Origin of the sequence: Prochlorococcus marinus XMU1412 (assembly GCF_017696315.1) — a bacterium.
Classification (GTDB): domain Bacteria; phylum Cyanobacteriota; class Cyanobacteriia; order PCC-6307; family Cyanobiaceae; genus Prochlorococcus_A; species Prochlorococcus_A marinus_AF.
The window spans coordinates 448610-500936 of sequence record NZ_JAAORJ010000002.1 but is presented as its reverse complement, the minus strand read 5'-3'; the positions used below and the strand labels follow the sequence as shown (position 1 = coordinate 500936).

Here is a 52327-nt window from a genome sequence, read left to right as displayed (position 1 = left end):
TATTCCTACATTAATGATTTTTAAGGGTGGTCAAAAGGTTGATACAGTTGTTGGTGCTGTGCCAAAAGCAACTCTTTCTAGCACTTTAACTAAGCATTTATAAATTTAAAAGCTTTGCATAAAATTGGACTAATAGACTATGGAATGGGTAATATTCATTCTGTAACAAAATCTCTAGAAAGTCTTGGAGAAGAAATTATATTGATTAAAAACTTTAATGATTCGAAGCTTTGTAAGGCGATAATACTTCCTGGGGTTGGATCATTTGATCCAGCAATGAATAATCTCATAAACACTGATTTGATTACTGATTTGAAAAATTGGATTAAAAGTGGGAAGTCCTTTTTTGGGATATGTTTAGGTCTCCAACTCCTTTTTGAATCTAGTGATGAAGGAAAAGTTCAAGGGCTAGGGATTTTAAAAGGAAAAATACAAAAAATACCCACAATTGTTAACCAAAGAATCCCACACATGGGTTGGTGCCAACTTTTACCTACTAAACCAAATACATTATTAGAGTTAGAAGAATTAAATAATTGGGTCTATTTTGTACATTCCTATCATGCAATCCCAGATGACTTAAATATTATTGCAGCTCAGGTTGATTATGGCTCTGAAAAATTAACTGCAATGATTGAGAATGATAATTTATTGGCCTGTCAATTTCATCCAGAAAAATCTGGAAAAACCGGCGAAAAACTTTTGAGAAGATGGTTGAGTAATATTCAATAAGAGATGTTTAGGAATGAAGACTAACTTAAGATTAATAGGTGGTAAAAAACTCCAAAGTCCAAATAATTCTTATACCAGACCTACAACTTTGAGAGTGAGAGAGGCCATATTCAATATATTGAACAGAAGGGTTGAAAATAGTAACTGGTTAGATTTATTTAGTGGAACAGGGGCCATTTCTTGTGAAGCCTATAATCATGGGGCAAGCAAAATAATTGCAATTGAAAAAAACAAAATCAACTCAAAAATTTGCATAGAAAATTTACTCTCGTTGGAGAATGTAGAGAATAGGAGAAATGATATAGAAGTTATATGTAAAGACGTTTTGAAATGGACAAAACCTAATTATGAGAGAAACTTATCATCTAGGAATATGGACTTTAACAAATTAAAATTTGATTTTGTTTATCTAGATCCTCCATACGATGTGGATTTCCATGAATTAGTTTTAAATCAAATATTTAAATGTAATCTTTTAAAAAAAAATTCAACAGTTATTTGTGAACATTCTCCAAATCTATTTATTAAAAAAAGTACTTTGTGGGAAACTATAGATGTAAGGAATTATGGACAGTCAAGATTAACATTTTTAATCAATGTCCAGCATCCCTGAGCCTCTTCTGTATTGATTCCATGCACTAACGAATAATCCAAGAAGAGTTATTGGAACTAAACCTAAAACAATTCCACATAGAAGAGGCTCGATCATTTTTTGCCTTTTTTGAATTTCTTACTCACAATTGTTACATAGAGACTATTTTTTGTGTCAACATCTTCATCAACTGCAGCAGAAAGAGACTTTAAGAGAGAATTCTTAAAAATTGTTTTTGTTGTATTTGGAGTTTTATTTATTTGTTTTTCAATATTTCTCATAAATCATCATGAAAATAACAAATATATTATTGAGACTCTTGAACTTAATGGCTCTGCCGAGGAAGGAGATGCTCTTTTTAAGATAAATTGTGTTGGATGTCATGGAATTACAGCAAGAGGATTAGTGGGGCCAGACTTACACTCAATAACTCAACGTCTTAATGATAAAGAGATAATAAAACAAGTTACTGGAGGATTGACTCCTCCTATGCCAAGTTTTGAAATTGATCCTGTAAATATGTCCAATTTATTAAAATATCTTCATAGCCTTGAATGATTTTGAGAAAAAATTTTTCTAATTTAAAGGTAATTTTAGTTGAACCAAATGGCCCTTTAAATGTAGGAAGCGTTGCTAGATTATGCAGTAATTTTGAAGTTGATGAATTAAGAATTGTTTCTCCTAAATGCGACATATTTTCTTTAGAAGCAAAAAAAATGGCTCTTAAAGGTCAAAAATTTCTTAAACATTGTATGGTTTTTGATGATCTTCAAAAAGCAATTTTTGATTGTGATTTGGTTCTAGCATCTTGTGGAAGGATTGATGTAAATAAAGATTCATTTTTTGTATCTTCTGAAGATATATTTGATTGGACTTTATCTTTTAAGAAGATTAATAATTTAGCAATTATATTCGGAAGAGAAGATAGAGGTTTAACTAACAGTGAATTGCTTTTAGCAAATAAAACTTTTAATATTCCAACTTCTGAGAATAATCCTTCATTAAATCTTTCTCACGCTGTTTCAATAGTTTTGTATGAATTAAATAAGTCTTCTAAGAAGAATTTAAAAAATGAATTAAAAGTTTTTAACTTAGCATCATCGAAAGAAATACATGATACATTTGTGGAGATAGAAGAAATGCTTTTGCGAGTTGGATATCTTTTAAAACATACCTCCAAGGCAAAAATCAGTAAATTTAAGAATTTTATTTTGAGGGCAAATACATCAATGCACGAAATAAATGTTTTAAGAGGAATTGTCCATCAAATAAACTGGTTTTTGAACAATTCAAAAAAAAATAAGTAAGTATAAACTTGATTAATTACTATTCACTTCTTGTTTTAATTTGATATGGATATTTACTAAAAACATTTTCTGAAGTAACATCTATTGATTATTTGAATATTTAAGAAAACTAAAACTGTGCCTACAACAAAGAAAAGAAGAGTTTTTCCTTTTACCGCAGTAATTGGTCAAGAAGAAATGAAATTGGCTCTCTTGTTAAATGTTATTGATCCAAGAATTGGTGGAGTAATGATAATGGGTGATAGAGGGACTGGAAAGTCTACTACAATCAGAGCCTTAGCTGATTTGTTGCCTGCAATCGATGTTGTTAAAGACGATCCATATAATAGTTCACTAGTCGATCCTGATTTACAAAGTAAAGAAGTTTTGGAAAAAATTACTCAAGGAGAAAATCTAGAGGGTATTCAAAAACAAGTACCTATGGTTGACTTGCCTTTAGGGGCTACTGAAGACAGGCTTTGTGGAACCATTGATATAGAGAAGGCTTTGAGCGAAGGTGTTAAGGCATTCGAACCCGGTCTATTAGCAAAAGCCAATAGGGGTTTACTATACGTTGATGAAGTGAATTTACTTGATGATCATTTAGTTGATGTACTTTTAGATTCGGCCGCCTCCGGATGGAATACAGTTGAAAGGGAGGGGGTCTCAGTCCGACATCCTGCGAGGTTTGTCCTTATTGGTTCAGGAAATCCAGAAGAAGGTGAATTAAGGCCTCAATTATTGGACAGATTTGGAATGAGTGTTGAAGTTAAGACTGTTAGAGATGCCGAATTAAGAGTTCAAGTAGTTGATCAAAGAACTTCTTTCGACGATAATCCTGATGAGTTTTCATTGAGTGTTGAGAAACAACAAGATGAACTTCAACAAAAAGTAATTAAAGCACAAGAAATATTAAATTCTGTTAAAATGGACGATGACCTAAGATTGAATATTTCTGCAATTTGCGGAGAACTAGATGTGGATGGTTTACGTGGAGATATTGTTACAAATAGGTCTGCAAGAGCAATTGCAGCATTTGAGGGCAGAACTGAAGTGCAAGAAGATGACATAGCAAGGGTTATTTCTTGTTCTTTAAGACATAGACTTAGAAAAGATCCCTTAGAACAAGTTGATTCAGGTGAAAGAGTTATTCAAGCTTTTTGTAAAGTATTTGATTTAGATGAAAAAGAAAATCTTTCAAAATTTCAATTGTCTGCTGAAGCTTAATAACAGTGAGAATAATTGGGATTGACCCTGGATTAGCTAGAGTTGGTTATGGAATAATTGAGATAAAAAATGAAAGAAAGATATTATTAGATTGCGGCGTTATTGAGACAGGTAAAGATAAAAAAGAAGAAGAAAGACTTTATGAGATATTCCAAGATCTTAATGAATTAATAAATCATTGGAACCCAACTGCAGCGGCAGTAGAAAAATTTTTCTTTTACAGGTCAAGCACTACCATTAGTGTGGTGCAGGCTAGAGGCGTGATTATGATGGTATTGGCCTCAAAAAAAATTCACGTTAGTGAGTATTCACCTGCTCACATAAAATTAACAATTGCTGGGTCTGGAAAGGCATCTAAGAAAGATATTCTTGATGCTGTTATGTATAACTTAGACCTTAACAAACCTCCAAAACCTGATGATTCAGCAGATGCATTGGCTATAGCACTTACAAAACTAAATGAAGATGGTTTTAACTGAAAATTTAATATGACGATCTTTGAAAATAAGAAATTGGAGAGGGATACGTTTAGAAAACTAAGAGATGGGATGTCTCTTAATCAAAGAGAAAATGTAGAAAAGAATGTAAGATTATATATTGATTCAATTGTTAATGGATATAAAAATATTGGTTACATAGCCATATATTGGCCTCTAAAAAATGAAGTTGATATAAGAGGTCTCAAGAAAAAATTTACTTTAGCTTTGCCTAGATGTAAAGATGAAAAAGATTTGTTATTTTATCCATGGGACGAAAAACCTCTTACCAAAGATTCTGAGGGAATACTAAGTCCCAATAATTCTTCCCCTTTAAGTCATTCGCAGATAAGCATGATATTTGTACCATGTCTTTCCGTTGATAAAAATTTAACAAGATTAGGTTATGGAGGTGGTTATTTTGATAAATTAAGGAGAGATAATGATTGGAGAAATGTTCCATGCATTGGAGTATTAACTTCTAATTGTGTAAGTACGATTCCATTGACCAGAGCTGAATGGGATATTCCTTTATCGGGCTTTATCACAGAAAAAGAAATATTTGTATAATAAAAGATTCATAAAGTGATTAATTTATAGTTTTTTAAAATGGAAAATCAGGAAAAATACAATAATTTATCAAAATTAGTAGAAAAGCTGAAGAAATCAGAAGATCCAAAAAGAAAATATGAATACATTTTGTGGTTAGGCAAAAAATTGAAAGAACCACATAGTGAAATCCTTGTTGAAGAAAATAAAGTTAAGGGATGTGTTTCAGAAGTTTTTGTTAAAGCAACTATTAAAGCTGGTAAATTATTTTGGGAAGGATACTCTGATGCTCTTATAACAAAGGGTTTGTTGGCCTTTCTAATAAGTGGATTGAATGAGTTAACACCAAATGAAGTTGTTGAAATAGATAAGAAATTTATAGAAGATACTGGTTTGAAAGCAAGCTTAACTCCTTCACGATCAAATGGTTTTTTAAACATTTTATTGAAAATGCAGTCTCAAGCAAATGAATTTTTGTAGGCCTAATAATATAAAATTAAACTCAAAGTTAAAAGAAATAAAAAATGAGAAAATGCAAAATTGGGATTGTAGGTTTTGGAACTGTAGGTTCAGGGATTTATAAAATATTAAATTCTGAAGTTGATTCACATCCAATTCTAAAAGAAATAGAAGTTGCAAAAATAGCAGTAAAAGATCTCAACAAAAAACGGGATATTGAGCTAGATAATAATTTATTAACTGATGATCCATTTAAATTAATTAATGACCCCTCTATCGATGTAATTGTTGAAGTAATGGGTGGGATTGATTTGGCGAAAGATATTATTCTGAAATCATTAAAATTAGGTAAATCTGTTGTTACAGCAAATAAAGCAGTTATGGCAAGATATGGAGAAGAAATATATAAAACTGCATCCAAAGAAGGAGTTTATATATTGTCAGAGGCGGCAGTTTGCGGGGGGATTCCTATAATCGAACCCTTAAAAAGATCATTAAAAAGTAATAGCGTAAAAAAAATGGTTGGGATAATAAATGGCACAACAAATTTTATTCTTTCAAAGATGACAAATGAAAAAGCTGATTACAAGGAGACCTTAAAGCTGGCACAAAGCCTTGGGTATGCAGAATTTGATCCAACTGCAGATGTTGAGGGCCATGATGCAGCTGATAAGATTTCAATTCTTAGTGAACTTGCATTTGGAGGGAAAATTAAAAGAGAGGAGATTCATTCTGAGGGCATTAGTAAAATTAATCTTAAGGATATCGAATATGCCAATAAATTAGGGTTTGAAATAAAACTTTTAGCGCTCTCCGAAAGGGGACAAATTAATAGTAATGATTCACTCGCTTTAAATATTTGGGTAGGACCTTCTTTGATTCCAAAATCTCATCCATTGTCAACAGTTAAGGGAGTTAATAATGCCTTATTGATTGAGGCTGATCCTCTTGGAGAAATAATGTTATATGGTCCAGGTGCAGGGAGTGGCCCAACTGCAGCATCAGTAGTATCAGATATATTAAATCTGCATGCTGCCTCAGTAAAAAATAATAATTCAATCGATCCATTATTATCTTTTGATTTCTGGAGAAACTGCCATATAATAAATTCTTCACAAATAAATAAAAAAAATTACCTTAGAATTATTTGTCTTGATAGTCCAGGTGTCATAGGAAAGATTGGAGATATTTTTGGAAAGAATAATGTATCAATCGAATCAATTGTTCAACTTGATGCTAGTGAGGACAAAGCTGAAATTGTCGTTATTACTCATGAGGTGAATAATGGAGATTTTGAGAGATCGAAAGATGAAATAAATTCGCTAAATGAAGTCAATATTATTGCAAGTCAATTAAGTTGTATTTAAAAAAATAGTTTGCAAATTTCCTTATAGCTTGGTAAACCGAAGAAAGTAAGTGTTTGGTTTTAGCACCTTAATGATTCATTCAAAACTATTAGATAATAATAATGAAGATAATTTAGTTTTTTCTGAAAACCTATATAAAGGTGCTTGTGTAAAAATTAAAAATAGCAATAAGACTTTTCAAGTAATTGGTTTAAATAGAGGTAATGAAATTTGTTGGGTGAGAGAGTGGCCTTTTGCTTGTAATTCTAAAAAAACATTTGCTTTAGAAATTAGTGAAATAACCTTACAAATTTTCTGCTCAAATAATTCTTCAGGATAATTAAGAACTAAGGAAATATGAAAAAAAAAATTGTTTTATCAATATTTATAATTTTAATTTCTTTTTTACAGAATTCTTGCGGCTCAAAAAGAATATCTAAAAAAATCATAGTAGCAAGTTCTGGAAAAATTGAATCTTTAGATCCAGCTAGAGCAAATACTCTTAAAGCAATTCAATTAATCAGTTCTCTTGGAGACACATTATATGAATTAAATTCTAACGGAGAATTAATACCTGAATTGGCCTCGGGGATGCCAGTTATTTCAAAGGATAGACTTCAAATAACAATCAATTTAAGAAAGAATGTTTTTTTTCACGATGGAACTCCATTTAACTCAAATGCTATGAAGTTTACCTTTGATAGATTCAAAAGAATTGGAACGATGAACTATATTTTAGGAAATAAGATTAAATCAATAGAAACGCCAAGTGAATATTCAGTCATAATAAATTTGAATAAACCATCAAGTTCTTTAAATGGTTTACTCACATCAGTAAATTTAACTCCAATATCTCCTACATTTTACAAACAATATTCTGATAAGTTTCTAAATGAAAAATTTGTTGGTACCGGCAAGTATGTGCTGACCAGTTTTTCTAATGAAGTTCAATCAATTGATCCATATTTGAATTATTGGGGTGAAAAGCCTTTAAATAACGGTCTTAATTTTGTGGGATATTCAAATTCGTCCTCTCTTTTTGGGGCTTTAAAAAGTAAACAAATTGACGTGCTTTTATCAAATTCAATTGATGATAGTCAGAGAAAAAGTTTAAATGATTTAAGCAAAAATAAACAGTTTAATGAAGGTAATAGCCCTTTCACTGAATTAAGTTTTATAAGCCTCAAAACTAGTTCTTATCCCTTAAGTAATCTTAATTTAAGACTGGCTTTGGCAAAAAGTCTTAATAGAAAATTGATTAGTGAGAAAGTAAGTTATGGATTAAGGAAGCCATCTAGATCAATTATTCCTCCGATATTAAAAAAAGATAATCAAGAACTGTGGCCTAAATATGATTATTTAGAAGCGAGAAAGTTATTGCAAAAAGAAAATTATTGCAATGGAAATATTCTTAAAATACCCCTTACTTATAGATCGAATGTACCAGCTGACAAGCTTATTGCTCTAACATGGCAAGAAGAAATTAAAAATTATTTGAAAGATTGTATTGATATTGAACTCAATGGGGTTGAATCTACAACAGTTTATAAGAATCTAAGTTTAGGAATTTATACGGCAGTTCTTCTCGATTGGACTGGGGCTTATTCAGATCCAGAGGCTTATCTTACCCCTCTTTTAAGTTGTAATGAAATAGTTGATGGCATATGTAAAAAAGGAGAATCAGTTTACAGCGGTAGTTTTTGGGGATCTAATAAAGTGGAAAGTTTATTTCTTGAGAGTGAAAAAATAAGTGGAATTAAAAGATTAGAAAAACTTGTTGAAATTGAAAAAATAGCAGCAAGTTCAATACCTTATATTCCTATTTGGATCTCCTCTCAAAAAGCATGGTCACAAAATAAAATATCAAAACCTATTTTTAATGGCGCAGGAATAATTTCATTGAGTGATCTTGAGTTAATTAATGAGTAGAAATTTCAATAAACTCCTAAATTATTCCTTATTAAAAATTTCATTAATACCGATAATGTTATGGATAATTTCTTCATTAGTTTTTATTTTATTAAGAGTTGCTCCCGGCGATCCTGTCGATGCCATACTTGGATCTGGTGCAGATGAGGTTTCTAGGGAATTTCTAAGAAATAAATTGGGGCTAAATCAACCTTTAATAAATCAATATTTTTCATATATTAAAAATATATTGAACTTAGATTTTGGCCAATCTCTTAGTACCCAAGAGCCGGTCTTTAATATTATTATAAAGTCATTGCCTGCAAGTCTTGAGCTTGGATTCTTTTCAATATTAAGTGCCATACTAATAGGATTCCCATTGGGATTAATTGGCTTAAGAAATAGAGGGAAAAAGACTGATTATATTGCGAGAATATTAGGAATTGCTACATATGCGATCCCTCCTTTTTGGGGTGCAATGTTAGCGCAATTATTATTTTCTGTATTTTTTAACATTTCCCCAATTGGAGGGAGATTTCCGATATTTCAGCAACAACCCCAAATTACAGGTTTTCTAGTTTTAGATAGTATTATTTCAAATAATATTATTGCCTTGAAAGATAGTCTTTATCATCTCGCACTCCCTTCTATTACCCTTGGCTTTTTATTAAGTGGTATATTCAGCCGCTCATTAAGAGTAAATTTTGATAAGACATTAAAAAGTGATTATGTAAATGCTGCTATATGTAGAGGAATATCGAGGAAAAAAATATTTTTAAACCATGCATTGCCTAATGCTCTACTGCCAATTGTCACTATTTCTGGCTTAACTATGGCCTCTTTAGCAGGAGGTGCACTGTTGTTCGAGGTGACTTTTTCATGGCCAGGTATAGCTTTAAGATTACATGAAGCTATTTCTCAAAGAGACTATACCTTGGTTCAAGGAATTGTAATTTTTACCTCTATGCTTATAGTCTCTCTAAATCTCTTCGTGGATATTTTAATCGCATATTTAGATCCACGAATAGAGTACTAATTTTCAGAAATTTCTTTTATCGTTTCAAGATCTAAAAGATGGAAATCAAGTCCAAAATCTCTTTGGTTTTTAACTACATTAGGGATCTTTTGGTCTTTAATATTTTTTAAAAATTCAACTATAAATTTAGTAGATAAATCTTGTACTAATATTGGCTCTGAACCAATAAAAGATTCACTTATTTTGAAGAGATCATTATTTTCTTCATAGCTTTTATTAATTCTTATTGGAGAGAAATGACTTGCTCCTTCAATAATTAGAAATCTATTTGATGGATTATTTAAAGCATAAAAAACTCTAAATTGTTCATTGATTAACGGTGTAATAAGGTCATAAGTACCACCTATTAGAAGAGTTGGTGCTTTAATGCCTGTACTATTTTCTTTTGGCCATACTAAACTTCCAAATGAATTAAAACCTATAATCGCACTGGCCTTATTAGAGTTGTTTTTCTTAGGGAATGGTATTTCACTCAACTGACATTGAAGTAATTTTGATAAATTTGTTACCGCAAAGTCTTTTAATGCCGAATCACATTTTTCCTCTAGTTGATCAGTAGGTTTCTTGCCTTCATATAAAAGTGCTATTAAAGCACCAAGTGAATGCCCCATTAAAATATAAGAATTATTAGGTAAACCAAATTCTCCATTTTCATGAGCTTTCAATACAGCATCTAAATCTTTAATTCTATATAAGTAAAAGTCTGCACTTCCTGGTATTGTTTCCTTACCATCGAGTACTTCTATGAATGATTCTAAATTACTCCCTCTATGATCTATGAATAATATTGGCCAGCCTCTTCTGGCCAATTCGTTACCAATCCATTTGAAATTATTAATTTCGCCTCCAAGTCCTGGCATAAATATTATCAATTCTTTATCAAAATTTGTTTTATTGCTTTTCCATATTTCAATTTCAAAAGGTTTCACTCGGTGAGGAGCATAAATTTTTTTTTCAATTTTTATTAGATCTTTAGTTGATTTTTTTTCAGTATTTTTAAAGGCATTTTGTTTAGTTCTTTCAAGTTGATTTAATTTGGACAAAAGTTCTTGTTGCATTGATAATTCATTTTTCCAAGATGAAATTATTAAAATTAGATTATCAATATCCAGTGAAATTTCTTCTGATGGTAATGCCTTTATGATGTCTAAAGTTGAAACTTCTTTTTTTTGATCTAATAAATTTTCTATAGTGTTATATATTTCTGTTCCATTATTGTCATTTGGAACTTTAATGCTTTTGCTTAATTCTGTAAGAATTTTACGCCCTATCCAACTTCTTAATATTTCTCTATTTAATCCCTCTTCTTTGAAAACTGGAAATTCTAAAAATTTTGATAATTCAAAAACTCTTATAAAACCATTTTTTTTTAACCAATCTATTAATTCTGTTGAATTATCTTTGTATTTTTCTAATTTTGATAATTGTTCTATAGTAAGAGGGATTTCCATCTCTTCGAACTTAATATTTATCTTTTCAGCAGCCTTTAAACCATTATTTAAAAATAAACCACAAAAACTAAAAAAAATTATAAAAATGTATTTCACTAGTGATTAGTCCAAATAGTTTACAAATTAGCAAAAATTGGTGGATTCAATTTCCTTATCATTTGAGGTTAATAACCAAGATAAGATTTTTCGCTGCATTTGGAGCAGGAGGTGTTATTTATTTAACATCACTTATTTTTAATAACCTAGGATTATCGGCGACAGATATTGGCCTGGGATTTACCATTTCAGCAATAATTGGAACCGTAACAAGACTCTTTACAGGTAATTATCTTAATAAAACGGGAAAAATACAATTTCCGATAATTACTTCTTCAATACTAAGTATTGCCGCTAGCTTATGCCTCTTTTTTTCAAGAGATACTTTTTTGTACATAATTGGACAATCACTTGTTGGGGCTGCTGCAGGAATATATTGGCCTGCTGCCGAGTTTGGCGTGCCCTATTTTTGTCATCCTATCGAAACACGTAAAGCTTATGCCCTTGTTAGAAGTTCTGAGGCTTTAGGAATATTTCTAGGGGTATTCTTAGGGGGTTATATGACGAATTTTTTGTATTCTAAATCAATATTTATAAATGATATATTTTGCATGTTAGTTATCACGTATTTAATATCTAGAAAAAGTTCGTCTATAAAAAGAAACTTAGAAAATTTTCAAAAAAAATTAGTAGATCCAATTAATCAGGGACAATTGAAATGGAATAAAAATTCAACAATTATAATTTTATCTATTTTATTGATAACTACCTCTTTAGCCTTGATACAAGTAACTTTGCCTCTGGATCTTGTTAAAGGTGGAGTATATCGTAATGCATTAAGCAAAGAAATTATTAGTCTTATAATTTCTATTCAGTTAATTTTATTGTTGTTTTTACAATGGCCTGTCGGTTCTTGGATATCTAAGAAAGAAAGATTATTTGGCTTGAAATTTAGTTTAATAAATTTCTCTTTCGCTTCATTTTTATTATTTATTTCTAGTTATTTAAATATCCCAGCGTTTTATTTAATTTCTTTGGCATTGATTTTAGTAAGTTTAGGGACTGCTTCATTTCTTCCAACATCAACAGATGTCGTTTTCAGAATAGCTCCTTCAAATAAAAAAGGTTTTGCACTTGCTCTATTATCACAATGCTTCGCTATGGGTTATTTTTTTGGACCATTTATTTCAGGACGCATATTAGATCTATTTGGTTATGCTTCAATAATCTGGCTTTCAATTTCTTGTTGTTGCTTTATTGCCTTTACAATTCTATTTAAGAGATTATTTTAATTAATCTTTTCTAATTCAATAATTCTTCTCTCTCTAAGAAATAAGAAAAAAGGTGCAGAGAATGCGAAGGCTATAAGAAAAGTTCCAATGTATACAACCCACATATTCTTCATGTTTAGTTTTTTTGATTCATTTACTATCCATATAAAAATAGCGCTTGCACCTACTAATAAGTCTCTAGAAATTGACTGAGCTGCAGGGTTTGCATTCGCTAAAGAAATGAAGTTATTTATATCAAAGCTGTTTCCATATTCCCTAGCAAATTCGAAATTTGCCAACATTGGCAGAACAGCTCCCAAAATTGATAGAAAAAGGTAAAGAAAAGATAGTATCTGTTTATTATCTTTTAAAATGTTAAATGAATTCACTTGTCAAAAATATTTCTTTTAATAATAGTATTTAAAAGCTTATGATTGTTGACAAGAATAATAAAGTTGAAGACTATAAATTTAAAAAAGGAAATTTAAATTTTGCCGTTATTGGTCATGTTGAGTGGATAAATTTTTTAAAGGTTGATCAATTACCAAAACCCGGAGTTATTTCACATTCTGAAAAGTCCCTTGAGTATCCAGCTGGTGGTGGATCTATTATCGCGAAAATACTTTCTGATTTAACTTTAAACCAAATTCATTTTTTTACGTCATTAGGTAATGATGATTATGGAGATAAGTGTTTCAAGATTCTTTCAAATATGGGAATTAAGTTGCATGTAGCTTGGCGTGATAAACCAACTAGAAGAGGATTTAGTTTAATTGACTCTCAAGGTGAAAGAGCAATAACAGTTATTGGAGAAAGGTTAGCTCCAACTCATAAAGACAATTTAGAATGGAACATTTTAAAAAAAATGGACGGAATTTTTATTACTGCATCTGATTCAGAGATTTTTAAAATGGCCAGATCAGCTTCAATACTGTGTACAACACCAAGGGTAGGATTAAATACAATTAATAATTCAAATGTTCTTTTAGATGGATTAATAGGCAGTAATCTTGATCCCGGAGAAGTTTTTTCTTTTTCTGAATTATCGTTAAAACCGAAATATACTGTTAAAACTGAGGGAGAGAAGGGAGGCATAATATTCCCAGGAGGAAGATATAAGGCTCATAAAAACAAAAAATTAAAGGTTGATTCTTATGGATGTGGTGATTCTTTTGCCGCGGGTATTCTTTATGGAATGGCATCTAAATGGGATATAGATAAAAGTTTAAATCTTGCTAAAGTAATGGGAAGAGACGCTAGTGAATTTTTCGGACCATATGCAAATAATGATGAAAAAGAATTGAATTAACACTTACATGAGCAATCCAGATAATAAAAATAAAAATATTCTTGTAGAGAACATTATTGTTTTCTTTTTATTTATTGTTTTTTTGGTTTTTAAATCTTTGAAAACTTTATCTAGAATTTTTACTTATGGAATCTTAAGAAAAGAAATATTAACTACTAAAAGTAACTTAGGAGTAGATATTAAAATAAAAATTAAATAGTTAATGAATATATTTTTATTTTTTCTAATTTTAGGAGTTATTTTTTTTGTCTACAAAAAAGTTAAATATAAAAAACCAAAGAACTTGAAATTAAATAAATTTAAAAATAAACTTCAAAGCACGCAAACAAATATTGAAAGAATTTTTTTAAGAGAGGAAGAAAAAACCTTTTCAAACCCTAATATAAATATTTATATTGGGAGTTATGATAATGAAGAAAATATTAATAGGAAATCTAATATTCACAGAGCAAGGCTTTCAAAATTTAAGAAATCCAAATTAAATGGTGAAATGATATTTCAAGATGATGAACAAAGGATTTATAAATTTAATAATGGTAAGAAAGTTTATTTATAAAAAGTTTACTTATAGTTTTTGTTCTAACTACACTCAAGACTTTCTCTGGTTGAAACTCCTGTTGTTGGATTGATCCCATCAGCAATTTCACAAAGATTTCTTTGATCTTCGCTGTCAAGAATAGCGTAAGAAAAATCTGCTCCTTCTATTTGAGCTCCTGCAAAACTGCTACCTGATGCGATCATATTTATTAAAACAGCATTTCTAAGATCTGTTTTTTGGAAATTAACTCGATCAGAAAGAGTATCTGTCAGGTCGATTCCATTTAAATTAGAACCTTTTAAATCAGATAGGGTTAAGGTTGTCCCATGTAAATCAACGTCACTAAAATCTGCATCTCTTGCCACTGCTCCAGCTATAGATGACAAATGAAGATCTTCTCCATGGAAATCAAATCCTGTAATATTAGATCTTACATAACTTGGAACTTCATCTCCCTCGCCCTTAACAGCTACATTTGCCCCAGCAAAAACTGGAGAGGATAAAACTAAGAAAGAAAAAGTTATGCATAAAAGATATTTTATAAATCTGAAAAATTTCATACTATAGAATTCGAATATCATTATTTTATAACAATTAGATAATTTTTAAAATTGATATATAAATTTGGAACCCCTTTTTAAAATTATTTAACACTATAAATTTTAAACCTAGGTTCTAGATTGGTTATACAATCTAAAAGTTTTTTATTATCTTTGCTATTCGTAACCTTGAATTCAGATTCAACTGTACCGCCTTCATCTCTAATGGCTTGATTTAAAACGATGGAACCATTTTCGTCAGATACCGATCTATGAAAAGTTCCTCTAGGTATCCTTAAAATATATCCGCAAGATTCTAATCTAACTTTATAAAAAGGGTAATCCCAACCAAAATTGACAAGAAAAAATGTTCTACCCCCAGAGATAGCTAATAGATTATCTTCTTGATTGTGATGTATGTAAAATTGCCAATTCTTAAATTCTTCATCATCTGGAGGACTAACTGCAGGCCCACTGTGAATAACTAGATCTCTATAGTTTGATTCATTAACACTAATATCAAAAAATCTTACATCTTTTGTATCGCGAAATTTTTCATAACTTATCAATTCAAACATTTTCGATTTGTTTGATTTGATAACTGGAATTTCTAAACTTGAGTTCAATTTTCTTTAAATATTAAACAAATAAAAACAGATATATATATCCAAGAACGTATCAATTAACACTAAAAAAGAAACATATTATTATTTATATTTTTTTGTTATTTAAAAAGCTTAAAAATTTAGTGTTTATTTAATTTCAAGAGGTTTGATTTCCCAGGATAAAGTATTTTCTAAATTATTTTTTCCTATAAAGTTTCCTGTAATTACAGAGGTTAAATTAGATTTTGAAGAGGATACCAATGTTAAATATCTATCATCTATTAATCCTTTTCCGCTTGGATCAAAACCTCTCCAACCAGCACCTGGAATATATAGTTCGGCCCAAGCGTGTAAATCCAACTCAGATGGTAACGGATCTTCAAAATGATAACCACTTACAAACCTGCTTGGGATACCTATAGACCTGCAAGCTTCAACCATCAGCATTGCTAAATCTCTGCATGAACCTATACGTTCTCTAAGTGTTCTACTAGCCGGCCATGCTGGGCCTGTATGTCTTTTGGTATATTTGACCCGATCTTGAATAATCTCTATTAGCTGGTAGGTAAATGATAATGCGTTATTAATGCTTCCTGCTAAGGCTTCTTGGGCAAGTTCTACGGCAGATGGATCATGTTGTCCATTAGGCATCCATCCCTCTAATGCTCCCTGTAAATCTCTGTTAATAATGCTTCTACAAAAAGGTAATGTTAAATCTCTATTTTTAACTCCATCAATAATGTTTGGATGTTTTATAGTTTCAACTTCGCTAATTGATTCAATAATTAAATTATCTGTTAATCCATTGAATCTGATTCTATTAATCTCTTCTCCGCTGGCAGCAAGTAATGGATAAATAATTTCTGGTTCTGGGGTTATTTTTAATTCAAAATTCTTTAGTTTTTGGAAGCCATTTGACCTTGGCTTTATACACAATCTATGCTCGCCTAATTGAACAGGTACTTCATATTTATATTCAAGTTTGTGAATGTATTTAATTCTCATTAAAAAACTTATTAATTGATAAAGTATTTTTCTTGAATGAGATCATTTAATTTATTCAAATCAATTTGCAATGAATCGATTGCCTCATGTAAACCATCATTAATTATATCTTCAATTCTGATATAACTCCACTTTGCTTTGAGCAAGCCTCTCATGCATTCTAATTCTGAAGGGTTTTCCAGAGATGGAGAGTTATCTATCATCTTAAGAGTATTGCTTATCCCATCAAGACAGTATCTTATTGATCTCGGAAAAATTGGATCCAGTAAAAGGAATCTTGCAACTGATTCAGGCTTAATAGAATTTTGCTCTGCTTTCCTAAACATTTGATAAGCTCCAGCGGAACGTAAAAGAGCAATCCATTGCAACTCATCAAGAACACCTCCAAGTTCATCTAGGCTGGGTAGAAGTAAATAATATTTAACATCTAAAATTCTCGATGTTTTATCAGCTCTCTCAACTAATCTTCCAAGAATGCTAAATCTCCAAGCAAGGTCTTTGCTTAAAGTCGCATCTGTAATTCCATAAAAAAGCTGACATGCTCTCCTTATTTCACTTAATTGTTCTTGTCTTGGCTTATTCCATATTGCTTCTCCTTCTTGCATATTCCAATATAAAATATTAATTTGCTCCCACATTTCTGTTGTCAACACGTCTCTTATTTGTCGTGCGTTTTCTCTAGCTAATTGAATACAAGAAATTATGCTGTTTGGATTTAAACGATCTCTTATTAAAAAATTTATAACGTCATCAGGCTTTTTTTCTGGGAATCTTTTATCAAAAGATTCTCTGTCGCTTGAAGCATCAATTAACGGGAGCCAAGGCTCTGCACTTCCTGGTGGACAATCTAATGACATTGCTTCACTTACTTCCACAAAACGAGATATATTTTCTGCTCGTTCTAAATAACGATTGATCCAATAAAGAGATTCTGCTACACGACTTAAAAGCATATTATTTACCTACAACCCATGTATCTTTGCATCCTCCACCTTGAGAAGAGTTTACGACTAATGATCCTTTTTTTAATGCTACCCTCGTAAGCCCGCCAGGACTAACCCATGAATCTTTTCCTCTCAAGATATATGGTCTTAAATCAACATGGCATGGATATAGTTCTCCATCACATAACGATGGTACAGTAGATAATTCTAATGTTGGTTGTGCTACGAAATTTCTAGGATTTTTTCTAATTTTATTAGCAAATTCTTCTATTTCACTTCTTGTTGAGTGAGGTCCAATTAACATTCCATATCCACCAGCTTCAGCGACAGACTTAACAACAAGTTTTGGTAAATTTTCTAGAACGTATTCCCGATCCTTTTCGTAATGACAAATATATGTTTCTACATTTTTAATAATAATTTCTTCATCAAGATAATATTTAATCATTTTTGGAACAAAAGAATAAATCATTTTGTCATCTGCTATCCCAGTCCCAGGGGCATTTGCTAAAGCAACATGACCAGCCTTGAAAACATCAAGCAATCCGCTAACACCAAGGCAGGAATCTTTTCTAAAATTAAGAGGATCTAAAAAATCATCATCAATTCTTCTGTAAATGACATCTACCCTCTTTAAACCGGAGGTAGTTTTTAAATATACATAATTATCATTACAAATTAAGTCATGACCCTGTACTAATTGGATGCCCATTTCTTGCGCTAAATAACTATGTTCAAAATATGCACTATTAAAAATTCCAGGAGTTAGTAGAACTATTTTGGGAGTGTCTGTCCAAACAGCAAGTTCTTGAAGGGTTTTTAAAAGATATGATGGATATTCATCAATTGGTTTTACTATTCTTCCAGAAAAAAGATTAGGGAAAATATTTTTCATAACTAATCTATTTTCTAAAAAATAAGCAACCCCAGAAGGACACCTTAAATTATCTTCTAAAATATGCCAATCTCCTTTTCTGTCTCTTATTAAATCAAGTCCCGAAATTTGACACCATTTATTTAATGGAGGTTTGAAACCTATCATTTGAGGTCTCCAACCTTCTGAACTCTCGATTAACTCTCTTGGAATTATTCCATCATTAATTATATTTTGAGAATTATAAATATCGTCTAGGAATAAATCAATTGCCTCAAGCCTTTGTTTTAAGCCTTTTTCTAATGTTACCCAATCATCTTTACTTATTATTCTTGGCAGTGGATCAAAAGGTAATATTCTCTCAGTACCTTTTAAACCAGTATCGTTTAATCTGAAAGTGGCACCATGTCTTAATAATAATTTTTTTGCTGCAGAATGATTCCTGTTTAACTCTTCAAGACCCATATTATCTAAAGAGGACAGAAGTGGAATTAATATTTCTCTTGCAGAGTTGACGTTATCTTTAAAGTATTCATCAAAACTATTTTTTGGACGATAGCTTGAAAACATATATTTCATGGTTTAATAACTTTTACTTTAGCTTCAAATCTTTATTCGTATTTATGGCTACAAAAAAAAACATCCCCTAACTCGATCTATTTCTTTATTTTGATCATTGAAGTATATTTTTTAAAAATCTAAAAAAGTATGAATTCTAGTAATTGGCAATTTGTTTTTTTTAGATATTTCGCAAGCTTTCTTTTTATTCTCTCTCACAGTTTGCTTGTCCTTGATCATTTACCTATTGGGGCGGCACTCCATGGACTTGGAGAAGTTTTTATTGCTCCTTGGGCTTTTAGGGAGAGAGCATGGGATCTTGTTGTTATTGCAGTTTTATTTTTCTTCTTTGATATCTGGGGACTTATAAACACTCCCTGGAATTAACTGATATTATTTATTTACTAATTCCGAGAAAATCATAATAAAAATGAAGTCTTATTTTATTCAAATTTTTAAAATAATTTTTCTTTTATTACTTACGAATAGTTCCAATTTATATGCACATAATTTATTTAATGGTGGTTGTAAAGAACATTGTGGGCAAAAAGTTAAAGTAATAAGTAATAAAAACAAATTAAAAAATATTGATGATCAACTAAATATTGAGAGTAAAAATTCTTGTTTAAATAAATCATTATGTAGAGGTTGACCATTCGAGATTTTTAAAATTGTTTTATGAAATTATTTCTTTGATAATGATCATTAAAGTACCATTTGCTTGATAATTTTTATTAGGAGGATTTAATTGATTTTTAATTAAAAAAATAAAAGTATATATCAACGGTAAAAGTAATGATGAAGCAGCAACTAAAGCGATTATCTGGTTCAACCTAATAAATGGTTTTTTTACAAGTTCCTCTCCACACAAGCCACAAATCAAATTCCCTTTTGAGGTTTGTTTTTGAAATTGATATTTAGGATTGCAATATGGGCAATAATATCGAACCATTTTTAAATTTTATTGTTTTAATCATTATCTATAAAACTAGAAGAAAGTCATCTTATAAAAAAAAGAGGGCTTACTTAAACCCTCTTTTATCTCTTACTTATATTTTTTACTGAAGTTATTAACGCACCTAAATCATGGATCCTTGTCGCTAACTTCTTTTAAGCTAATTCTCACCAAAATTAACTAATTGTCTTTAACTGGGGCAAAAACTCTAGAATTAAGCTTGTTTCTTAAAGGGCACCTAAACGATGCAGAAGAAGGAAGCTTAGACATTAATAAAAAATAATTGGAGCAGTTAATTAAATTAGTTCGGGTTATTCCGAAATTTCAGGCAGGCTATCGATCATTTTGAAAGACCTCCTAGAACTCAACAATATAAAATTAGGAAAATATTTCTCTAAAGACAATCCGTTTTTATACGCATTGCTTTTTAATTAAAAATGTCCGAGAGTAGTAATCATTCGCGTTAATTTTTTTGAGATATTTTTAGTAAGTTTTGCTTATTTCCTTTGATATTTAATTCGATTATCTTGATTTTAAATAATTGAGGAACTCTTTTATGAATCATTCGAAAGAAGTTATTAAAGCTGATCAATCTAATCCTATAGACGAATATTTTCAATGTCTCTCATATTGCGATATTCACCCAAAAGGTATAGATAATGACTGTGAAGTCATCTGTATGGAAAGACATTTAAAAGCTAACTATTGGTAGTTTGAATTATTTTATTTTCCTGCTTAAATTCCTTCAAAAAGAATTAGTACGAACTTTAAATTTCCAAACATTTACTACACCTTTTGCGTTAACTGCAGCTAGTGCACAATCATCAGGTCTCCACGAAAGTGCACCCACTAAATCGCCTGCGAATGCAGCCCCAACTGGGTCACCATTACCGTCTTTTTTTAGAAAACTTGCGACAACAGAACCATCTCTAGATCCGGAAGCTACAAGCATGCCTTTATTTGAAAAGGCTAGGCTAGAAATAGGTTCGGTATGGTGCCATAGCTCTCCAGGCATAGTCCCCTCGGGACCGTCACCTATAAAGCTCCACACTGTAATTCTTTCACTGCCACTAGTTGCCAGTAATTTTCCACTATCGTCAAAAGAAAGGTGACTGGGTTTCCCTGGGTATCCTGTCATTTCAGCATCCATTCCGGTTGATCTTCTCCAAAAATGAACTGAATTGTCTTGACTCCCGCAAGCGACTATATCACCATCAGGACTTAATTCCATTGAGACTAATGATCCTTGCCACTCGAGCTTTTGATTCGTTTTATTATTTACTATGTCAAAGAATGTTACTCTCCCGTAGCAGGCTGTAGCTAGCTCATTATTGTTTGACCATTTTATTGCACTCACTGTGCTTGGATGATCATCTGATACCCATTTTTCTTCCCCAATTTCATTAAAAACATATACTTTTTTTGAAGAAGCTGCTGCAAGAAATAAGCCATCATTTGACCACTTAAGATGCTCTACCCAAGCCTTGCCAAGATCGAGAGTTTTAATTACTTTACCTTCGTGACAATTATATATTTGAATATTTCCATCTTGACCGGAAGTTGCAAAAATCTCTCCTTCTGGATGAATGGACATTGCTAATAGACCAGCAGAGTGTGTATTTTCTTTTTTCCAAATAATTTTCCCAGTATCTCCTTCAAAGGCAAAAATACCTCCTGCTACATCCCCAACAATGAATAACTTTCCTTTAGTAGCCCAACCACAAACTATGGCATAATCATTAACTTCAGCTGTCCATCCCTCGTGGAACATGCCTCTTGGGCTAAATGATTCTATATCAGGCATTTTTCAAAACCTTCTTTCATCTCTTTCTCGTCCAAATTTCTACCTATAAAAACAAGTTGGTTTCTACGAGGTTCGTTACCCCATTCCTTATCAGGTTGCGCTGTAAATAACATATGTACCCCTTGGAAAACTATTCTCTGTGGGTTGCCTGAGTAGCTAATGAAACCTTTAGTTCTAAATATATCCACCCCTTTTTCAGAAAGAAGTCTGCCCAACCAAGTATTAAGTTTTTCTGGATCAACATCTCCAAATCGTTCAATTGCAATGGACGTTACTTCATCATCGTGCTCGTGCTCGGCTTGCCAGAATCTTTCAATATTAAATGGGATCTCTTTTGAATTATTGTCTTCACTTTTAATGATTTTCATATTGAATTCTTCAGCAGTGTGCTGTGTATATAAACCTATCTTTGATCCCTTTTCGATATTTAATATAAATGATTTATTTCCTTTATCCTCCAATTTAAGGTTTATATGTTCTCCAAATGGAATGATATTACCAGGTTCTAAGCTTTTAGCTTTTTCTGCATAAAGTCTTACGCAGGATTCAGCACCATCTTTAAGTTCTTCTTCACTCTCACTTTGATTAGCGAAAGCTACTAATGACATTTCTGGATCGGGACCTTCTTCTAGCATTAATTCATATTTACCTGCAGCAAGGTCGTAAACACCTGTCCATTCAAAAGGATATTCTGGTTCAAGAAATGTTGGTCTGCGTTTAAGGATTTGATCTAGATCAAATGCACTTAGATTTAGGACTGTTTCGATTGGTACTTGGGCATTCTCGGCTCTAATGATTCGAGTCATTCGGTTCATATCTCTCAATCTCGATTCAAGAGTATCTAGTGCATCATCAGAGACTAAATCAGTTTTATTAAGGACAAGAACATCTGCAAACGCAACTTGTTCTGAACTTTCATCACTTCTTCCTAGCTGCTGATCAATATGAGCAGCATCAACTAAAGTTACAATTCCATCAAGAGTAAATTCAGAACTAATTTCTTCATCCATGAAAAATGTCTGCGCGACTGGCCCAGGATCTGCTAATCCGGTCGTTTCTACTAAAACATAGTCAAACTTATCTCTTCTTTTCATAAGGTTGCCAAGGACTCTTATCAAATCACCGCGAACAGTACAACAAATGCACCCGTTTGACATCTCAAACACTTCTTCATCGGCATTAATTACGAGCCCTTGATCTATCCCTACTTCACCGTATTCATTCTCAATTACGGCTATTCTTTTCCCGTGCTCTTCACTTAGTATTCTATTAAGTAAAGTAGTTTTCCCTGAACCTAGAAATCCAGTGAGAATAGTAACTGGAACTTTATCTTTGATGCTCATTTACTGATTTTTACCAAATAAACAATAGTTTAATAATAGTAATAATAAGAAATGAAAACCGTTTTTATTAGAAAAATTTAATCTGAAAGTTTATACCATTCAGACTCAAGATTGGAGCCAGATTCTTTATCACAGCTTCCACCTAATGAATCAACAATTGTACAAGTGTTGTGAACGGCTACTGAAACCGTATTACCATCCATCATCAATCCATCAACGAATATTTGATTAGAAGCTAAAGGAACTGAACTTTGTCTACTTAAGTTCCTTAATAACTTAGATGCTGGAATTTGTTCAGGAAATATCGCCTGAACTTTCTCTTCATCTAACATTTTTAAAGTAGAACTTATGTTGTCTGGCCTTAAGCTTGAGGAGTCTCCAAGAAAGTCAAGTAAACTAATGGTTTCAAAACCAAATGCATCCCCGTAGTATTCCATTGCTTTGTGTTTAGAGACAATTACTCTGTTTTCCTCAGGAATAGAGCTTACTTGTTCGACGATCCAACTATCTAAGCCTTCTAAGAGAGAATCAGCTTTTTCGAATCTTTCATTAATTAGTTTTCTGTCACCTCTATTAAAAACTGAAATATCTTTCTTTAAACTTTTGCTTATAAGATCTCCCATTTTTATGATGTTATGTGGATCATGCCATACATGTGGATCTAGACCTCCATGGTCATGATGGTGATGCCCCTCTCCTTCGTCTGGAACTTGTGCTATTGGTTCTACATCACTATTTGAAACGTCTTTAAAAAAGTGTTGAGTTGCTTCAAACTCAAAAGGCATGTGTTCAGTAAAAAATATATATTCACCATCTTCTTTGATATCCACGTTAAAAACAGTACTTTCTTTTCTTTGATCAAAGTTAAGAACAAAAGCTTTATTACTTGCTATCAAAGTTCCATCATTTTTTCTGCTTATTGAGTCTTTAGATCCTAATAATTCTTTGGCTAAATCTTCAGACCCTTCTATGTCATTAGATTTGAGAATCACCATCTTCATTGCAGGATCTGCATATTCGCCATCGACTTTTTCAAATGACCATTTGTATGAACCCTTAGAAAGCTGGAATTTACCTGCCCATTCGAAAGCACCCTCAGCATGATCATCATGACCTCCATGATCAGAATGATCATCTACCTTAGCTGAATGTTCAGCATGATCGTCATGTCCGCCATGGTCTGAATGGTCATCGTGACCTTCATGATCAGAATGATCATCTACGTCTATTGCACTAACACCTACAACAATAGTATTCTTTTTACTTTCCCAATTTCTCATACTTGGAGTCATTTCTTTGCCAAGAGTGAATACTTTGTCTGCGCTATTTAGTAATTGAGCTTGTCTTGGATTGATCTTTAAGTCATGAACATCCTGTTTTCTATCTACTAAGCATGTAACTTCGTCAGATGGTAAAGCAATAGATTTAACTAAATCACAAACTAGTGGTTCTACTGCTACGTATGACTTCCCTTTAGCCATTACATCCTGCCCAAAACCAGAAAATATAATCGTTCCAGCGATTACGGAATTTTTAATAATTGACTTACTTGAACATGTTTTATTTGATAAAAGTCTTTTAAAAATTGACATAAAAAAATTATTAAATACTTAAAAATGATAATCATTTTCATTACACCTGACAAGAAAAGGTATCAAATGTTATGAAAATAATACGCAGCTTGTATTATTGGTAAGCTTGTAAAGTGACTTTTTTCATGAAGATTAATTAATGGCTACTTTAGTCGCTGAAAATTTAACATTTGCATACACAGAAAAAAGTAAGCCAGCTTTAAATAAGGTATCGGTTGAGATTAAACCTGGAACTCTAACAGCGCTAGTAGGTCCAAATGGTGCCGGAAAATCAACTCTTTTGAGGATATTGCAAGGACAAAATACTCCAGATAAAGGCGAAATAAAAATTGATGGTGAAAATTTATATAGATCTAGAGCTCTAGTGGCACTTATGCCTCAAAGAAGTTCTATGAATTGGAAGTTTCCCATTACAGTTGAAAAATTGGTATCTCTTGGTCAAATAAAGTATTCAAAATCAAGAAGTAATAACCCCTTTCAAATCAAGGCTCTTCTAGAATATCCTAATTCTTGGATTAATAAATGTTGTGAATTAGAAGCGACAATGCAAAGAGTAGGAATTGCTAATTTGGCTAATAGAAGACTTGATTCTCTTTCAGGAGGACAGCAACAAAGAGCTCTATTAGCAAAAACTCTTATGTCCCCTGCAAAAATATTTCTTCTGGATGAACCTTGTGCGGCATTGGATCCCCCCGCAAAAGAGGACTTCCTGAAAATTGTTCGTCAACTCGCAGATGCGGGACTTTCTTTGCTAGTAAGTAGCCATGATTGGGGCGAGTCTCTAAATAACTACGATCAAGTAATCGTTCTTGATAAAAGTGTTTTAGCAGTTGGTAGTCCTGATCAAATAAAAGATAAATTAGATGCGATAAACATAAGCTCTATAAAGGAAAATAATTTCTGTGATTAGAAAATGTTCCTTATTAATTTTGAGCTTGATAACAGTTTTGGCAAAGGCCGAAATATTCGAGTGTATGAAACAAAAGTTGAAACTTTCTTGGATTTTTTTTAGGGGCATGAATATCTTTAACAGGACAACCTTCCATTTTCGACGTCTCTCCGCATTGAACGCAGGTCAAATGATGAATGTCTCTATCTACGGGAGTATAAAGAACCTCTCCTGTTGGGAGATGTCTAGAACGAATTAAACCATGCTTTATAAGAACTTGAAGATTCCTGTAAACAGTTGTCAGTCCCATAGCTTTTCCGCTTTCAATCAATTGTCTATGCAACTCTTGACCGCTCAGTTCATCCTCGCATTTATTAAGTTCTTCAAGAAGTTGTTCTTGTCTTTTGGTAATGTCAGACTTAGTTACCATTGCTTCCAAAATCTTTTTTTGCCTCGTATTTTTGATCATACCGAATCTTTCGAATAATGTCTTTTATTAATAACAACTGGTGGTTGGTTCCATTAATAATAACTATATTTTCTGGGATCTTATGCCCAGCGATGGGAACTGTATTAATCACCCATAAGAGATTATTACAAGTTAATTTAATCTCTCATTGCGTGTTGCCTGGACTTGCTCTCGCATTAGCGCTTGGAATTCACCCTTCAATTGGTGGTGTTATAAGTGGTCTTTTAGGCTCGGTAATTGCGGAAAGTTTAACCAATAGAAAAAGTGAAAATTATGAAGCAGTTATGAATACTATTCTCGCTGGAATGCTTGGATTTGGGGTCCTTATAATCCCTTTACTCGGAATAAGGATTGATTTGGAGGCAGTATTATTTGGCGATTTATTGACAGCAAATTTTGGAGATTTACTTAGAACAATAATTGCTTTTTTAGTATTTATAATTTTAATGACTTTTGGATATGAAAAGGTTGTTTATGTTGGATTAGATCCAGAAGGTGCATCCGCAAGTGGTATAAACGTTTCTTTATTAAATCTTGCTTTGAGTTTTACAACGGCATTAGTAATTGTTAGTTCAATGTCAGCAGTGGGAGTGATTCTTGTAATTGCTCTTCTTTCTACGCCAACTTTGTTAGGGCTAAATAAGGCTCATAGTTTAAGAATTGCAATGATGAGGTCTTCATTTTTTGGATTATGCATCTCACTTCTGGGATTTATTCTCTCTATAGTCTTCAATCTTTCGCCTGGGCCTGCAATTAGTGTTATTTGTGTTGCATCTCTTTTGATTCCTAAGCTTCGCAAATAATTAAATCTTAAATGTCCAATCAGAGTTTAATGCTTGTGCTTCTGGATTGTTTTTTAAAGCTACTTCCATAGCCTCTTTTTTATTATTAGCTATAACAACTTCATCAAATTCCTTTCCATTTTTTTTGAGACTTACTTTGAAACGCATAAAAAATTTTTAATTAATCAAAAGTTAACCACTAAGCAACTAGATTTAAATACTTTTAAAAGTTAATTGATGAAATAGAAACTTTAGTTATTTTGAAGTTTTTCTACTACAGATTCTTTCTCAATCTTAGCAACATCCTGTAATCCATTAGCATCAAACCAAGGAGCGTTTTCCCAATTAAATCCTTCTCCAAAAGTATTATCTGGAGCAGCTACATACCAGTGACATGATGAATCGGGAACATCTACAGCACATTTTGACCAGTCAGCTTCCCATTGTGGAACTTGTACCCACATTACAGATGCTAATAAAAAAGAAAAAATAAAATTCATAATTATCGGTTAGCAAAATTTTGAAAGATTCTTTTCACATTCTTTCTTTCTTTTCTTCCAGTAATTTTCAAGTATTTGATATTTATGCTTATTTTTAAATTTACTTAAATGAATATTATGCTGATTAAGAATTGAAGTATTTTTGATTTTCATGACTCAAGCTGTCTATGTAGAACATATTTAAGACATTTTATAGATTTTTTGAAGTGAATTTATACTTAATTTTTGTCTTACTTTTGTGTAGGTAAGTATTTTTCGGGATTATTTTCAATATAAGTTAGCGAATATTTGACAACACCTACTATTACTGAAAAAAGAGCAATTGCCGAAATAATAAAAATAATTTTTTTGTAAATGCTTTTCATGAATTTATTATGTTTTTACATTATTTTTTTTCATCAACGCCCAATTTTTCTGAAAGATTTAAATAATTAGTAATTTATACTGTAGCCTTTTAAATTACCTACGGAGTAAATTTAATACATCAGAAACTCCTCACACACTTTTTTCTGATAACTTTAAAAGTACTCGACCGCAATGTTTGAGTACTTTTTGTATTTTTGAGATGTGACAGTTAAGATAGAGGTCTATTAAGCATTACATATTTTGAATTTTGGTGTGATATTAGGTGTGTGTGTAGGAGGAATTGATTTATTTCAGTGGAAACAAGGAAACACTTGATATAAATCAATTTTAAAAAGATCTCTCTCTGAGGGATCTTTTTTTTTTGGAGATTATTAGAAATTCATATTAAATTCCGAATATAAAAACATTTATGCTTTCTTCCAAAAAATTATGTCGTCATTACAAATTAGTAATTTAATTCGTTAGATTATAATTCGTTAAATTTTTCTGTTAATGCAAATACTTTTTTTAGCAATTTTAATTTGTTCAAGCTTTTTATTCCCTTCTTCATCATTTGCCTCACATGTAGAACTAAAACCTTGTGTAGAGATTGCTCATTGTGTACGGGAAGAATGGGAGGTTAACAATATTGAGAAACCTTTTGAAGAGATTAAAGCATTTATCGAAAACACTCCAAGAACTGAGATAGTAGAAATTGATGGCGATTACCTTCATGCTGAGGCGACCAGTAAATGGATGAAGTATGTAGACGACTTAGAAGTATCCTTTCTACCTGAATCAAACATCTTATCAATAAGATCAGAATCAAGAGTTGGAGAAAGTGATTTGGGAGTGAATCAAAAAAGAGTTGATTTACTAAAATCCAAAATGTTTTAAGATAAAAAAAGTTAAAAAAAAATTATTTGTTTTTATTGTTTTTTGTATAACTTTGTCATTTAAAAAAAAAATTAGCAGATAAAAAAGTGATAATTATCATCATGTCCTGATAAAGGCTAATTTATTAGATTTTCTCTAAAAAGATGATCATAAATTTTATATATTTATTGCTATCTAGTTTTGTTTTTTTCTGGTTTTATATAAACATTAAAAAAAATGGACTTAAATGGATAATAAAAGGTCTTTTTCAAATTGGAATATTGGTATTATTTGTTGGAGGGTTTTTCAAAATATTTTTCACCTTACCACCTAATTTATTTATAAAAATAGTTTTTCTTATTATTTATACATGGTGCACTGTTGGGATAAATGTAAATTTCATGATCCCTTTGATTAGTTTGATTGACCAAAAAATAGTGAAAAAATAAAACTAAAATATGCCTTAATTTTTAGTACAAAAATAAATCTATTTCCTTAATCTGCATTATTAAAATTTATAAGATTTATTATTTTTTTTGGAAAGTCTTTTTCTTGTATACCTAGTCTTTAATGCCAAGTCTGTCATTATATATATTCCAAATAAAAGAATGACTATTCCGATAAAGTATTTCATTATTTTTTATGTAGTTACTATGTTTGAGATTTATTCATGATGCCAATTAATTTGAATATCTATTTCTTGAGATAAATTTCTTGTAACTGGACATTCTTTGGAAGCTTTTTTCAAAAAATCAATAGTTTCATCAGAAGTGCTCTCTGGTATAAAAATATCTATTATTAGTTCTTTTATCTTCCTCTCGCTATTTTGTGTCATTACTTTTTCAATGTTTAAAAATATACCTTTCAAATCAAATCCTTTCGATTTAGCTTTGATTGCCATAATGGTTAGCAGGCAAGTACCTAGAGATGTTGCTAATAAATCAGTTGGGGAAAAACTTTCACCTTTTCCGCAGTGATCTAAAGGTGCATCAGTTCTAATAAGACTTCCAGATTGTAGATGAATAGCCTCACAGTTTAAATTTCCTAAATAAGAGCATTTAACTTTAGTCATTTTAGAAAATTAAATTAGGAAAATATTATTAATAAAAAAACTATGGAACATAACAAGATTATTTATGAGAAATTTTTTATTTGCATATTAGTGGAGTATTAAGGAAATTCATCATTCAAGTTTTGAAATCAGTTTTTATATCCATATTCCTCTATGCAATACTCAATTAATTCAATTGATTTATTAAGAGTTCTTTTATTTTTATTTTCTAGATCGAAGCATTCATTTAGAACACGTATAGATTCATTTAAAAATGATTCTTCTTTATTTTTTAAATTTTTAACTTGATTTATATAAATTAATTTTTTAATCCCAATAAGGGAAAATATGATTATTAATATTGTAAAAATTGCTATTTTGAATTTATTCATACAATTAGTTATTACAAATATTTTAATTTATTTAATATCTAAAAACTTTGCATAGCTTATAGAACTAAGTAATTACATATGTAGCTGCTGTTATTGCTATAGCAGTAATTGAAATGAAGATGTATGGAACAACCTTTAAAGGTATATATAGATTATTTTTGGACATAACTAGAACCTTTATAAAAAATAATTACATTCCCTTTAAACTTTATAAGTCTTCAAATATACAAATTAATTTTCTTTGTATAAATTCAATCCTTTTAAAGATTAACTAATTTATATTCATTGAATTTTCATTAAATAAAGTATCTCTAAATCCTGTCTAGAGTCCGATATTTTTCTTTTTAAAAAGATTAATTCTTCTTGGCTCATTTTTGATTCTTTTATCATCAATTCTGCTTGTTCAATAGCATGTTCTATATTTCTAATTTTAATTTCTCTTATTGAGGGATCATCTTTACATGCTTTTTTAGTATTTGCATCTAACATATGTACGAAAAAATCACCTTGAATATAATCTTATTTAAAACTTCATTATGCTACAACCGCAAATTTAATTAAAATAAATTATTATCAAGTTAAGAACTTTAACCTTAGCTAACCCTCTCTTCAATTGATCGAGTGGGTTTTTTTTATGGTGTAATATACTCCTAGCATTTACTATTAATTTGGAAGATTCAAAATTTAATCCTGAGGAAAATAATTCAATCGAATCGTCCCCCAATTTGAATGAAGACAATAAAGATCTTAATGAGGGGAATAATAAAGAAGAAAATGTTAAGGCATTTACAGAATTTCTAGAGAAAGCAAGTAATCAAGATTCTTCAGAAGAAAAAGTAAAACTTGATCCTGAGCAACAAAAACTAAAAATTGACAAATCACTTTTTAAAAGATTTCTTAATAATGGATTTGATGGCATTTCAACTAATCCAAACTATAAAATGTTGGCATTATTAATAGTCCTTTTAATTAATTTGTCTCTATTTTTTGTAATTGGCAATATGGGTAAAGCGTTTTTAAGAAATGCAGGAATTATGGGTTAAAAGTTATTTATTTCTTTTTGGGTATTCATCTTTACAATTTTGATTCTTCAAATGAAACTGTGATATTTTCTTGTCAAATTAATATTTAAAAAAAATTTGGATAATAAAGAGCCAGAAAATCCAGTAGTTTATCTTTCTAATTTAGTCAAGAAATTAGATGTAAAAAACAGAAATGGTTTAGTAGCCTTAGCAATAGTAAACCTTTTAGTGATTCTTTTATTTAAATTTTATTTGAAAGGATCTGGATTATTATCTTGAATTAACTGCTGGTAGTATTATTCAGCATTCTCAAATTGTTTTGCTAATCTAAATGCCTTCTTAATTATTAGAAAGCCACCATATGCTCCTGCCAGTAAAGGTAATACTATTAAAGGGTTAGGGGAATAATTTGAATAATTTTTCACACCCTCAACATATTCATAACCTGAACATTTAAGAAAGATAAAGCTAAAAAATGTGATACTCCAACCAATGATTGATAAAAAACCACCTTTTTTATCACCTTCGTAGAATCTGTCTAGACCTAAGCCCCAACCTCCTATTAGGAATATTCCTCTAACTACAGAATTTTTTTCTTGATTTCTAAGCATAATAAAAAAATGTTCATTATGAACATAACCTATTTGTATTTAAGATGTGAGATGTTTTATTAATTAATCTTTAAAATAAATTTTTAATGATTTTTTCTATAAATTACAAAATTATTATTCAGTGTTTAAATTAATCATTAGAGATTGTATTTGAATTCAACAAGGAAATTGAAGGCCTTATATAAATAAAAATAGACCCATACATATCCTGCATAATTCTCATTTCATCGTCTAAGTATATAATTGAAACTTGGCAATTTGGCGATTCTTTATTCCAAGGTAACTTATTCCATACCTCTTTAACTGGATACCATCTATCCATAAGTAATTCACTAAATAATGGAATCTTATTAAGTCCATCAACTTTGGAAACTTTTGTCTTTTGTAAGTTCATATCAAGTAAATTATTTCTTAAAACTAAATCACTTGCTAGGGTTATTACTCTTCCACCAAAAGTAGGCAATAGTTTGAACCAACCTAGGATTGGAATAGTTGTAAGCCCAAATATTGTAGTGTCAAAAGTAGATATAAATTCTTTTTTTTCAAAATCAATCTTTTGAGCAATTCTCCCAATAGTTGATATGCCAAAGGATCCTACTTGCAATTGATGTAATTTAAAAAAGAGATTACTTTTAAATTCATCATTTAATGCCTTTTCAATAGCAAGGAAGAAAGGAGAACTTCGAAATAATTCAACATTAGAAAAAATCAATTCCCACTCTCCAGACATTAATTTTTCTGATATTTCAAAACTAAAGTCTTTAAGAGCATCAATCAATTCATCCATTTCATTAGCTTTTTCTTCATACATAGGAGAAATTAATTTATTTAATCTTTGCCCTCTATCTGTAACAGCAGCTATTTTATATATATTTGACTTTATCTCTCCAATTTCTTTCATAACTCCAATACAAGAAATACTAATTTATCTTAGGAATTTAATTTGATGTTGATGGCAATTTTAATAATGCTGGTAATAAAACCAATTAATATTCTCCCCACCTTTTACCAATATTAAAACCCCATTCAGTGGTTAATTTAATTACTTCATCATGATTCTTGCATTTTGAAAGGGATAACTTTTTACTAGGATTATTTTTTATTAGCTCAGCAATTTGATTAAGTTGCTCTATTTTTTTTAGAAAATTACTTAGATCTTTATCTGACATTTATCTAGGAAGTAAATTTTTGATCATAAGTAAATATGTAATAAAGAACCCAGGCAACACCAATAATAAGAATTGCAATCATTATATTTACTGACCAAACTACTTCTATCATGTAATTTTTTTATATATTTTTAATATATCCAAAATTTAAATTAAATTAACCGTTAATAATTTAAATCTAGAACAATACACTACTAATACTAGGTATATAGAATAGTCATAAATACTTCAAAAATTATGGGAGAAGCTAAGAGAAGGGAAGAGTTAGGCTTACCACCTAGAGAAAAGAAAAAGGAAAAACAAACATCGAAAAATCAACTAAACAAAATTTTAAATAAATATCCTTATTTACCTTTCATTTTAGGTTTTTCATTACTAGCAATATTAATTATCGATTTAGTTAATTACTATAAATAGATATATAAAAAGGGAATACTTTCAGCAGAAGAGAAGATTATCTTCGCAATTACGAAATTATTTTTCCATAATAAAAATAAAACTTATGAAACCTATTAACACCTCATGCGCCTTAATTTTAGGGGTACTAACTTTGTTTTCAATAACTAATGTAAATGCAGGTGGCTGCAGTTCTCATACTGAGACGAAGGCAGAAATTGAATGCTTGTCTGATGATAAAAAATGTATAGATGCGAAAGAAAAAGAATCACTATACAAAGTTGAGGCCTAAATGTTTGATAATCTTGGAACTGCTCTAGTACAGGCATTAGGCTTCTTTGCTGTTTTTGGTTTTTTTATATATCAAACTTTATTTGCAGATAGCAAACCCAAAAATTCAAAATCAAAGCCTAAGAAAACAAAGATTTCCGACAAAAAAGAATCAATTAAAAAAGAACCTAAAAAAGGCTTATTTAACAGAAAACCTAAACCTGTTGAAGAGAATTTAACAGTCCAAAAAAAGGGATTATTTGGGAGAAAAAAAGAAGTTATTAAAGAAGATATTAAACCAAAGAAAAAAGGATGGTTTAAATAGGTAAAGGTACTTAAACTCTTTTTTGATATCTTTTATACAAAAACTTTTTTTAGTAACTTTATAATTTATAAAGATAATATTCAAAATGAACCATAGAGAAATCACAAAAAAATATAGCGAATTACTTAACAAGGCTGAGTTTGCTACTGGCCGTAAGGAAGTTGTAGGTCTTTTAAAAAAAGCTGCCAAATTGAAATCTCAGATTGAAATCAATTATTAGATTTTAAAATTAGTTTAATTCTAAATGTAAAAAATTTTTTTAAATAAGTTTTTACATGAGATAATCTGCATAGATTATTTTTCTTATGAATAAAAAAGGTTATACAACCGAAAGCGGTGGTAGACAAAATGGTTTTGCAATTGAACCAGAAATTAACCCCATATCAGAAGGAGAATCAAAGAAATCCATTTTTTTATTTATTGGAATATTACTACCTTTTCTAATAGGCGGTTTTTATTATTTAAGGACTCTGAATATATTCTGATATTTTATAAGCCATTTTTAGCAATATATTCTTCTGAGCTAACTATATCTTGCATTAAGCTCTCTGATGAAGGATTAAATCCATTTTGCTCTAAAAATGATTTAACCTTTTCGAATTTTTGCTGAATTTTCTTTGTATATGGAGTTGTCATCAAATAATCATCTTTTTCTGTTGAATAGTTCATTTGATTAACGGATTACTTTTACAATTAAATTTTGCAAAATATGCTATTGCTAGTGAAGTTATAAATATTACATAAATAATTTAATAGTAATAAATACTTATAAGTTGCTTGTGTGAGGTCGATATTGGTTGATTTTTTTTAAAGAGTACTTATAGTAACTAGTTCCATTAAATCTCTGGACTGCAGATATTTTTGAAATACTTCAGAATAAAATGCTTTTTTAGCAGCAAATTTTGATTCGAATTCAATTACTAATCCAAGCTGCCCTCCATCCCATTCATTTGAGGTTGATTCTTGTATTAAATCTCTTTTTACTATTACTCCTCCCACAGATTTAATCCAAGGCAATACTGTCCTTATATATTCCAGAAATAAATCAGCATTTGGAATTGAAATTTTCTTTAGCCAATAACTCTTTGTCATCAAATCAACATATTCTGGGTAGAATATAGCACATGGAGGTAAGTATTTATCCTTAGCTATATACTCCAGCGTTTATTAAATGGAAACCGAAAATGATTTATTAAATTTACTTCTTAAATCTCCAAATTCAGAGAGTATACGTACTATTGCCGAACAACTTGAAATTGATCATAATTTTTCCTTTACCAAAGATAGAAATGATTTGCAGGGTGTTTGGGAGCTTAGGTGGAGCAGTTCTAATAGCCCTTTTTTAAAATATTCTCCTTTAATTGATAACCTTCAAATTCTTGATCCCTTAAATTTAAATGGTCTTAATTTACTTAAACCTAGAGGAATAAAATCAATTATTGGTACTGGCATTTTGTTAAGACTTAATTACATAAATGAAAATAAAATTGGGGTCAAATTTACACATGCTGGTGTTATTGGTCCTAAATTTGGAAGAAAAAATATAAAGGCTATGAAAGAAATAAATAATGAACAATTAGGGTGGTTAGAGATAACTTATTTAAGCAATAAGCTTAGAATCTGTAGAGGTGATAAAGGAACTTTATTTGTTTTAAGAAAAATAAATTCACCGACTTTATTCAAGAATTTCAAGGAATTTATTAAAATCTATTAAAAATAGAAATTAATTCTTTATCCAAATAGACTTTAATACGAAATAAATTGGTAAATATTTAAATGATTCTTTAGGTATTTCATAACTTAAGAATTTTAGTGCTTCTTCTAACCAGTAACCAATATCAAATCCTAAAAGAATTTTTTCTACAACAAACCAAAATTCTTTATCAAATATAAGTCTGAAGTTTAAATAAACATATTCCCAATGAAAGGTATTCCAATATTGGGTTAAAAATGAGGATAAAATAAGCCATAGTGATATAAATAGAAAACTTTTAAGAAATTTATAAAATTTTTTCATATACCAGTAACTGTCTTATTTAATTTCAAATATTCCTTATTATTATTTGGATCAAATTTTATTTCCATTAAATATATTCAAAAAGATATAAAAATATTGTGAAAATAGTAAATTTTCGTGGCATTAATAATCTATTCTTCATTTTTTAGATTCTGTGCCTTTAGATTTTTATTCTTAAGAAAAAATCCTAAAAACAGAAAAGCAGAATATATTAGTAAGCTTATGCCAAAAATTAAAACTATCTTTGAAATATCCATAAATGATTTTTTTTATAAATTACAGCATTTTTTGCAAAGTTTTATCTATGGTAATGATTTTTCATTTATCACGATAACGAGCTTCAATTATTAAGCTAATAATATTATTTAAATCATATGCAAGTAGCTTTTGCCTGGAGCCTTTGTCTATCAGTTGGTGTTGTTTTATTATCAATTATTCCATTAACTATAGGGAGAGTTAAAGCGGGATATTCTGTTGAAAATATGTCTGCTCCAAGGGCTTTATTCGATGAATTACCTTCTTTTGGAAAAAGAGCAGTTTGGTGTCATCAAAATTGTTGGGAAAGTATTTCCCTACATGCACCCGCATGTCTTCTTTGTTTGATTAGTTTAACTGACTCTAATATTGCAATAATTGCAGCATTGATTCATCCTATTTTTCGTTTTTTATATATTGGTGCATATATATTTAATATCGCCACAGCTAGAGGTTTAATGTGGGCCTCAGGAATTTTTACAACACTTTTGCTTTATAAAGAGGGCTTAACTCAATTGATATAAACTTTTAAACAATAAACTTTTCTAAAACTTTTAATTGATATTCATTGATTAGTTCCACTTTATTTGATTTTGCTAGTTGATGAGCAGACTTTGTAAAGCCAGATTTTGAGACTATTATTGCATGTGTACCTTTCCAAAATAATTTACCAGCTGAAATTTCCTGAACTGCTTTATTTCCAATTGCTTTTTCATGATCTTTGCATTGTATACATATTCTCAAATCATTTATTGACGCAATTAAGTCAACCCCTTGATCTCCTGTAATAGGGGTCTCTTTTACTTCCCAGCCATTTTGTTTGAGAATTTCCATACAATGATTTTCAAATCTAATACCTTTTTTGTAGTTTCCCTTTTTTTTACTTGAGTAGCTTTTTTCTATTAGGTTTAAGCATGATTTCTCAATTTGACTTGCTATGAAAACAAACCAATCTTCAGTCTCGAGCTTTCTAATAGATCCAATTATCTCATCATCAATAGTAGGATTTTCATTACAATAGGATCTCCACTTTTCGAAAAATAATTCCGTACTTCCAAATTCTTTTAAAATTACTTTTTCATAGAAGTATGGTATACCCTCTTTAAATCGCTTAGATCCATTAAATATATTTTTCTCAATGGCTTTTTCATCAAGAGGTGGATTGCCAATCCATTTTTTATAATCCTCGTTACCGTAAGCATCTATCTCCCTTAATCTGATCCTCTCCTCTAACAAATTGTATTTGTTCTCGTCAATTAATTTATTAATTGTTTGAATAAAGAAATTGGAATTTAAGGCATTATTTAATTTTAACTTTTTCTTCTTAATTTGATAATCTCTTACAATTATAAAAATTAAAAAAATGATAAAAATAATTAAAATAAAAAAAATTTTCATTAAAGATTTTTATTTTCTATCTAAAAAGTTTTTGTTTTTCTAATAACAAAATTATTTTTTGTTATTACTGAAGATTCATTTACTTCAAACCCATTAATTGCTGATATTTCTCCTTTTATGCCTTCTAATGTTAATTGCTCGATAATGCCTTTTATTACTTCATCCTCGACCAATTTTCTATCAATTCTTTCGGGTGTAATATCTGTAAGCCATTTTGAGGTCTTTTTTTTTACAACCTCTGTAGGGTTAGTTATTTTTAAGTAGATAGCCATTTTTTTAGTCATTCAGTTGAATTATAAGCATTAAATCTTCTTAACTTTTATTATTGTCATTACTTTCCCACTCAAGAAATTGAAAAACAAAAATTGCAAAGATAGAGAAAAATACTATAAACAACCCTAACCATCCTATAAATTTGTGCTCTGTAAAAAGATTAGTGAGCATTGATTTTTCTTGATATCTTGATTCCATTTCATATTGATAAGAATCAATAACTTGAAATATATTCATAATTAATAATCTAATAAATCATTCAATTGGCGGATAATAGTTTCAACCGTTTAACTTACTAAAGGCTTCCGATAGGAAATCTGGTCTTTTTCTTATTATAGAAAAATTCAGTTTATTTATTAAGACTAAATTGACTTCAGCAATCGTTAAGATTTCATTTTTCTTGTTATGAAATTTTGAAATTACATTAATCCTAGGACTTTTATCAATATTGAATTCGCTCTCGATTGTTATTTTTTCACCAAGAAATAAAGGAGATTTATATTTTATAGAAGTATTGATTAAAGGTAAATCTAAGCCATTTTTAGTTAGTTCGAAATAACTTATACCTACTTCTGAAAGTGCATTTATTCGGCTTTCTTCAAGCCAATTAAAATATTTACCGTGCCACATAACTCCTGCATGATCTGCATCTTGAGGTAAAACAATTTTTTCTATTTTCCAAACTGGTTTTGAGTTCATCTTTTATTTAAAAAATATTTTTATTCAATGAAAAAAAACTTATTTTGATATTGTAGATTAATTTTGTTTATTAACATAAGAATCATCAAGACTATATTTATAAAGTTATGTTTAATCGTAAAAATAGAAGTAGAAAAATGAAGAAGATTTTTCAATGGGAAGAATATTTAAATTGGAAAAATATGTCAAAGGAACAGAAATTGAATTTTAAGAGGGCGTGCTTGTTCCCATTTCTCGTTTATATAGTTTATGTTTTTCTTAATCAGTACGCCTTGGCAATTCTTTTGTTACTAGGTCTTTATTTTTTAATTAGATTTAAAAATAGAAATAAATTGGGAAGATGAATATTTTTTTATTTTGATTTATTTAGATTTGTTTTAAAATTATCTAGTTTTTCTAAATAACTTTATTGGCGTATGACAATAGTATTAGATAAATTTTTTTTATGAAAAAAATTGTTTTGTTTTTATGTGTATTAGTTTTTTCAATATTTTCTAATACGAATAATTTATTAGCAAAAGAAATTGAAAATAACATTAAAGATAATATTTCAAATGAAATTGAAGAAATTAAGCCTGATAATAAAAAAACTAATATTTCTAATTCTTCAGTAGAAGATATATTTGGTGATGAACAAACTTTTCCATTCGTTGCAGGTTTAGGGAAAAATGCAGCCCACTGATTTTAAGGTTATTGATAATGTAGAAAAGATTTTTTAATAATAATGAAAGGTCTTAGGGTCCTAGAACTTTCTGAAGCACTTACTGTTGATAGCGCTGATTTATTAGCTGTTTGTGCAATTTTAAAAATAAAAGCCACATCTAGATTAAGCTTGCTTTCATTTGAAGAATGTAAAAAGATAACTGATTACTATGAAAATAAAAATTAGAATTTTTTTATAAATTATTTTCTTCTTTAATGTCTTTAATCATTGATACTAAAGTTGAATGAATTTCTTCTTCAGATATTTCATTTTTAAAATTGATAATTGCTGATTGGCCATCGTAATTGATTTTTATATAACTATTATTAATTTCTTCCATATAGGCATTCTCAAATGTTGATATCTTCCCATAATGGGTAAGATATTTGTGCACTGAATCTATGTGATCATTGTTCATGTGATCACAAACTCTTTTACTTGTTTCTTTACTAATAATTTTCATTTATAAAATAATTTTTTTTAAGCTAATCTATTTTTTTCATTATTCAGAGTTTTAATCATTTTAATTATTAAATTTTTAACTTCATTTTTATCAACAGCTCTAACCAAGTTATTTCTCAAATTTGATGCTCCTTTAAAGTCTTTGCATGTCCATGAGATATGTTTTCTCGCTATAAGCAATCCGTGATCTCCTTTTTCTTTTATTAATTCATCAAGATGCTCAATAATTAAATATAGTTTTTCTTCTGTGTTTGGTTCTTTAAAATTTTTATTTTCTCTAAGAGCATAATCTATTTCTCCAATTTTCCATGGGGATCCTAAAATTCCTCTTCCAATCATTACACCATCAGCATTTGTTTTTTTTAAACAATTAAGAGCGTCATCTGGATTTTTGATATCTCCATTAGCAATTACTGGAATTTCCAACGACTTTTTAAGTCTCCCGATCATTTCCCAATCTGACTTGCCTGAATACCCCTGTTTTCTAGTTCTTCCATGAAGTGTGATCATCGTTGCTCCCGCATCTTGAAGTTTAAATAAGAAATCCTCTATATTTTCTTCTTTACTATCCCATCCGAGTCGTGTTTTTACTGTTACTGGAACCCTAACAGCTTTTACAACATTTTTGACTAATTCTATAGCAAGTTTTCGGTCTTTAATTAAAGCACTGCCTCCACCTTTCTTTGCAATTTTTTTTACTGGACATCCCATATTTATATCAATTAAGAAAGCTCCAGAGTCCTCAGCTTGTTTCGCAGCTTCAGAAACAGCATATGGCCTATTATCAAATATTTGTACTCCAATTGGACCTTCTTCTAAATCTATTTGATTGATTTTTTGTATGCCATATCCTTTTTTAAGACTTGTGGCATTTATCATTTCTGTAAAAAGTAAAGAGTTTGGGGCCCATTTACGTACAAGTCGTCTAAAAATATTATCTGTAACACCTGCTAATGGCGATAGCATGACCTTACTCGTAATTATCCTGTTAACTCCCCTTCCTTTTAGACTTATATTTGAAGACATATAATTTCAAATTTATTTAATCTTTCTTTATTATAAATTCAGATATGGAGCTGATTTTATTTTTTCTATTTATTTCTTAATTTATAATAAGTGCTTTTTCTTAAATAGGCCTAATTGATTACTTTTTTTGCTAGTTTATGTTGAGTTGAAATTTAAAAAGGAAATTTTTTCTTGTTTATATTAGTATCTATTTTTCTTCCAATAATTATTTTTATTGCACCAATAAATGTAAATGCTATGCAAGGTAATTTAGATTTATCAACTGCTCAAACTTCTGTAGGCAAAAGATTTGCTAAAGTTTTTTGTGATGCTAAGAGGGAAGGTTTAGATTCTGATTTTGCTAGTGAATATGCTTTGAATAATACATATTTGAAATTTGTAGCATTTCCAGATGATGACGAATATTTGGCTGATTTATGGAATTTCACCCATAATAATATATTAGATAATTGTGGTGAATTTGTAGATATAAATGATCTTAAAGACCTAGAGATTTTTTTTAAAGAAGAAGGTTTAATTGCATCAAATAGGGAACTCTATTTACCAACTTTTGAGAATAATTAGATTAAATTTTTAGCATGTACTAAAATATAAATAGAATATGAAATTTTATGAAACTATTAGGTTTAAATTCACCTGAAATATTCATAATATTAGTAATTTTGCTTTCAATTTTAGGTCCAAAAAGAATTGAAAAAGGTTTCTTATTATTCAAAAAACTATTAAAGTTCCTCTTAAGTAAAGATGAAGATCAAAGCTCAGTAAATTCAAAAGTAAAATCAGAGGAACCAGAAGAAAGTGAAGTTAAAGCAGAGACAGTAGAGCCAGATGTAAAATCAGAGGAACCAGAAGAAAGTGAAGTTAAAGCAGAGACAGTAGAGCCAGATGTAAAATCAGAGGAACCAGAAGAAAGTGAAGTTAAAGCAGAGACAGTAGAGCCAGAGATAAAATCAGAGGAACCAGAAGAAAGTGAAGTTAAAGCAGAGACAGTAGAGCCAGAGATAAAATCAATTAAACCTAAAAAAAGAACTGTTAAAGATGAAATAATAGAAGTAGAAGTTGATTCTGATAATAAATAAGATTTAAATTAGATAAAAGAAAACCAGAGAAGGTTGAATCCTAAAAAAGAAAATTTTAAAATAATTTGCTTATTTTTTAATTAAATATAAAAAGTCTTTATTTTTAATATATTAATTTGAATTAAAAGAAGGTTTTTATGAATCTAAAGCTACTTCTATAGCGGCTATTAAGTTTTCGTCAAAAGGTTTAACACCTGGCTTGAATCTTGCAATTACTTTACTATCTTTCCCTATCAGAAACTTCTCGAAATTCCATTCAACATCTCCTTCAGGTTCAACTTTGTTGAGGGTTGTGTATGGTTCTGTGGTGTTGCCTTTGGCATGAACTTTTTCATAGATTTCAAACTTAACTCCATATTTTGTTGTGCAAAAATCTTTTATTTCAGAAAGAGAGTCGGGTTCTTGTTTCCCAAAATCATTACAAGGGAATGCTAGTATTCGCAGGCCTTTGCTTGAATATAAATCATGTAGCTTTTGAAGATCCTCATACTGAGCAGTATTACCGCAATAACTAGCTACATTAATAACTAAAATGACTTCCCCTGAATATTCACCTAGTTTTATGGATGATCCGTCTGCGGAAAGAACAGTAGTATTTTGTACGTCAACTTGCATGTCTTAAAAAAATCACCCTTTGAAGATAGCATTGTATAGACTTTATTGTGTTTAATTTATCTAGTAGTTTTGGTAATTTCTTTTATAAGTTTTAATTTTTCATCTATTAAACCATTTATAATTAATATTATTAATCAGTTTAAATTTGGACCCTTTAGACCCACTTACTGAAATTATATATTCTGGTCAAGGTTTTTCGCCTGCAATTGCTTTAGAAAGAATTATTTGGGCAATGATTGGAATCTTTTTTTTAGGAGCAATTTCAAGATCAATAACTAATAGCATTCGAAGTCAAAATTGGTTTGGTAGAAATTTTTTATTTAGTTATTCTAAAGATAAAAAAATTACAGATGATACATCTTCCCAACCTTCTTGTGATGAGGAATAAGTTTTATATATATGAAAGAATCAATTTTTTCTAAAAAGAGAATTTTATTACTTGGTAGTGGCGAGCTTGGAAAAGAATTAGTAATAGAATCCAAAAGATTAGGATTAGAAGTTATCGCAATTGATCGATATGAAAATGCTCCTGCAATGCAAGTTGCTGATTATTCAAGAGTAATTGATATGGGAGATAAAAATATTTTAAAAAATGTTATAAAAGAATTTAAGCCTGATTATGTTGTCCCAGAAATAGAGGCACTTTCAATTGAAGCCCTAAAAGAACTCGAGGATGAAGGATTCAATATTGTTCCCAACGCTAGAACTGTAGAAATTACAATGAATAGAGAGAAAATTAGAGACTTAGCTTCTAAAGATTTAAAAATTAAAACCGCAAAGTTTGATTATATTTTTGAATTTGATGATTTAGAAAAAAAAGCAGATGAAATCGGATTGCCACTTTTACTTAAGCCTTTAATGAGCTCTTCAGGAAAAGGGCAGAGTTTGGTTGAAACAAAAAATGATTTACAAAATGCTTGGAAACAGGCACAAGCAAATTCAAGAGGAAAGGTTAAAGGTGTAATTATTGAAGAATTTATTAATTTTGATTTTGAGTTTACTCTTTTATCTGTAAGAAAAGAAAATGGTGAAAATATTTTTTGTTTACCAATTGGACATCTTCAATCTAATGGAGACTATCAATGTAGTTGGCAACCTTTAGAGATCAAGGAATCCTTAATTATTGAAGCTAAGAGAATGACAAGTAGAATATTAAATAACCTTAATGGAGCTGGATTATACGGAGTAGAATTTTTTATAAAAGGAAGTGAGGTTATATTTTCAGAATTATCTCCAAGACCACACGACACTGGTATGGTTACATTAGTTAGTCAAAATATTAATGAATTTGAATTACATTTAAGGGCTTTTTTAAATTTACCAATACCCCGTATAGATCTAATAGAGCCCTCTGCAACCAGAGTTATACTCTCTAACCAAGACTATCCTAATCCTATTTATGAGGGTCTTAATGAAGCATTAGAATTTGAAAAAACTAAAGTACTCATATTTGGCAAACCAGTTTCCAGAAAAGGCAGAAGAATGGGTGTTGTTCTCTCATCAAATTCTGACATTAATTTGGCTAAAAAAAATGCAGATGAAGCTGCTCTTAAAATAAAAGTCAGTACTACATAAATATTAAATAAAAATAACGAAAAAAATACTTATTTCCTTTGTTTTTGTTAGGTGTCTTTCTAAGTATTATTTTAGTATGTTCTCTTTTTCTCAATGATAGAAAATTATAAAGGTTGGGATATAACTTTAAATTGGGATAATAAATATTATCTCGAGAGGGATAATACTAAAAATAATTTTTTTAATCAAAAGGAAAAATGGATTGGGGTTCACTTAAATGGTGAAAAAATCTATGGTTCTTCTCTGAAAGAAATTAGGCATATTATTGATTATCCTAGCTTGCATGCAAAGTAGGTTAAATGATTTTTTTAATTATCTTGAGTATTCTCATTATCTTCAATTAGTTCATTAGCAAGTTTTCTTAAATCTCCCTTAATCGAGACCCATGTAAAGGCAATTATAAAAATTGAAGCAGATATTGCAACAGTGATTTTTTCGACAGGGGACATTCCAAGGGCAATAGCAAACATTTCAAACCAAATACTAATTTTTTATTATATTGAATTTTTTTGAATAGTTAGAAACAATTTTTTTTTTGCAATGATATTTAATTAATCAAAATATAATAAATAAAATTTAAATTACTTATTTTATGAATTGTTTCTGATTTCAATTTTATTCAGTAAGATTAATTTATGGAAAAAAAAAAGTGCCCCCAATGTAAAAATTTAATTTTAAAAACTTCTCCAACATGTTTATATTGTGGTAGACCTAATAAATTTATAACTAAGGAATACGTAAATAAAAAGTGGAATAAAGATAATAATCAAAATGTATTTGATTATATTTTTATTAATAAGTATATTGTATTTATTTTATTATTAATATTTACAATTTTTATTATTAAATTTAGTTAAATATCATCAAAAAATTAGTCTATTATTGCATCTAATACTTCTTTAGTATTTTTTGACAATTTATTTTTTTTAATCTGCTTTATTGTTTCTATCATATTACTTTTGTAAGGTTCTGAATAATAATTATATCTACTAAATACTTTTACAAAACGGGAAATTACTATTGGATTTAATTTATCAAATTCAATTATCTTTTTTGCAATATATTTATAACCAGAACCATTAATTGCATGAAAAGTACTATTTCTTGTTACGAATGTATTTAATATAGCTCTTAAAGTGTTTGGTGATTTTGAATCAAAAAACTTATTTTCAAATAATTTTTCAATGTTGCTTGTTTTTTCATCAATTTCTATAGATGCATTAAATGAGAACCAACTATCCAAAACGACACTATTATTTTTCCATTTATTGAAGAATATATTTGAAATAATTTTTCTTTCAGGACAATTAATTCTACTGAAAGAATTCATTGCAGCTTTTGCTAGCGTCATCGAATTACTATCGACATAATTAATTATTTTGCCTTTAATTTCCCTATCATCACTGCTTAAGAGTAGTTTCCAAATTGTTTCGATTATTTTTCTTTCATTTTTACCTTCTGGCCAAACTTTATCTAGATTTTTCTCTATTTCTTTGAGCTTAAAATATAATTCTTCTTTTAATTTGGTACCAAATAAATGATTTAATTTGTCAATCGTTTTATATATCTTTAAAGGGTCTATATTTTCAATCTCCGATTCAATTTCAGCAAATGTCGGAATACTTATTAATTCTGATAAAAGGGATAAATTAATATCTTTATTTTTTATAAATGATATTAAGGTGCTTATTAATTTATTTTCAATTTTATGATCTGGTTTTTCATCTAATCTGCATGAAATAATTTTTTTATAAATTGCTTTTACAGTATTAGATAGTGTAAAAAAATCGTTTTCATATTTTAAGATTAAAAATTTTTCATCCAATGTAGTGTCTGATTCCCACTCAACTGGAGAAGAGAATTCGCGAAAATAAGTTACTAAAGGGACTGGGAGGTTTGATCTTACATTCCTAAAAATAAACTCTTGTTTTTTGGTTTTTAAAACAACTGTTTTTTCTATTGTTTTATTGCCACCGCAGAATATAGCCAGATTTATGGGAATTATTAGAGGTAAATTATTATATGAGTTATTCTTTATTGGATTACTTTGAGAGGCTTGAATTGTAAGTTTTTCCTCTTGTTGATCCCATATTCTCTTTAATTTAACTTTTGGTGTGCCATTTTGCTTGTACCAGACTTTAAATTTTTTAGGGTCGATTTCCTTGTTGTGCTCTAAAATTTTGTCGACAAATTGGTCTATTGTTGCTGCCTTACCGTCATATGTTGAGATGTAATTACTAAAACCTTTATAGAAATTTTCATCTTTTACAAGCTTGTTAAGCATTCTTATTATTTCTGATCCTTTTTCGTATATCGTGGTCGTATAGAAATTGTCTATTTCTTGATATTTTTCCGGCATTACAGGATGTGATGTTGGTCCAGAATCCTCTCTAAATTGATTTCTTCTAAGAAATTTTGCATCCTCAAGTCTCTTAATTTCATGATTATGAAGGTCTGAGGTGAATTGTTGATCTCTGAATACTGTTAAACCCTCTTTTAGAGATAATTGAAACCAATCCCTACAAGTTACCCTATTACCCGTCCAATTATGGAAGTATTCATGGCCGATCACACCCTCTATTCTTTCTAATTCCTCATCAGTTGTTGTTTCAGAATTAGCGAGTATTAGTTTTGAGTTGAAAATATTAAGACTTTTATTTTCCATTGCTCCCATATTAAAATGCCTGACTGCAACTATGTTGAACAATGACAGATCGTATTCAAGGTTATATTTTTTCTCATCCCATCTCATGGATTTCTTCAAGGAACTTATTGCGTGTTGAACATATTTTTCATCGCCATATTCAACATAGATATTTATTTTTACTTTTTTATTTGATTTTGTTATGAAATTGTCTTTTACACAGTTTAGTTTCCCTGCTACCAAGGCAAATAGATATGAGGGTTTAGGATATGGGTCTTCCCAAAATATTTCATGTCGATTATTTGAAAGATTATTTTTTTTTACGACGTTACCATTTGAAAGCAAGACAGGATAATCACTCTTGTCTGCCTCAATTCTCACGGTGTATTTGCTTAGAATATCAGGCCTATCAGAGTGGTAACTTATTCTTCTAAACCCCTCTGCCTCACATTGTGTAGTTATAATTCCATTGCTCTCATACATTCCTAGAAGGGATGTATTTTCCTTCGGTTTAATTATTCCTTCTATTTTTAATGTAAAATTATCTTTATTTATATTTTTGATTTCTAAGTTATTTTTTTTTTGAATGTAGTGTTTCTTTTCTAAAAGTAAGTCATCTATAAATATTTTTTTAATTAATATATCTTTACCATCAAGAAAAAGATTTTTGGCATTCTTATTAATTTTTACCAAATTAAGTTTAGTTGTAACGTAAACATCATTTTTCTTAATTACGAAGTCCAAAAAAATTTCTGGTATTTCAAAATCAAAAACTTTGTAATCCTCAAGTTTTATATATTTTGTAATACTCTTTTGGTTTTTTTGATTGATCATCTATTCAAAGAAGTTCAGTAGTGAAAAAAATCTTTAATACTTATTCTGAAGTTATAAGTTAGAAATTTCATCTTCTGATTGGCAAAAATGTGCTTTAATTTTTCCAGAAGGAAGTAGTTCGTATAAAGAAGGATTATTAATATCAGGCGATCCGTCCTTATTTAATTTGTACCTCCAGTCCCATTTTTTATCTGTAAAGGAAATATAATCTTTTCTTAGAGAATATGGAAGCATAAGCTTTTTTTTATTCCAATTAATATTTATAAATGCTCCTGGCTTTAACTCAGATATCTCTTCTACTATGGAAAAGTCACCATTAATATTATTTCTCATCACAAGATTAAGCTTTGAATTTTCACATACATAGCTACTATTTAAAGCTAATAAAAGTATTGAGGTGATAAAAAATGAATGAATTTTTTGAGCTCCTTTTAAAGTAGATTTATTTTCAAGCTAAATGACTTAATTAATAATCTTTTTGGATCGATTTAAATCATAATAGATTGCATACTCTTTAGATCTACAAGATTACAATCTAATTCCTCTTCAAAGTCCTGAACTGAAATAAAATTATTTAAAAAACCTGAATATTTTGCATCTCCGCCTATGGTGCTTGAAAGTATATATTTTGGATTGAATTTGTTAATCAATTTAGGGATTACATCAGCACCTTTTACAAAAGAACCAACTATGGGTAATTCTAAATTTTTTGTAGGAGTAATAACTGCATCAAGACTTTGCTTGTTTAAATTTTCATCAAGATATCCATGGGGTTCTATATAAAACCCATTATCTTGATCGTCTTTAACAATATATCCGTTTTCTATTTTTGGCACTGGAGCCCCAGCAGTTGCTTCAAAACTTAAATTAAAAAGATTTGTCTTTTCAGTGGGATTAAGCACTTTAATTGAACTAAAACCAATTTTTTTTAATGTTTCAACAGCACTTTTAGGGCAAATTATAGGAATTTCCTTTCTGAACATTTCTAATGTTGGAACATGACAGTGGTCAGGTAATCCTTGGGTTAACAAAATAATATCTATTTTTTTATCTATTGAAATTTCTTCTTCTAATGATCCTTTAAAAAACCACTCACCTGGAGGAAATATTAAATCTCCTTTGAGCCAAGGATCAATAATTAAATTGGTTTTTTTAAATTTTATGAGCCAACCATTGGAACCAAGGTAGGTCGCTTCAAAAGTCATTATCAATTAATTGTTTTATTAGAATATAAGGTAATTTTGGCTTTATCGAGAAATCACTAATTGAGATTAGTTTGCTTCATTTAAGATTTGAAATGACTTTCTTTTTAAATTAAATATTAAAACTTGATTATCTTTATAACTAAGATCAAAGTTTTCTTTTTCTAGCATTTGTATTGGTATTAGAGCTAATCCTCCTGTTCCTGAAAATATGATTGGCATGGTGCTATTTTTAGTCCCATTCATTTTTTGTAAGTCAATAGCTTGAGAAACTATTTTCCTAGCCTTGTCGAATCCATAGTCCTCTATTAATTCAGGCCATAAAAAGTTAACTAATTCATATTTCGAAAACTCAATTTGAACTGTTTTCATTAAAAAATAATAGATATATACTGATTACTTAATTACGATATTTACTTAATTACTATTTTTAAACCTATCCATGACTAGTTGCAACATATCGACTACATCACCATCAGTTAAATTTAAATCCTTCTTTAAATCATTGCAAGTTAAATTCATTTCAAGTGCCGCTTCAGCCATATGATTAACTTTTTGGTTATCACCGCCCAATGAAATAAAGGGATTGAAGTTTTCTATCATTTAATACTTGTTGTTACCACTTAGTTCTAGCTAAGAAATAATCAATTATCATTTATTGATACATAAGCTTATAAATATGTTATTTAATATTTAGAAAGTTTTTATTTTTAAACTAGGGATATTGATATACCTTTTGATATCAATGCTAATCTTCTGGCTCTGACTAGTAAAGGAAATATCAAATTTGTTCGTTTATTTGATTTAAATATTCTAGAAAGTAATAAAAGTAAACTACTTGAGGGATTCTTTATCTGTTTGCAAATAGTATTAATTGCATCTGCCCCATGGAAGATATCTTCATTTCTCAGGAGAATAGCTCCTTTATCTAGGTCATATCCTTTCTTTAGGAGGGATTTAATTAGATTTAAATTTTTACGACCATCTAGAATTTTAATATTATTTAACTTGCTTTTGATCTCAAGGAGCTCGGCAAAATGATTGCAGAATGGGCATTCTCCATCATAAATAAAGGTATAGTTGGAAGTCATTAGAAAAGAAACAGTTTTGATGGTCTTAAAGTGCGCAATCAAAATAGTAATGCCTTGATAATAAAACAAATAATAAAAATTTTGTGGATTTCTTATAAGGGGATAGTTAACCGATTCTAGTAATTACGAAGAAATGTCTCAATATAGGTATATTTTTCATAAAAATCTGTATGCTAACTCGGAGATATTATGTTTTAAAATCATGAATTTATTAGCTTCTTTTGCTTTAGGTGGGTTCAATCCATGGGCAGCTGGCTTTGGAATTGGTTCTTTAGTCCTTTTTGGTCTTGTTGGTCTTGTGGCGGGTCCAAACCTAAAGAATTTTGACCCTGATGCATAAATCATCGAATTTAATTTAGATTTTAAAGACTCATTTGAGTCTTTTTTTATGCGGTTTTTTAAATTTATTTTTAGAATCAAGCTAAATTATATTCCTCCAAAGAAATGTTGTTAAATCCTTTTTATCCATTTACTTTCTTGAAAATCTCTTCTCTTAAAGCTACTATTGTTTTTTTATCAATTCTTTTAATTAAATCAAATTTGCTTAGATTAAAAGGAGGACTAGTAGGAGGTCTTTTTGCCTTGATACTTATATCGGGAATTTTTGCCTCTAGTACCATAGCTTTAGGATCTTTAGTTTATGCCTATCGATTAAAGATGAAATCTAATTCTGATGATAATCAAATGCAGGATTTAGAAACTGTTAATGTTTAAAATATTTTGTGAATCAAATTAAGTTGGATAACCTAAAATGGAGTTCCAGGAACAAAATGTAAAACTAAAAAACCAAAACCTGCAGCAAAAACTATTGATACTGCGATGATTAGAAGGCCCGATGCCATCCCTCCTTCGTTAAACGCCATTTAGTAAGTTATTTTTAAATTAATAATAGAACATTTTTGTTCCCAGTTAATAGTTCTAATTACTTAAATATCATCCAAATTTATTTTTGATTGTGAATAAAAGCAAAAAGATGGAGGTTAATGAGATAATAAAACCAAATATTATTAATGGTTTAGATTTGACGTTTTCTTCTTTCTTAAGCTTATTTTTTGAAGAAGGAAAATTTCTATCATTTTTTTTATAAATAAGATCGGAAAAAGGTTTAATCACGATAAATTTTAGATTTAAGCTAATTACCCTAAAGTTTTGAACAAATCTTTATGGTAATCAACAATATTTTGACAACTTATTACAGGTGTAAATTCCATATGTATGCCAAATTTGGCTCTCCATGGAGCAAAATGCTCGAAAATTTGTTTATCACTCTCTGCTTTACATAAACAAACTACCCTCCCCTCCCCTGGAGCATGAACTCTAAATAACATCTCAAATTTATCTGTTTTATCTGATTTTGCAATTTCACCATTTTCCCAAGCTTCTACAAATAATTGATAAGCTTTTACTTGATTCTCAATATCTGGGAATTGGCAGTCTGCAAGAAATAATTGCATTGGAGTATTCTTAATGTTTTACTCATTATCCCTCAAAAAATGATTTATTAATGGGACTGTTTGAATTTGAAGATCAGAAAAAGAATATTTTTCTAAATAAAGTGAGAAGAGAGAGTCTCAAGGAATTTTCCAATATCTTTTTTATATAAACTATCAGTGATTTTTAAAGAGAATAATTCATAATCATTTATATCTTTTTTTTTATCAAAATTAATATTTCCCCTTAATGAAATATTTTTCATGATTCTATTTATCACTATTTAAAATTTAAACAAATATCAGCAAAAGACAAATTTCTTTACATTATGTTTTTTATGAGAGAAATTTCTTAGGCTAAAAGATAATAATTAATTTATTTAAGAGTTAATTAATTTTCCTAGAATATATATAAAAGAATTAGTTAAAGAAAAAATCACAGTTAATAGAGATGCAATAACTGGTAATAAATTGAACCATAATTGCGAAGTTGTCATTTTTGAATCAATAGGCAGAAAATTGGTTCTTTTCTTAATTCTTATTTGTAACCAAAAAATAGATAATGGATAAATAATTCTTGAGAAAGTAATTATCAATGAAGGCAAAAAACCTTGGTTTGAATAAAGTATAAATCCTGAAAAAAAGTATAACGCCCAAATAAGAACCCTTTGAATCAGAATTAAACCCTTACTTTTGCCAGACATTATTAATTAATTAATTTTTATATTTTTAGTCATTTTATATCTTTCAAAAAAAATGTTATTTATAATAACTTTTTCTTTACGTATAATTTCCCATTCATTTTTAAGAAATAATTCATAACTTATTAAGCTCGCTTCAGTATAAAGAGAATCTAAACCTTCGTTCTTTGCTTCCTCTTCTAATTTATTAAGTAACTTAGAGCCGTAGCCTTTTCTTTGGAATTTACCTTTACAGTAAAATAGTGCAATTCTATCGGTGGGATATCTTGTGGCAAAAGCAATAATAATTCCTTGTTTACTTATAAGCCATCCTTTACCTTTAATTATTGACTTATCAAAATTTGGGTTATTCCAAGCTTGGCTTGACCAGGCTCTTTTTTGTTCTTGACTATAAATTTTTTCATCTAAGGATTGAATTGAATCAAAATAAACCTTCTTTAATTCCAGTTGATCTTTAATGGCAATTTGTCTTAAATTCATATACAAATCTTTTATTTAATATGCCTTGTAAAAATATAGTTGCAATTGGGGGAGGAGGGTTTGGACGTTCATTAGGCTCTCTTGAAATTGAAAAATATATAGTTTCTTTAAGTAATAAAAAAAGACCTAAAATTTGCTTTATTCCAACAGCATCTGGTGATAGTAGTTTGTACAAACTAAATTTTTATAGAGCATTTTCTAAACTTGATTGTCTAACAAGCCATATTGATTTCTTCTCTAGAACAGAAAACTTAGAAGAGAAAGTTTTAACTCAAGACATAATATATGTTGGTGGAGGAAATACAAAAAGT

Annotated in this window: 85 protein-coding genes (2 of these 85 cut by a window edge); 42 read left to right on the top strand and 43 right to left on the bottom strand. The window is 29.6% G+C overall.

What is annotated here, in order from left to right:
* The 3 genes in view from trxA to rsmD are tightly spaced (at most 13 nt apart) and all read left to right on the top strand, a layout consistent with a single transcriptional unit that may run on beyond the window.
* Positions 1-103, top strand: partial view of a thioredoxin gene (trxA, locus tag HA152_RS05775; RefSeq protein WP_011376622.1) — the end only. The gene continues 221 nt to the left of window position 1, outside the view; 103 of the gene's 324 nt are visible here — the last part of the coding sequence; its start codon lies off the left edge, out of view; its stop codon occupies positions 101-103.
* Between the two features lie 11 nt (positions 104-114).
* Positions 115-732, top strand: coding sequence for an imidazole glycerol phosphate synthase subunit HisH (hisH, locus tag HA152_RS05770; RefSeq protein ID WP_209134484.1), 618 nt, complete (start codon positions 115-117; stop codon positions 730-732).
* 13 nt (positions 733-745) lie between these two features.
* Positions 746-1345: a 16S rRNA (guanine(966)-N(2))-methyltransferase RsmD gene (gene rsmD / locus HA152_RS05765; RefSeq protein WP_209134481.1), complete on the top strand. Its 600-nt coding sequence runs from the start codon at positions 746-748 to the stop codon at positions 1343-1345.
* Here rsmD and petG read toward each other — a convergent pair.
* Complete coding sequence (petG, locus tag HA152_RS05760; protein WP_011376619.1) at positions 1322-1441, bottom strand: cytochrome b6-f complex subunit V; 120 nt, start codon at positions 1439-1441, stop codon at positions 1322-1324. The two genes, rsmD and petG, sit on opposite strands and share 24 nt — an antisense overlap.
* A 54-nt stretch (positions 1442-1495) precedes the next feature.
* Between petG and HA152_RS10130 the strand changes: the two genes are divergently transcribed.
* The 10 genes from HA152_RS10130 (at position 1496) to HA152_RS05710 (ending at position 9611) form a co-directional block, all read left to right on the top strand.
* Positions 1496-1882: a cytochrome c gene (locus HA152_RS10130; protein WP_308789024.1), complete on the top strand. Its 387-nt coding sequence runs from the start codon at positions 1496-1498 to the stop codon at positions 1880-1882.
* The gene (locus tag HA152_RS05750; protein ID WP_209134472.1) at positions 1879-2631 is read left to right on the top strand and encodes an RNA methyltransferase; all 753 of its coding nucleotides are present in this window, start codon (positions 1879-1881) and stop codon (positions 2629-2631) included. The genes HA152_RS10130 and HA152_RS05750 overlap by 4 nt, the downstream gene beginning before the upstream one ends.
* Positions 2632-2748: 117 nt before the next feature.
* On the top strand, positions 2749-3837 hold the full coding sequence (gene bchI, locus HA152_RS05745; protein ID WP_209134470.1) for a magnesium chelatase ATPase subunit I: 1089 nt from the start codon (positions 2749-2751) through the stop codon (positions 3835-3837).
* Positions 3838-3842: 5 nt separating this feature from the next.
* Positions 3843-4316 carry a crossover junction endodeoxyribonuclease RuvC gene (gene ruvC / locus HA152_RS05740; RefSeq protein ID WP_209134468.1) on the top strand — a complete coding sequence of 158 codons (474 nt, stop codon included), beginning with the start codon at positions 3843-3845 and terminating at the stop codon, positions 4314-4316.
* Between the two features lie 9 nt (positions 4317-4325).
* Positions 4326-4883, top strand: coding sequence for a 5-formyltetrahydrofolate cyclo-ligase (locus HA152_RS05735; protein ID WP_209134466.1), 558 nt, complete (start codon positions 4326-4328; stop codon positions 4881-4883).
* Positions 4884-4922: 39 nt separating this feature from the next.
* Entirely contained in the window at positions 4923-5342 is a 420-nt protein-coding gene (locus tag HA152_RS05730; protein WP_209134463.1) for a SufE family protein, read from the top strand.
* Positions 5343-5386: 44 nt separating this feature from the next.
* A complete protein-coding gene (locus tag HA152_RS05725) occupies positions 5387-6688 on the top strand; it encodes a homoserine dehydrogenase (protein WP_209134461.1) in 1302 nt (433 codons plus the stop codon).
* A gap of 70 nt (positions 6689-6758) precedes the next feature.
* Positions 6759-7007 carry a hypothetical protein gene (locus HA152_RS05720; RefSeq protein ID WP_209134459.1) on the top strand — a complete coding sequence of 83 codons (249 nt, stop codon included), beginning with the start codon at positions 6759-6761 and terminating at the stop codon, positions 7005-7007.
* 17 nt (positions 7008-7024) lie between these two features.
* On the top strand, positions 7025-8596 hold the full coding sequence (locus tag HA152_RS05715; protein ID WP_209134457.1) for an ABC transporter substrate-binding protein: 1572 nt from the start codon (positions 7025-7027) through the stop codon (positions 8594-8596).
* Positions 8589-9611, top strand: a complete 1023-nt coding sequence (locus tag HA152_RS05710; RefSeq protein ID WP_209134455.1) for an ABC transporter permease — start codon at positions 8589-8591, stop codon at positions 9609-9611. The genes HA152_RS05715 and HA152_RS05710 overlap by 8 nt, the downstream gene beginning before the upstream one ends.
* Here HA152_RS05710 and HA152_RS05705 read toward each other — a convergent pair.
* The gene (locus HA152_RS05705) at positions 9608-11158 is read right to left on the bottom strand and encodes an alpha/beta fold hydrolase (protein ID WP_209134453.1); all 1551 of its coding nucleotides are present in this window, start codon (positions 11156-11158) and stop codon (positions 9608-9610) included. The two genes, HA152_RS05710 and HA152_RS05705, sit on opposite strands and share 4 nt — an antisense overlap.
* 2 nt (positions 11159-11160) lie before the next feature.
* Here HA152_RS05705 and HA152_RS05700 point away from each other — a divergent pair, with 2 nt between their 5' ends.
* A complete protein-coding gene (locus HA152_RS05700; protein ID WP_209134451.1) occupies positions 11161-12390 on the top strand; it encodes an MFS transporter in 1230 nt (409 codons plus the stop codon).
* On the opposite strand, the gene HA152_RS05695 is transcribed toward HA152_RS05700, so the two are convergent.
* Complete coding sequence (locus HA152_RS05695; protein WP_025888552.1) at positions 12387-12758, bottom strand: DUF2834 domain-containing protein; 372 nt, start codon at positions 12756-12758, stop codon at positions 12387-12389. The two genes, HA152_RS05700 and HA152_RS05695, sit on opposite strands and share 4 nt — an antisense overlap.
* 41 nt (positions 12759-12799) lie before the next feature.
* Between HA152_RS05695 and HA152_RS05690 the strand changes: the two genes are divergently transcribed.
* The 3 genes from HA152_RS05690 to HA152_RS05680 are packed head-to-tail and all read left to right on the top strand — an operon-like array spanning position 12800 to position 14234.
* A complete protein-coding gene (locus tag HA152_RS05690; protein WP_209134449.1) occupies positions 12800-13678 on the top strand; it encodes a carbohydrate kinase family protein in 879 nt (292 codons plus the stop codon).
* A gap of 7 nt (positions 13679-13685) precedes the next feature.
* Complete coding sequence (locus tag HA152_RS05685) at positions 13686-13877, top strand: hypothetical protein (protein ID WP_209134447.1); 192 nt, start codon at positions 13686-13688, stop codon at positions 13875-13877.
* 3 nt (positions 13878-13880) lie between these two features.
* On the top strand, positions 13881-14234 hold the full coding sequence (locus HA152_RS05680) for a hypothetical protein (protein WP_209134445.1): 354 nt from the start codon (positions 13881-13883) through the stop codon (positions 14232-14234).
* Between the two features lie 23 nt (positions 14235-14257).
* On the opposite strand, the gene HA152_RS05675 is transcribed toward HA152_RS05680, so the two are convergent.
* The 5 genes from HA152_RS05675 to HA152_RS05655 form a co-directional block, all read right to left on the bottom strand.
* Positions 14258-14776 carry a pentapeptide repeat-containing protein gene (locus HA152_RS05675; RefSeq protein WP_209040135.1) on the bottom strand — a complete coding sequence of 173 codons (519 nt, stop codon included), beginning with the start codon at positions 14774-14776 and terminating at the stop codon, positions 14258-14260.
* Between the two features lie 83 nt (positions 14777-14859).
* Complete coding sequence (locus HA152_RS05670) at positions 14860-15333, bottom strand: HNH endonuclease (RefSeq protein WP_209134680.1); 474 nt, start codon at positions 15331-15333, stop codon at positions 14860-14862.
* Between the two features lie 174 nt (positions 15334-15507).
* Positions 15508-16365, bottom strand: a complete 858-nt coding sequence (locus tag HA152_RS05665; RefSeq protein ID WP_079334596.1) for a transglutaminase family protein — start codon at positions 16363-16365, stop codon at positions 15508-15510.
* Positions 16366-16376: 11 nt separating this feature from the next.
* Positions 16377-17318, bottom strand: coding sequence for an alpha-E domain-containing protein (locus HA152_RS05660; protein ID WP_079334594.1), 942 nt, complete (start codon positions 17316-17318; stop codon positions 16377-16379).
* Between the two features lies 1 nt (position 17319).
* Entirely contained in the window at positions 17320-18762 is a 1443-nt protein-coding gene (locus HA152_RS05655) for a circularly permuted type 2 ATP-grasp protein (RefSeq protein ID WP_079334592.1), read from the bottom strand.
* Between the two features lie 129 nt (positions 18763-18891).
* On the opposite strand from HA152_RS05655, the gene HA152_RS05650 reads away from it, so the two are divergent.
* Positions 18892-19128, top strand: coding sequence for a hypothetical protein (locus tag HA152_RS05650; protein WP_025914705.1), 237 nt, complete (start codon positions 18892-18894; stop codon positions 19126-19128).
* A gap of 43 nt (positions 19129-19171) precedes the next feature.
* Entirely contained in the window at positions 19172-19393 is a 222-nt protein-coding gene (locus tag HA152_RS05645; RefSeq protein WP_187151064.1) for a hypothetical protein, read from the top strand.
* A 24-nt stretch (positions 19394-19417) separates the two neighbouring features.
* On the opposite strand, the gene HA152_RS05640 is transcribed toward HA152_RS05645, so the two are convergent.
* Positions 19418-19693, bottom strand: coding sequence for a DNA gyrase (locus tag HA152_RS05640; protein ID WP_079323647.1), 276 nt, complete (start codon positions 19691-19693; stop codon positions 19418-19420).
* Positions 19694-20252: 559 nt separating this feature from the next.
* Between HA152_RS05640 and HA152_RS05635 the strand changes: the two genes are divergently transcribed.
* Positions 20253-20408, top strand: coding sequence for a hypothetical protein (locus HA152_RS05635; RefSeq protein ID WP_187151063.1), 156 nt, complete (start codon positions 20253-20255; stop codon positions 20406-20408).
* A gap of 33 nt (positions 20409-20441) precedes the next feature.
* On the opposite strand, the gene HA152_RS05630 is transcribed toward HA152_RS05635, so the two are convergent.
* From HA152_RS05630 to HA152_RS05620, 3 genes are all read right to left on the bottom strand, one after another.
* Entirely contained in the window at positions 20442-21500 is a 1059-nt protein-coding gene (locus tag HA152_RS05630) for a WD40 repeat domain-containing protein (RefSeq protein WP_079337145.1), read from the bottom strand.
* The gene (locus HA152_RS05625) at positions 21488-22843 is read right to left on the bottom strand and encodes a CobW family GTP-binding protein (RefSeq protein ID WP_209134443.1); all 1356 of its coding nucleotides are present in this window, start codon (positions 22841-22843) and stop codon (positions 21488-21490) included. The genes HA152_RS05630 and HA152_RS05625 overlap by 13 nt, the downstream gene beginning before the upstream one ends.
* A 77-nt stretch (positions 22844-22920) precedes the next feature.
* A complete protein-coding gene (locus HA152_RS05620; RefSeq protein WP_209134441.1) occupies positions 22921-24435 on the bottom strand; it encodes a metal ABC transporter solute-binding protein, Zn/Mn family in 1515 nt (504 codons plus the stop codon).
* A 139-nt stretch (positions 24436-24574) separates the two neighbouring features.
* On the opposite strand from HA152_RS05620, the gene HA152_RS05615 reads away from it, so the two are divergent.
* Entirely contained in the window at positions 24575-25345 is a 771-nt protein-coding gene (locus HA152_RS05615) for an ABC transporter ATP-binding protein (RefSeq protein WP_032514154.1), read from the top strand.
* Positions 25346-25358: 13 nt separating this feature from the next.
* Here HA152_RS05615 and HA152_RS05610 read toward each other — a convergent pair whose 3' ends face one another.
* Positions 25359-25793, bottom strand: coding sequence for a Fur family transcriptional regulator (locus HA152_RS05610; RefSeq protein ID WP_209134439.1), 435 nt, complete (start codon positions 25791-25793; stop codon positions 25359-25361).
* A 17-nt stretch (positions 25794-25810) separates the two neighbouring features.
* On the opposite strand from HA152_RS05610, the gene HA152_RS05605 reads away from it, so the two are divergent.
* The gene (locus tag HA152_RS05605) at positions 25811-26596 is read left to right on the top strand and encodes a metal ABC transporter permease (RefSeq protein WP_209134437.1); all 786 of its coding nucleotides are present in this window, start codon (positions 25811-25813) and stop codon (positions 26594-26596) included.
* Here the strand turns inward: HA152_RS05605 and HA152_RS05600 are convergent, their stop codons facing one another.
* From HA152_RS05600 to HA152_RS10060, 3 genes are all read right to left on the bottom strand, one after another.
* On the bottom strand, positions 26597-26743 hold the full coding sequence (locus HA152_RS05600; protein WP_011863089.1) for a hypothetical protein: 147 nt from the start codon (positions 26741-26743) through the stop codon (positions 26597-26599).
* Positions 26744-26826: 83 nt separating this feature from the next.
* Positions 26827-27075 carry a hypothetical protein gene (locus HA152_RS05595; protein WP_011376589.1) on the bottom strand — a complete coding sequence of 83 codons (249 nt, stop codon included), beginning with the start codon at positions 27073-27075 and terminating at the stop codon, positions 26827-26829.
* 230 nt (positions 27076-27305) lie between these two features.
* Positions 27306-27440: a hypothetical protein gene (locus HA152_RS10060; RefSeq protein ID WP_280634299.1), complete on the bottom strand. Its 135-nt coding sequence runs from the start codon at positions 27438-27440 to the stop codon at positions 27306-27308.
* A 493-nt stretch (positions 27441-27933) separates the two neighbouring features.
* On the opposite strand from HA152_RS10060, the gene HA152_RS05590 reads away from it, so the two are divergent.
* The gene (locus tag HA152_RS05590; RefSeq protein ID WP_209134435.1) at positions 27934-28317 is read left to right on the top strand and encodes a DUF1499 domain-containing protein; all 384 of its coding nucleotides are present in this window, start codon (positions 27934-27936) and stop codon (positions 28315-28317) included.
* Between the two features lie 643 nt (positions 28318-28960).
* Here HA152_RS05590 and HA152_RS05585 read toward each other — a convergent pair.
* The 3 genes from HA152_RS05585 to HA152_RS05575 all read right to left on the bottom strand — a co-directional run bounded on the left by HA152_RS05585 (position 28961) and on the right by HA152_RS05575 (position 30228).
* Positions 28961-29368, bottom strand: coding sequence for an OsmC family protein (locus tag HA152_RS05585; RefSeq protein WP_209134433.1), 408 nt, complete (start codon positions 29366-29368; stop codon positions 28961-28963).
* Positions 29369-29496: 128 nt separating this feature from the next.
* Positions 29497-29739 carry a hypothetical protein gene (locus HA152_RS05580; RefSeq protein ID WP_209134431.1) on the bottom strand — a complete coding sequence of 81 codons (243 nt, stop codon included), beginning with the start codon at positions 29737-29739 and terminating at the stop codon, positions 29497-29499.
* A 282-nt stretch (positions 29740-30021) separates the two neighbouring features.
* Complete coding sequence (locus HA152_RS05575) at positions 30022-30228, bottom strand: hypothetical protein (RefSeq protein WP_025891758.1); 207 nt, start codon at positions 30226-30228, stop codon at positions 30022-30024.
* 179 nt (positions 30229-30407) lie between these two features.
* Here HA152_RS05575 and HA152_RS05570 point away from each other — a divergent pair, with 179 nt between their 5' ends.
* Together HA152_RS05570 and HA152_RS05565 are read left to right on the top strand one after the other, a co-directional pair.
* Complete coding sequence (locus HA152_RS05570) at positions 30408-30782, top strand: hypothetical protein (RefSeq protein ID WP_209134429.1); 375 nt, start codon at positions 30408-30410, stop codon at positions 30780-30782.
* Between the two features lie 96 nt (positions 30783-30878).
* Entirely contained in the window at positions 30879-31040 is a 162-nt protein-coding gene (locus tag HA152_RS05565; protein ID WP_011818555.1) for a hypothetical protein, read from the top strand.
* A 17-nt stretch (positions 31041-31057) separates the two neighbouring features.
* Here the strand turns inward: HA152_RS05565 and HA152_RS05560 are convergent, their stop codons facing one another.
* The 3 genes from HA152_RS05560 to HA152_RS05550 form a co-directional block, all read right to left on the bottom strand.
* A complete protein-coding gene (locus tag HA152_RS05560; RefSeq protein WP_025923302.1) occupies positions 31058-31372 on the bottom strand; it encodes a hypothetical protein in 315 nt (104 codons plus the stop codon).
* A 130-nt stretch (positions 31373-31502) separates the two neighbouring features.
* The gene (locus HA152_RS05555; protein WP_209134427.1) at positions 31503-32273 is read right to left on the bottom strand and encodes a pilus assembly protein; all 771 of its coding nucleotides are present in this window, start codon (positions 32271-32273) and stop codon (positions 31503-31505) included.
* Positions 32274-32358: 85 nt separating this feature from the next.
* Complete coding sequence (locus HA152_RS05550) at positions 32359-32541, bottom strand: Nif11 family protein (protein WP_209110326.1); 183 nt, start codon at positions 32539-32541, stop codon at positions 32359-32361.
* Positions 32542-32778: 237 nt separating this feature from the next.
* Here HA152_RS05550 and HA152_RS05545 point away from each other — a divergent pair, with 237 nt between their 5' ends.
* The 5 genes from HA152_RS05545 (at position 32779) to HA152_RS05530 (ending at position 34017) form a co-directional block, all read left to right on the top strand.
* The gene (locus HA152_RS05545; protein WP_025888492.1) at positions 32779-32958 is read left to right on the top strand and encodes a hypothetical protein; all 180 of its coding nucleotides are present in this window, start codon (positions 32779-32781) and stop codon (positions 32956-32958) included.
* Positions 32959-33043: 85 nt separating this feature from the next.
* Positions 33044-33229 carry a hypothetical protein gene (locus HA152_RS05540; protein WP_209134425.1) on the top strand — a complete coding sequence of 62 codons (186 nt, stop codon included), beginning with the start codon at positions 33044-33046 and terminating at the stop codon, positions 33227-33229.
* Positions 33230-33532: a hypothetical protein gene (locus HA152_RS05535; RefSeq protein ID WP_209134423.1), complete on the top strand. Its 303-nt coding sequence runs from the start codon at positions 33230-33232 to the stop codon at positions 33530-33532.
* Between the two features lie 85 nt (positions 33533-33617).
* Positions 33618-33752 (top strand): hypothetical protein, encoded by a 135-nt coding sequence (locus HA152_RS10055; protein ID WP_257469857.1) that lies wholly within the window; start codon positions 33618-33620, stop codon positions 33750-33752.
* Between the two features lie 85 nt (positions 33753-33837).
* Positions 33838-34017: a hypothetical protein gene (locus tag HA152_RS05530; protein ID WP_011818547.1), complete on the top strand. Its 180-nt coding sequence runs from the start codon at positions 33838-33840 to the stop codon at positions 34015-34017.
* A gap of 4 nt (positions 34018-34021) precedes the next feature.
* Here HA152_RS05530 and HA152_RS05525 read toward each other — a convergent pair whose 3' ends face one another.
* Together HA152_RS05525 and HA152_RS05520 are read right to left on the bottom strand one after the other, a co-directional pair.
* The gene (locus HA152_RS05525; RefSeq protein WP_011863071.1) at positions 34022-34201 is read right to left on the bottom strand and encodes a hypothetical protein; all 180 of its coding nucleotides are present in this window, start codon (positions 34199-34201) and stop codon (positions 34022-34024) included.
* Positions 34202-34339: 138 nt separating this feature from the next.
* Entirely contained in the window at positions 34340-34624 is a 285-nt protein-coding gene (locus HA152_RS05520; RefSeq protein ID WP_011376579.1) for a DUF1330 domain-containing protein, read from the bottom strand.
* Positions 34625-34703: 79 nt separating this feature from the next.
* On the opposite strand from HA152_RS05520, the gene HA152_RS05515 reads away from it, so the two are divergent.
* Positions 34704-35246 (top strand): PAP/fibrillin family protein, encoded by a 543-nt coding sequence (locus tag HA152_RS05515; protein WP_209134421.1) that lies wholly within the window; start codon positions 34704-34706, stop codon positions 35244-35246.
* A gap of 9 nt (positions 35247-35255) precedes the next feature.
* On the opposite strand, the gene HA152_RS05510 is transcribed toward HA152_RS05515, so the two are convergent.
* Positions 35256-35549, bottom strand: coding sequence for a virion host shutoff protein (locus HA152_RS05510; RefSeq protein ID WP_209134419.1), 294 nt, complete (start codon positions 35547-35549; stop codon positions 35256-35258).
* Positions 35550-35923: 374 nt separating this feature from the next.
* Here HA152_RS05510 and HA152_RS05505 point away from each other — a divergent pair, with 374 nt between their 5' ends.
* Positions 35924-36328, top strand: a complete 405-nt coding sequence (locus HA152_RS05505) for an MAPEG family protein (protein WP_209134410.1) — start codon at positions 35924-35926, stop codon at positions 36326-36328.
* 4 nt (positions 36329-36332) lie between these two features.
* Here HA152_RS05505 and HA152_RS05500 read toward each other — a convergent pair whose 3' ends face one another.
* The 4 genes from HA152_RS05500 to HA152_RS05485 are packed head-to-tail and all read right to left on the bottom strand — an operon-like array spanning position 36333 to position 38174.
* A complete protein-coding gene (locus tag HA152_RS05500; RefSeq protein ID WP_209134408.1) occupies positions 36333-37202 on the bottom strand; it encodes a restriction endonuclease in 870 nt (289 codons plus the stop codon).
* A 20-nt stretch (positions 37203-37222) separates the two neighbouring features.
* Complete coding sequence (locus HA152_RS05495; RefSeq protein ID WP_011818540.1) at positions 37223-37474, bottom strand: hypothetical protein; 252 nt, start codon at positions 37472-37474, stop codon at positions 37223-37225.
* A 40-nt stretch (positions 37475-37514) separates the two neighbouring features.
* Positions 37515-37712 (bottom strand): hypothetical protein, encoded by a 198-nt coding sequence (locus HA152_RS05490; RefSeq protein ID WP_011818539.1) that lies wholly within the window; start codon positions 37710-37712, stop codon positions 37515-37517.
* A 42-nt stretch (positions 37713-37754) separates the two neighbouring features.
* The gene (locus tag HA152_RS05485; RefSeq protein ID WP_011818538.1) at positions 37755-38174 is read right to left on the bottom strand and encodes an acyl-CoA thioesterase; all 420 of its coding nucleotides are present in this window, start codon (positions 38172-38174) and stop codon (positions 37755-37757) included.
* A 445-nt stretch (positions 38175-38619) separates the two neighbouring features.
* On the opposite strand from HA152_RS05485, the gene HA152_RS05480 reads away from it, so the two are divergent.
* Positions 38620-38856 (top strand): hypothetical protein, encoded by a 237-nt coding sequence (locus HA152_RS05480; RefSeq protein WP_079293314.1) that lies wholly within the window; start codon positions 38620-38622, stop codon positions 38854-38856.
* A gap of 42 nt (positions 38857-38898) precedes the next feature.
* On the top strand, positions 38899-39063 hold the full coding sequence (locus tag HA152_RS05475) for a translation initiation factor IF-2 N-terminal domain-containing protein (protein WP_209134406.1): 165 nt from the start codon (positions 38899-38901) through the stop codon (positions 39061-39063).
* 7 nt (positions 39064-39070) lie between these two features.
* Here the strand turns inward: HA152_RS05475 and HA152_RS05470 are convergent, their stop codons facing one another.
* Together HA152_RS05470 and dusB are read right to left on the bottom strand one after the other, a co-directional pair.
* On the bottom strand, positions 39071-39340 hold the full coding sequence (locus HA152_RS05470) for a DUF2470 domain-containing protein (RefSeq protein WP_209134404.1): 270 nt from the start codon (positions 39338-39340) through the stop codon (positions 39071-39073).
* A gap of 17 nt (positions 39341-39357) precedes the next feature.
* The gene (gene dusB, locus HA152_RS05465; RefSeq protein WP_209134402.1) at positions 39358-40365 is read right to left on the bottom strand and encodes a tRNA dihydrouridine synthase DusB; all 1008 of its coding nucleotides are present in this window, start codon (positions 40363-40365) and stop codon (positions 39358-39360) included.
* 171 nt (positions 40366-40536) lie between these two features.
* Between dusB and HA152_RS05460 the strand changes: the two genes are divergently transcribed.
* Complete coding sequence (locus HA152_RS05460) at positions 40537-40929, top strand: hypothetical protein (protein WP_209134400.1); 393 nt, start codon at positions 40537-40539, stop codon at positions 40927-40929.
* A gap of 47 nt (positions 40930-40976) precedes the next feature.
* Complete coding sequence (locus tag HA152_RS05455; protein ID WP_209134398.1) at positions 40977-41444, top strand: hypothetical protein; 468 nt, start codon at positions 40977-40979, stop codon at positions 41442-41444.
* Between the two features lie 135 nt (positions 41445-41579).
* Here HA152_RS05455 and HA152_RS05450 read toward each other — a convergent pair whose 3' ends face one another.
* Entirely contained in the window at positions 41580-42059 is a 480-nt protein-coding gene (locus HA152_RS05450; RefSeq protein ID WP_209134396.1) for a glutathione peroxidase, read from the bottom strand.
* A 145-nt stretch (positions 42060-42204) separates the two neighbouring features.
* Here HA152_RS05450 and HA152_RS05445 point away from each other — a divergent pair, with 145 nt between their 5' ends.
* The 3 genes from HA152_RS05445 (at position 42205) to HA152_RS05435 (ending at position 43928) form a co-directional block, all read left to right on the top strand.
* Positions 42205-42447: a lectin subunit alpha gene (locus HA152_RS05445; RefSeq protein WP_209134394.1), complete on the top strand. Its 243-nt coding sequence runs from the start codon at positions 42205-42207 to the stop codon at positions 42445-42447.
* Between the two features lie 11 nt (positions 42448-42458).
* The gene (gene purT / locus HA152_RS05440; protein ID WP_209134392.1) at positions 42459-43634 is read left to right on the top strand and encodes a formate-dependent phosphoribosylglycinamide formyltransferase; all 1176 of its coding nucleotides are present in this window, start codon (positions 42459-42461) and stop codon (positions 43632-43634) included.
* A 93-nt stretch (positions 43635-43727) separates the two neighbouring features.
* Complete coding sequence (locus HA152_RS05435; RefSeq protein ID WP_209134390.1) at positions 43728-43928, top strand: hypothetical protein; 201 nt, start codon at positions 43728-43730, stop codon at positions 43926-43928.
* Between the two features lie 14 nt (positions 43929-43942).
* Here HA152_RS05435 and HA152_RS05430 read toward each other — a convergent pair whose 3' ends face one another.
* From HA152_RS05430 to HA152_RS05400, 7 genes are all read right to left on the bottom strand, one after another.
* On the bottom strand, positions 43943-44104 hold the full coding sequence (locus HA152_RS05430) for a photosystem II reaction centre N prot (RefSeq protein ID WP_209134388.1): 162 nt from the start codon (positions 44102-44104) through the stop codon (positions 43943-43945).
* 401 nt (positions 44105-44505) lie between these two features.
* Positions 44506-47112, bottom strand: a complete 2607-nt coding sequence (pepN, locus tag HA152_RS05425; RefSeq protein ID WP_209134386.1) for an aminopeptidase N — start codon at positions 47110-47112, stop codon at positions 44506-44508.
* 51 nt (positions 47113-47163) lie between these two features.
* Complete coding sequence (locus HA152_RS05420) at positions 47164-47445, bottom strand: hypothetical protein (protein WP_245211210.1); 282 nt, start codon at positions 47443-47445, stop codon at positions 47164-47166.
* Between the two features lie 155 nt (positions 47446-47600).
* Positions 47601-48317, bottom strand: a complete 717-nt coding sequence (locus tag HA152_RS05415) for an MBL fold metallo-hydrolase (protein ID WP_209134382.1) — start codon at positions 48315-48317, stop codon at positions 47601-47603.
* 66 nt (positions 48318-48383) lie between these two features.
* Entirely contained in the window at positions 48384-48686 is a 303-nt protein-coding gene (locus HA152_RS05410; protein WP_209134380.1) for a hypothetical protein, read from the bottom strand.
* Positions 48687-48731: 45 nt separating this feature from the next.
* Positions 48732-48917, bottom strand: coding sequence for a hypothetical protein (locus tag HA152_RS05405; RefSeq protein WP_011818521.1), 186 nt, complete (start codon positions 48915-48917; stop codon positions 48732-48734).
* Positions 48918-49024: 107 nt separating this feature from the next.
* The gene (locus HA152_RS05400) at positions 49025-49405 is read right to left on the bottom strand and encodes a DCC1-like thiol-disulfide oxidoreductase family protein (RefSeq protein WP_209134378.1); all 381 of its coding nucleotides are present in this window, start codon (positions 49403-49405) and stop codon (positions 49025-49027) included.
* Between the two features lie 202 nt (positions 49406-49607).
* Between HA152_RS05400 and HA152_RS05395 the strand changes: the two genes are divergently transcribed.
* Positions 49608-49745, top strand: a complete 138-nt coding sequence (locus HA152_RS05395) for a hypothetical protein (RefSeq protein ID WP_002806597.1) — start codon at positions 49608-49610, stop codon at positions 49743-49745.
* Between the two features lie 104 nt (positions 49746-49849).
* Positions 49850-50119, top strand: coding sequence for a hypothetical protein (locus tag HA152_RS05390; RefSeq protein ID WP_209134376.1), 270 nt, complete (start codon positions 49850-49852; stop codon positions 50117-50119).
* Positions 50120-50541: 422 nt separating this feature from the next.
* On the opposite strand, the gene HA152_RS05385 is transcribed toward HA152_RS05390, so the two are convergent.
* The 4 genes from HA152_RS05385 to HA152_RS05370 all read right to left on the bottom strand — a co-directional run bounded on the left by HA152_RS05385 (position 50542) and on the right by HA152_RS05370 (position 52016).
* Positions 50542-50859, bottom strand: a complete 318-nt coding sequence (locus HA152_RS05385; RefSeq protein ID WP_209134374.1) for a DUF3303 domain-containing protein — start codon at positions 50857-50859, stop codon at positions 50542-50544.
* 92 nt (positions 50860-50951) lie between these two features.
* Positions 50952-51101 carry a hypothetical protein gene (locus tag HA152_RS05380; protein WP_209134372.1) on the bottom strand — a complete coding sequence of 50 codons (150 nt, stop codon included), beginning with the start codon at positions 51099-51101 and terminating at the stop codon, positions 50952-50954.
* 114 nt (positions 51102-51215) lie between these two features.
* Complete coding sequence (locus HA152_RS05375) at positions 51216-51539, bottom strand: hypothetical protein (protein WP_209134370.1); 324 nt, start codon at positions 51537-51539, stop codon at positions 51216-51218.
* Between the two features lie 6 nt (positions 51540-51545).
* A complete protein-coding gene (locus HA152_RS05370) occupies positions 51546-52016 on the bottom strand; it encodes a GNAT family N-acetyltransferase (protein WP_209134368.1) in 471 nt (156 codons plus the stop codon).
* Positions 52017-52036: 20 nt separating this feature from the next.
* On the opposite strand from HA152_RS05370, the gene HA152_RS05365 reads away from it, so the two are divergent.
* Positions 52037-52327, top strand: partial view of a peptidase E gene (locus tag HA152_RS05365; RefSeq protein ID WP_209134366.1) — the 5' end (the start) only. The gene runs 390 nt beyond the window's last position; the window shows 291 of its 681 coding nt (coding positions 1-291); the start codon lies at positions 52037-52039; the stop codon falls past the right edge of the window.

Coding starts and splice junctions, on each gene's coding strand:
- rsmD (WP_209134481.1), top strand. CDS start 746: ATGAAGACTAACTTAAGATTAATAGGTGGTAAAAAACTCCAAAGTCCA.
- petG (WP_011376619.1), bottom strand. CDS start 1,441: ATGATCGAGCCTCTTCTATGTGGAATTGTTTTAGGTTTAGTTCCAATA.
- HA152_RS05750 (WP_209134472.1), top strand. CDS start 1,879: ATGATTTTGAGAAAAAATTTTTCTAATTTAAAGGTAATTTTAGTTGAA.
- HA152_RS05735 (WP_209134466.1), top strand. CDS start 4,326: ATGACGATCTTTGAAAATAAGAAATTGGAGAGGGATACGTTTAGAAAA.
- HA152_RS05730 (WP_209134463.1), top strand. CDS start 4,923: ATGGAAAATCAGGAAAAATACAATAATTTATCAAAATTAGTAGAAAAG.
- HA152_RS05725 (WP_209134461.1), top strand. CDS start 5,387: ATGAGAAAATGCAAAATTGGGATTGTAGGTTTTGGAACTGTAGGTTCA.
- HA152_RS05720 (WP_209134459.1), top strand. CDS start 6,759: ATGATTCATTCAAAACTATTAGATAATAATAATGAAGATAATTTAGTT.
- HA152_RS05715 (WP_209134457.1), top strand. CDS start 7,025: ATGAAAAAAAAAATTGTTTTATCAATATTTATAATTTTAATTTCTTTT.
- HA152_RS05710 (WP_209134455.1), top strand. CDS start 8,589: ATGAGTAGAAATTTCAATAAACTCCTAAATTATTCCTTATTAAAAATT.
- HA152_RS05690 (WP_209134449.1), top strand. CDS start 12,800: ATGATTGTTGACAAGAATAATAAAGTTGAAGACTATAAATTTAAAAAA.
- HA152_RS05685 (WP_209134447.1), top strand. CDS start 13,686: ATGAGCAATCCAGATAATAAAAATAAAAATATTCTTGTAGAGAACATT.
- HA152_RS05680 (WP_209134445.1), top strand. CDS start 13,881: ATGAATATATTTTTATTTTTTCTAATTTTAGGAGTTATTTTTTTTGTC.
- HA152_RS05675 (WP_209040135.1), bottom strand. CDS start 14,776: ATGAAATTTTTCAGATTTATAAAATATCTTTTATGCATAACTTTTTCT.
- HA152_RS05670 (WP_209134680.1), bottom strand. CDS start 15,333: ATGTTTGAATTGATAAGTTATGAAAAATTTCGCGATACAAAAGATGTA.
- HA152_RS05665 (WP_079334596.1), bottom strand. CDS start 16,365: ATGAGAATTAAATACATTCACAAACTTGAATATAAATATGAAGTACCT.
- HA152_RS05660 (WP_079334594.1), bottom strand. CDS start 17,318: ATGCTTTTAAGTCGTGTAGCAGAATCTCTTTATTGGATCAATCGTTAT.
- HA152_RS05655 (WP_079334592.1), bottom strand. CDS start 18,762: ATGAAATATATGTTTTCAAGCTATCGTCCAAAAAATAGTTTTGATGAA.
- HA152_RS05650 (WP_025914705.1), top strand. CDS start 18,892: ATGAATTCTAGTAATTGGCAATTTGTTTTTTTTAGATATTTCGCAAGC.
- HA152_RS05645 (WP_187151064.1), top strand. CDS start 19,172: ATGAAGTCTTATTTTATTCAAATTTTTAAAATAATTTTTCTTTTATTA.
- HA152_RS05640 (WP_079323647.1), bottom strand. CDS start 19,693: ATGGTTCGATATTATTGCCCATATTGCAATCCTAAATATCAATTTCAA.
- HA152_RS05635 (WP_187151063.1), top strand. CDS start 20,253: ATGAATCATTCGAAAGAAGTTATTAAAGCTGATCAATCTAATCCTATA.
- HA152_RS05630 (WP_079337145.1), bottom strand. CDS start 21,500: ATGCCTGATATAGAATCATTTAGCCCAAGAGGCATGTTCCACGAGGGA.
- HA152_RS05625 (WP_209134443.1), bottom strand. CDS start 22,843: ATGAGCATCAAAGATAAAGTTCCAGTTACTATTCTCACTGGATTTCTA.
- HA152_RS05620 (WP_209134441.1), bottom strand. CDS start 24,435: ATGTCAATTTTTAAAAGACTTTTATCAAATAAAACATGTTCAAGTAAG.
- HA152_RS05615 (WP_032514154.1), top strand. CDS start 24,575: ATGGCTACTTTAGTCGCTGAAAATTTAACATTTGCATACACAGAAAAA.
- HA152_RS05610 (WP_209134439.1), bottom strand. CDS start 25,793: ATGATCAAAAATACGAGGCAAAAAAAGATTTTGGAAGCAATGGTAACT.
- HA152_RS05605 (WP_209134437.1), top strand. CDS start 25,811: ATGTCTTTTATTAATAACAACTGGTGGTTGGTTCCATTAATAATAACT.
- HA152_RS05600 (WP_011863089.1), bottom strand. CDS start 26,743: ATGCGTTTCAAAGTAAGTCTCAAAAAAAATGGAAAGGAATTTGATGAA.
- HA152_RS05595 (WP_011376589.1), bottom strand. CDS start 27,075: ATGAATTTTATTTTTTCTTTTTTATTAGCATCTGTAATGTGGGTACAA.
- HA152_RS10060 (WP_280634299.1), bottom strand. CDS start 27,440: ATGAAAAGCATTTACAAAAAAATTATTTTTATTATTTCGGCAATTGCT.
- HA152_RS05590 (WP_209134435.1), top strand. CDS start 27,934: ATGCAAATACTTTTTTTAGCAATTTTAATTTGTTCAAGCTTTTTATTC.
- HA152_RS05585 (WP_209134433.1), bottom strand. CDS start 29,368: ATGACTAAAGTTAAATGCTCTTATTTAGGAAATTTAAACTGTGAGGCT.
- HA152_RS05580 (WP_209134431.1), bottom strand. CDS start 29,739: ATGAATAAATTCAAAATAGCAATTTTTACAATATTAATAATCATATTT.
- HA152_RS05575 (WP_025891758.1), bottom strand. CDS start 30,228: ATGTTAGATGCAAATACTAAAAAAGCATGTAAAGATGATCCCTCAATA.
- HA152_RS05560 (WP_025923302.1), bottom strand. CDS start 31,372: ATGCTTAGAAATCAAGAAAAAAATTCTGTAGTTAGAGGAATATTCCTA.
- HA152_RS05555 (WP_209134427.1), bottom strand. CDS start 32,273: ATGAAAGAAATTGGAGAGATAAAGTCAAATATATATAAAATAGCTGCT.
- HA152_RS05550 (WP_209110326.1), bottom strand. CDS start 32,541: ATGTCAGATAAAGATCTAAGTAATTTTCTAAAAAAAATAGAGCAACTT.
- HA152_RS05545 (WP_025888492.1), top strand. CDS start 32,779: ATGGGAGAAGCTAAGAGAAGGGAAGAGTTAGGCTTACCACCTAGAGAA.
- HA152_RS05540 (WP_209134425.1), top strand. CDS start 33,044: ATGAAACCTATTAACACCTCATGCGCCTTAATTTTAGGGGTACTAACT.
- HA152_RS05535 (WP_209134423.1), top strand. CDS start 33,230: ATGTTTGATAATCTTGGAACTGCTCTAGTACAGGCATTAGGCTTCTTT.
- HA152_RS10055 (WP_257469857.1), top strand. CDS start 33,618: ATGAACCATAGAGAAATCACAAAAAAATATAGCGAATTACTTAACAAG.
- HA152_RS05530 (WP_011818547.1), top strand. CDS start 33,838: ATGAATAAAAAAGGTTATACAACCGAAAGCGGTGGTAGACAAAATGGT.
- HA152_RS05525 (WP_011863071.1), bottom strand. CDS start 34,201: ATGAACTATTCAACAGAAAAAGATGATTATTTGATGACAACTCCATAT.
- HA152_RS05520 (WP_011376579.1), bottom strand. CDS start 34,624: ATGACAAAGAGTTATTGGCTAAAGAAAATTTCAATTCCAAATGCTGAT.
- HA152_RS05515 (WP_209134421.1), top strand. CDS start 34,704: ATGGAAACCGAAAATGATTTATTAAATTTACTTCTTAAATCTCCAAAT.
- HA152_RS05510 (WP_209134419.1), bottom strand. CDS start 35,549: ATGAAAAAATTTTATAAATTTCTTAAAAGTTTTCTATTTATATCACTA.
- HA152_RS05505 (WP_209134410.1), top strand. CDS start 35,924: ATGCAAGTAGCTTTTGCCTGGAGCCTTTGTCTATCAGTTGGTGTTGTT.
- HA152_RS05500 (WP_209134408.1), bottom strand. CDS start 37,202: ATGAAAATTTTTTTTATTTTAATTATTTTTATCATTTTTTTAATTTTT.
- HA152_RS05495 (WP_011818540.1), bottom strand. CDS start 37,474: ATGGCTATCTACTTAAAAATAACTAACCCTACAGAGGTTGTAAAAAAA.
- HA152_RS05490 (WP_011818539.1), bottom strand. CDS start 37,712: ATGAATATATTTCAAGTTATTGATTCTTATCAATATGAAATGGAATCA.
- HA152_RS05485 (WP_011818538.1), bottom strand. CDS start 38,174: ATGAACTCAAAACCAGTTTGGAAAATAGAAAAAATTGTTTTACCTCAA.
- HA152_RS05480 (WP_079293314.1), top strand. CDS start 38,620: ATGAAAAAAATTGTTTTGTTTTTATGTGTATTAGTTTTTTCAATATTT.
- HA152_RS05475 (WP_209134406.1), top strand. CDS start 38,899: ATGAAAGGTCTTAGGGTCCTAGAACTTTCTGAAGCACTTACTGTTGAT.
- HA152_RS05470 (WP_209134404.1), bottom strand. CDS start 39,340: ATGAAAATTATTAGTAAAGAAACAAGTAAAAGAGTTTGTGATCACATG.
- dusB (WP_209134402.1), bottom strand. CDS start 40,365: ATGTCTTCAAATATAAGTCTAAAAGGAAGGGGAGTTAACAGGATAATT.
- HA152_RS05455 (WP_209134398.1), top strand. CDS start 40,977: ATGAAACTATTAGGTTTAAATTCACCTGAAATATTCATAATATTAGTA.
- HA152_RS05450 (WP_209134396.1), bottom strand. CDS start 42,059: ATGCAAGTTGACGTACAAAATACTACTGTTCTTTCCGCAGACGGATCA.
- purT (WP_209134392.1), top strand. CDS start 42,459: ATGAAAGAATCAATTTTTTCTAAAAAGAGAATTTTATTACTTGGTAGT.
- HA152_RS05435 (WP_209134390.1), top strand. CDS start 43,728: ATGATAGAAAATTATAAAGGTTGGGATATAACTTTAAATTGGGATAAT.
- HA152_RS05430 (WP_209134388.1), bottom strand. CDS start 44,104: ATGTTTGCTATTGCCCTTGGAATGTCCCCTGTCGAAAAAATCACTGTT.
- pepN (WP_209134386.1), bottom strand. CDS start 47,112: ATGATCAATCAAAAAAACCAAAAGAGTATTACAAAATATATAAAACTT.
- HA152_RS05420 (WP_245211210.1), bottom strand. CDS start 47,445: ATGAGAAATAATATTAATGGTGACTTTTCCATAGTAGAAGAGATATCT.
- HA152_RS05415 (WP_209134382.1), bottom strand. CDS start 48,317: ATGACTTTTGAAGCGACCTACCTTGGTTCCAATGGTTGGCTCATAAAA.
- HA152_RS05410 (WP_209134380.1), bottom strand. CDS start 48,686: ATGAAAACAGTTCAAATTGAGTTTTCGAAATATGAATTAGTTAACTTT.
- HA152_RS05405 (WP_011818521.1), bottom strand. CDS start 48,917: ATGATAGAAAACTTCAATCCCTTTATTTCATTGGGCGGTGATAACCAA.
- HA152_RS05400 (WP_209134378.1), bottom strand. CDS start 49,405: ATGACTTCCAACTATACCTTTATTTATGATGGAGAATGCCCATTCTGC.
- HA152_RS05395 (WP_002806597.1), top strand. CDS start 49,608: ATGAATTTATTAGCTTCTTTTGCTTTAGGTGGGTTCAATCCATGGGCA.
- HA152_RS05390 (WP_209134376.1), top strand. CDS start 49,850: ATGTTGTTAAATCCTTTTTATCCATTTACTTTCTTGAAAATCTCTTCT.
- HA152_RS05385 (WP_209134374.1), bottom strand. CDS start 50,859: ATGCAATTATTTCTTGCAGACTGCCAATTCCCAGATATTGAGAATCAA.
- HA152_RS05380 (WP_209134372.1), bottom strand. CDS start 51,101: ATGAAAAATATTTCATTAAGGGGAAATATTAATTTTGATAAAAAAAAA.
- HA152_RS05375 (WP_209134370.1), bottom strand. CDS start 51,539: ATGTCTGGCAAAAGTAAGGGTTTAATTCTGATTCAAAGGGTTCTTATT.
- HA152_RS05370 (WP_209134368.1), bottom strand. CDS start 52,016: ATGAATTTAAGACAAATTGCCATTAAAGATCAACTGGAATTAAAGAAG.